At 73.1% G+C, this 57,671-nt stretch carries 57 protein-coding genes and 1 pseudogene; 48 read left to right on the top strand and 10 right to left on the bottom strand.

Translation table 11 applies throughout. The features are described 5' to 3' along the window. Positions 1-37 precede the first annotated feature (37 nt). From HF526_RS12140 to HF526_RS37380, 5 genes and pseudogenes are all read left to right on the top strand, one after another. Positions 38-442: a TOBE domain-containing protein gene (locus HF526_RS12140; protein WP_169381491.1), complete on the top strand. Its 405-nt coding sequence runs from the start codon at positions 38-40 to the stop codon at positions 440-442. Positions 443-444: 2 nt separating this feature from the next. Further along, on the top strand, positions 445-1,215 hold the full coding sequence (gene modA / locus HF526_RS12135) for a molybdate ABC transporter substrate-binding protein (RefSeq protein WP_169381538.1): 771 nt from the start codon (positions 445-447) through the stop codon (positions 1,213-1,215). Positions 1,216-1,324: 109 nt separating this feature from the next. Further along, positions 1,325-2,098, top strand: a complete 774-nt coding sequence (locus HF526_RS12130) for an ABC transporter permease (RefSeq protein WP_169381536.1) — start codon at positions 1,325-1,327, stop codon at positions 2,096-2,098. Between the two features lie 59 nt (positions 2,099-2,157). Beyond that, positions 2,158-2,580, top strand: a pseudogene (locus tag HF526_RS37385) (ATP-binding cassette domain-containing protein); the annotation flags it as partial. 39 nt (positions 2,581-2,619) lie between these two features. Then, a complete protein-coding gene (locus HF526_RS37380; protein ID WP_420821612.1) occupies positions 2,620-3,192 on the top strand; it encodes a TOBE domain-containing protein in 573 nt (190 codons plus the stop codon). A gap of 21 nt (positions 3,193-3,213) precedes the next feature. Here HF526_RS37380 and HF526_RS12120 read toward each other — a convergent pair whose 3' ends face one another. After that, positions 3,214-3,423: a TOBE domain-containing protein gene (locus HF526_RS12120; RefSeq protein ID WP_169381490.1), complete on the bottom strand. Its 210-nt coding sequence runs from the start codon at positions 3,421-3,423 to the stop codon at positions 3,214-3,216. 341 nt (positions 3,424-3,764) lie between these two features. Between HF526_RS12120 and HF526_RS12115 the strand changes: the two genes are divergently transcribed. Beyond that, on the top strand, positions 3,765-4,943 hold the full coding sequence (locus tag HF526_RS12115) for a S8 family peptidase (RefSeq protein WP_338051427.1): 1,179 nt from the start codon (positions 3,765-3,767) through the stop codon (positions 4,941-4,943). 10 nt (positions 4,944-4,953) lie between these two features. Here the strand turns inward: HF526_RS12115 and serS are convergent, their stop codons facing one another. Next, positions 4,954-6,225, bottom strand: coding sequence for a serine--tRNA ligase (gene serS, locus HF526_RS12110; RefSeq protein ID WP_169381488.1), 1,272 nt, complete (start codon positions 6,223-6,225; stop codon positions 4,954-4,956). Positions 6,226-6,402: 177 nt separating this feature from the next. Here serS and HF526_RS12105 point away from each other — a divergent pair, with 177 nt between their 5' ends. Beyond that, positions 6,403-8,079, top strand: coding sequence for an AMP-binding protein (locus HF526_RS12105; protein WP_169381487.1), 1,677 nt, complete (start codon positions 6,403-6,405; stop codon positions 8,077-8,079). Between the two features lie 269 nt (positions 8,080-8,348). After that, entirely contained in the window at positions 8,349-8,735 is a 387-nt protein-coding gene (locus HF526_RS12100; protein WP_338051426.1) for a cold-shock protein, read from the top strand. Between the two features lie 25 nt (positions 8,736-8,760). On the opposite strand, the gene HF526_RS12095 is transcribed toward HF526_RS12100, so the two are convergent. The 3 genes from HF526_RS12095 to HF526_RS12085 form a co-directional block, all read right to left on the bottom strand. Continuing rightward, on the bottom strand, positions 8,761-9,240 hold the full coding sequence (locus HF526_RS12095; RefSeq protein ID WP_169381485.1) for a DUF2771 family protein: 480 nt from the start codon (positions 9,238-9,240) through the stop codon (positions 8,761-8,763). Between the two features lie 46 nt (positions 9,241-9,286). Further along, on the bottom strand, positions 9,287-10,966 hold the full coding sequence (locus HF526_RS12090; RefSeq protein ID WP_338051425.1) for an MFS transporter: 1,680 nt from the start codon (positions 10,964-10,966) through the stop codon (positions 9,287-9,289). Positions 10,967-11,089: 123 nt separating this feature from the next. After that, complete coding sequence (locus HF526_RS12085) at positions 11,090-11,830, bottom strand: glutaminyl-peptide cyclotransferase (protein WP_169381534.1); 741 nt, start codon at positions 11,828-11,830, stop codon at positions 11,090-11,092. 70 nt (positions 11,831-11,900) lie between these two features. On the opposite strand from HF526_RS12085, the gene HF526_RS12080 reads away from it, so the two are divergent. From HF526_RS12080 to HF526_RS12050, 7 genes are all read left to right on the top strand, one after another. Further along, entirely contained in the window at positions 11,901-12,677 is a 777-nt protein-coding gene (locus HF526_RS12080; protein WP_169381484.1) for a DUF3027 domain-containing protein, read from the top strand. Positions 12,678-12,703: 26 nt separating this feature from the next. Continuing rightward, positions 12,704-15,694: a sacsin N-terminal ATP-binding-like domain-containing protein gene (locus HF526_RS12075; RefSeq protein WP_169381483.1), complete on the top strand. Its 2,991-nt coding sequence runs from the start codon at positions 12,704-12,706 to the stop codon at positions 15,692-15,694. A gap of 30 nt (positions 15,695-15,724) precedes the next feature. Beyond that, positions 15,725-17,089, top strand: a complete 1,365-nt coding sequence (gene mshA / locus HF526_RS12070; protein WP_338051424.1) for a D-inositol-3-phosphate glycosyltransferase — start codon at positions 15,725-15,727, stop codon at positions 17,087-17,089. Positions 17,090-17,104: 15 nt separating this feature from the next. Beyond that, positions 17,105-17,590, top strand: a complete 486-nt coding sequence (locus HF526_RS12065; RefSeq protein WP_169381482.1) for a type III secretion system chaperone family protein — start codon at positions 17,105-17,107, stop codon at positions 17,588-17,590. 206 nt (positions 17,591-17,796) lie between these two features. After that, the gene (locus HF526_RS12060) at positions 17,797-19,374 is read left to right on the top strand and encodes a 4-coumarate--CoA ligase family protein (RefSeq protein WP_169381481.1); all 1,578 of its coding nucleotides are present in this window, start codon (positions 17,797-17,799) and stop codon (positions 19,372-19,374) included. A gap of 338 nt (positions 19,375-19,712) precedes the next feature. After that, entirely contained in the window at positions 19,713-20,483 is a 771-nt protein-coding gene (locus HF526_RS12055; RefSeq protein WP_169381480.1) for a GntR family transcriptional regulator, read from the top strand. Positions 20,484-20,494: 11 nt separating this feature from the next. Then, entirely contained in the window at positions 20,495-21,157 is a 663-nt protein-coding gene (locus tag HF526_RS12050; protein WP_169381479.1) for a YdcF family protein, read from the top strand. Here HF526_RS12050 and HF526_RS12045 read toward each other — a convergent pair. Further along, complete coding sequence (locus HF526_RS12045) at positions 21,154-21,348, bottom strand: hypothetical protein (protein ID WP_169381478.1); 195 nt, start codon at positions 21,346-21,348, stop codon at positions 21,154-21,156. The genes HF526_RS12050 and HF526_RS12045 overlap by 4 nt on opposite strands. 363 nt (positions 21,349-21,711) lie before the next feature. On the opposite strand from HF526_RS12045, the gene HF526_RS12040 reads away from it, so the two are divergent. The 4 genes from HF526_RS12040 (at position 21,712) to HF526_RS34585 (ending at position 25,544) form a co-directional block, all read left to right on the top strand. Next, positions 21,712-22,080, top strand: coding sequence for an STAS domain-containing protein (locus HF526_RS12040; RefSeq protein ID WP_169381477.1), 369 nt, complete (start codon positions 21,712-21,714; stop codon positions 22,078-22,080). Between the two features lie 74 nt (positions 22,081-22,154). Continuing rightward, positions 22,155-22,496 carry a helix-turn-helix domain-containing protein gene (locus tag HF526_RS12035; protein WP_169381476.1) on the top strand — a complete coding sequence of 114 codons (342 nt, stop codon included), beginning with the start codon at positions 22,155-22,157 and terminating at the stop codon, positions 22,494-22,496. A 1,054-nt stretch (positions 22,497-23,550) separates the two neighbouring features. Further along, the gene (locus HF526_RS34590) at positions 23,551-24,711 is read left to right on the top strand and encodes a permease (protein WP_239028584.1); all 1,161 of its coding nucleotides are present in this window, start codon (positions 23,551-23,553) and stop codon (positions 24,709-24,711) included. Next, the gene (locus tag HF526_RS34585) at positions 24,708-25,544 is read left to right on the top strand and encodes a methyltransferase domain-containing protein (protein WP_338051423.1); all 837 of its coding nucleotides are present in this window, start codon (positions 24,708-24,710) and stop codon (positions 25,542-25,544) included. The genes HF526_RS34590 and HF526_RS34585 overlap by 4 nt, the downstream gene beginning before the upstream one ends. An 85-nt stretch (positions 25,545-25,629) precedes the next feature. Here the strand turns inward: HF526_RS34585 and HF526_RS12025 are convergent, their stop codons facing one another. Further along, on the bottom strand, positions 25,630-26,139 hold the full coding sequence (locus HF526_RS12025; RefSeq protein WP_169381475.1) for a VOC family protein: 510 nt from the start codon (positions 26,137-26,139) through the stop codon (positions 25,630-25,632). Positions 26,140-26,228: 89 nt separating this feature from the next. Between HF526_RS12025 and HF526_RS12020 the strand changes: the two genes are divergently transcribed. From HF526_RS12020 to HF526_RS11950, 15 genes are all read left to right on the top strand, one after another. Further along, positions 26,229-26,750 (top strand): MarR family winged helix-turn-helix transcriptional regulator, encoded by a 522-nt coding sequence (locus HF526_RS12020; protein ID WP_338051422.1) that lies wholly within the window; start codon positions 26,229-26,231, stop codon positions 26,748-26,750. A 72-nt stretch (positions 26,751-26,822) separates the two neighbouring features. Beyond that, on the top strand, positions 26,823-27,413 hold the full coding sequence (locus HF526_RS12015; RefSeq protein WP_169381473.1) for an LpqN/LpqT family lipoprotein: 591 nt from the start codon (positions 26,823-26,825) through the stop codon (positions 27,411-27,413). A 44-nt stretch (positions 27,414-27,457) separates the two neighbouring features. After that, the gene (locus HF526_RS12010) at positions 27,458-28,207 is read left to right on the top strand and encodes a phosphoglyceromutase (protein WP_169381531.1); all 750 of its coding nucleotides are present in this window, start codon (positions 27,458-27,460) and stop codon (positions 28,205-28,207) included. Between the two features lie 146 nt (positions 28,208-28,353). Next, positions 28,354-29,547 (top strand): ATP-binding protein, encoded by a 1,194-nt coding sequence (locus tag HF526_RS12005; protein ID WP_169381472.1) that lies wholly within the window; start codon positions 28,354-28,356, stop codon positions 29,545-29,547. A gap of 14 nt (positions 29,548-29,561) precedes the next feature. Next, a complete protein-coding gene (locus tag HF526_RS12000; protein WP_169381471.1) occupies positions 29,562-30,251 on the top strand; it encodes a response regulator transcription factor in 690 nt (229 codons plus the stop codon). Between the two features lie 80 nt (positions 30,252-30,331). Then, entirely contained in the window at positions 30,332-31,342 is a 1,011-nt protein-coding gene (locus HF526_RS11995) for a Ppx/GppA phosphatase family protein (RefSeq protein ID WP_169381470.1), read from the top strand. Further along, a complete protein-coding gene (locus tag HF526_RS11990; protein ID WP_169381469.1) occupies positions 31,339-32,613 on the top strand; it encodes a hypothetical protein in 1,275 nt (424 codons plus the stop codon). Before HF526_RS11995 ends, HF526_RS11990 begins: the two co-directional genes overlap by 4 nt. Positions 32,614-32,617: 4 nt before the next feature. Next, complete coding sequence (locus tag HF526_RS11985; protein WP_169381468.1) at positions 32,618-33,508, top strand: TIM barrel protein; 891 nt, start codon at positions 32,618-32,620, stop codon at positions 33,506-33,508. Positions 33,509-33,564: 56 nt separating this feature from the next. Further along, positions 33,565-34,431, top strand: a complete 867-nt coding sequence (locus HF526_RS11980; RefSeq protein WP_169381467.1) for a proline dehydrogenase family protein — start codon at positions 33,565-33,567, stop codon at positions 34,429-34,431. Beyond that, positions 34,428-35,279, top strand: a complete 852-nt coding sequence (locus HF526_RS11975; RefSeq protein WP_169381466.1) for a thioesterase family protein — start codon at positions 34,428-34,430, stop codon at positions 35,277-35,279. Before HF526_RS11980 ends, HF526_RS11975 begins: the two co-directional genes overlap by 4 nt. Positions 35,280-35,332: 53 nt before the next feature. Further along, positions 35,333-36,145 carry a pyrroline-5-carboxylate reductase gene (gene proC, locus HF526_RS11970; RefSeq protein WP_169381465.1) on the top strand — a complete coding sequence of 271 codons (813 nt, stop codon included), beginning with the start codon at positions 35,333-35,335 and terminating at the stop codon, positions 36,143-36,145. Between the two features lie 171 nt (positions 36,146-36,316). Further along, positions 36,317-36,529 (top strand): helix-turn-helix domain-containing protein, encoded by a 213-nt coding sequence (locus HF526_RS11965; RefSeq protein WP_169381464.1) that lies wholly within the window; start codon positions 36,317-36,319, stop codon positions 36,527-36,529. Positions 36,530-36,676: 147 nt separating this feature from the next. Continuing rightward, positions 36,677-36,778: a 30S ribosomal protein bS22 gene (locus tag HF526_RS11960; protein WP_010241351.1), complete on the top strand. Its 102-nt coding sequence runs from the start codon at positions 36,677-36,679 to the stop codon at positions 36,776-36,778. A gap of 140 nt (positions 36,779-36,918) precedes the next feature. Beyond that, positions 36,919-37,956 carry an NAD-dependent epimerase/dehydratase family protein gene (locus HF526_RS11955; RefSeq protein WP_169381463.1) on the top strand — a complete coding sequence of 346 codons (1,038 nt, stop codon included), beginning with the start codon at positions 36,919-36,921 and terminating at the stop codon, positions 37,954-37,956. Positions 37,957-37,996: 40 nt separating this feature from the next. Then, on the top strand, positions 37,997-39,010 hold the full coding sequence (locus tag HF526_RS11950) for a lysophospholipid acyltransferase family protein (RefSeq protein WP_420821609.1): 1,014 nt from the start codon (positions 37,997-37,999) through the stop codon (positions 39,008-39,010). A gap of 24 nt (positions 39,011-39,034) precedes the next feature. Here the strand turns inward: HF526_RS11950 and HF526_RS11945 are convergent, their stop codons facing one another. From HF526_RS11945 to HF526_RS11935, 3 genes are all read right to left on the bottom strand, one after another. After that, positions 39,035-39,895, bottom strand: coding sequence for an HAD family hydrolase (locus tag HF526_RS11945; protein ID WP_420821611.1), 861 nt, complete (start codon positions 39,893-39,895; stop codon positions 39,035-39,037). Between the two features lie 279 nt (positions 39,896-40,174). Next, the gene (locus HF526_RS11940) at positions 40,175-41,605 is read right to left on the bottom strand and encodes a DUF5667 domain-containing protein (RefSeq protein ID WP_169381462.1); all 1,431 of its coding nucleotides are present in this window, start codon (positions 41,603-41,605) and stop codon (positions 40,175-40,177) included. 157 nt (positions 41,606-41,762) lie between these two features. Then, positions 41,763-42,389, bottom strand: a complete 627-nt coding sequence (locus tag HF526_RS11935) for a sigma-70 family RNA polymerase sigma factor (RefSeq protein WP_239028588.1) — start codon at positions 42,387-42,389, stop codon at positions 41,763-41,765. Positions 42,390-43,006: 617 nt separating this feature from the next. Between HF526_RS11935 and HF526_RS11930 the strand changes: the two genes are divergently transcribed. The 14 genes from HF526_RS11930 to HF526_RS11865 form a co-directional block, all read left to right on the top strand. Beyond that, positions 43,007-44,620 carry an AMP-binding protein gene (locus tag HF526_RS11930; protein ID WP_169381461.1) on the top strand — a complete coding sequence of 538 codons (1,614 nt, stop codon included), beginning with the start codon at positions 43,007-43,009 and terminating at the stop codon, positions 44,618-44,620. 40 nt (positions 44,621-44,660) lie between these two features. Continuing rightward, positions 44,661-44,906, top strand: a complete 246-nt coding sequence (locus HF526_RS11925) for a glutaredoxin family protein (RefSeq protein WP_169381460.1) — start codon at positions 44,661-44,663, stop codon at positions 44,904-44,906. A 51-nt stretch (positions 44,907-44,957) separates the two neighbouring features. Further along, positions 44,958-46,553, top strand: a complete 1,596-nt coding sequence (locus HF526_RS11920; protein ID WP_338051421.1) for a molybdopterin-dependent oxidoreductase — start codon at positions 44,958-44,960, stop codon at positions 46,551-46,553. 227 nt (positions 46,554-46,780) lie between these two features. After that, positions 46,781-47,413 carry a fasciclin domain-containing protein gene (locus HF526_RS11915; RefSeq protein ID WP_239028587.1) on the top strand — a complete coding sequence of 211 codons (633 nt, stop codon included), beginning with the start codon at positions 46,781-46,783 and terminating at the stop codon, positions 47,411-47,413. Positions 47,414-47,720: 307 nt separating this feature from the next. After that, positions 47,721-48,473 carry a redox-sensing transcriptional repressor Rex gene (locus HF526_RS11910; protein WP_338051420.1) on the top strand — a complete coding sequence of 251 codons (753 nt, stop codon included), beginning with the start codon at positions 47,721-47,723 and terminating at the stop codon, positions 48,471-48,473. After that, the gene (locus HF526_RS11905) at positions 48,470-49,852 is read left to right on the top strand and encodes a glutamyl-tRNA reductase (protein WP_169381457.1); all 1,383 of its coding nucleotides are present in this window, start codon (positions 48,470-48,472) and stop codon (positions 49,850-49,852) included. The genes HF526_RS11910 and HF526_RS11905 overlap by 4 nt, the downstream gene beginning before the upstream one ends. Beyond that, positions 49,849-50,850 (top strand): hydroxymethylbilane synthase, encoded by a 1,002-nt coding sequence (gene hemC, locus HF526_RS11900; RefSeq protein ID WP_338051419.1) that lies wholly within the window; start codon positions 49,849-49,851, stop codon positions 50,848-50,850. The genes HF526_RS11905 and hemC overlap by 4 nt, the downstream gene beginning before the upstream one ends. Further along, positions 50,847-52,388 carry a bifunctional uroporphyrinogen-III C-methyltransferase/uroporphyrinogen-III synthase gene (locus HF526_RS11895; RefSeq protein ID WP_169381456.1) on the top strand — a complete coding sequence of 514 codons (1,542 nt, stop codon included), beginning with the start codon at positions 50,847-50,849 and terminating at the stop codon, positions 52,386-52,388. The genes hemC and HF526_RS11895 overlap by 4 nt, the downstream gene beginning before the upstream one ends. A gap of 125 nt (positions 52,389-52,513) precedes the next feature. Then, entirely contained in the window at positions 52,514-53,494 is a 981-nt protein-coding gene (gene hemB / locus HF526_RS11890; protein WP_169381455.1) for a porphobilinogen synthase, read from the top strand. 116 nt (positions 53,495-53,610) lie between these two features. Further along, complete coding sequence (locus tag HF526_RS34580; protein ID WP_211177086.1) at positions 53,611-54,357, top strand: hypothetical protein; 747 nt, start codon at positions 53,611-53,613, stop codon at positions 54,355-54,357. Positions 54,358-54,427: 70 nt separating this feature from the next. Further along, positions 54,428-54,943, top strand: coding sequence for a DUF4282 domain-containing protein (locus HF526_RS11880; protein WP_169381454.1), 516 nt, complete (start codon positions 54,428-54,430; stop codon positions 54,941-54,943). Positions 54,944-55,101: 158 nt separating this feature from the next. Continuing rightward, positions 55,102-56,013 carry a hypothetical protein gene (locus HF526_RS11875; protein ID WP_169381453.1) on the top strand — a complete coding sequence of 304 codons (912 nt, stop codon included), beginning with the start codon at positions 55,102-55,104 and terminating at the stop codon, positions 56,011-56,013. Between the two features lie 107 nt (positions 56,014-56,120). Further along, complete coding sequence (gene hemL, locus HF526_RS11870) at positions 56,121-57,422, top strand: glutamate-1-semialdehyde 2,1-aminomutase (protein ID WP_338051434.1); 1,302 nt, start codon at positions 56,121-56,123, stop codon at positions 57,420-57,422. Continuing rightward, positions 57,419-57,671, top strand: a 253-nt coding sequence (locus HF526_RS11865; protein ID WP_169381451.1) for a histidine phosphatase family protein, incomplete at its 3' end; no start/stop codon positions are given. The genes hemL and HF526_RS11865, both read left to right, overlap by 4 nt.

Genomic DNA, 57,671 nt, shown 5'->3' with positions numbered 1-57,671 from the left:
TGGTGGAAGTCGCAGACGCGGACATAGGATCCCGCTCGTGCCGCAGTTCAGGATTGCCGAGGCCGCTCGGTTGCTCGGTGTCAGTGATGACACGGTCCGCCGATGGGTCGAGGCGGGCACGCTGCCGGTGCAGCCGGACGCCTCCAACCGCAAGGTCATCGACGGCGCCGCGCTCGCTGCGTTCGCGCGCGAGCACGCCCACAGCGCGCCCGACCCGTCCGAGGTGGGACGCTCGGCGCGCAACCGGTTCGTCGGGCTGGTCACCGCGGTCGTGGCCGACCGCGTGATGGCTCAGGTGGAGATGCAGTGCGGGCCGCACCGGGTGGTGTCGCTGATGAGCAGCGAGGCCGTCCGCGAGCTGGGTCTGGAACCCGGGGCGCTCGCCGTCGCGGTCATCAAGTCGACGAATGTCGTGATCGAAACCCCCGGAGGTAGCTCGTGAGGATCCGTGTCCTGGCCGGTGTGCTGGCCGCTCTCGCCCTGGCCCTGGCCGGTTGCGGCGGCGCGTCGTCCGGCTCTGCGCAGGCCTCCGCCCCACAGGCGCGCACGCTCACGGTGTTCGCCGCGGCGTCGCTGACCGACACGTTCAACGCGCTGGGCAAGCAGTTCGAGGCGCAGAACCCCGGCGTCACGGTGAAGTTCAACTACGCGGGCTCGTCCGACCTGGCCCAGCAGATCGTCAACGGGGCGCCCGCCGACGTGTTCGCCGCGGCCAGCAACGCCACGATGAAGACGGTGACCGACGCCGGGGACGCTGCCGGCGCGCCGAAGGTCTTCGCGACCAACGTGCTGCAGATCGCGACCCTGCCGGGCAACCCGAAGCACATCACGTCCTTCGCCGACCTCACCAAGCCCGACCTCAAGGTCGTGGTGTGTGCCCCACAGGTGCCGTGCGGGGCGGCCGCCGCACAGGTGGAGAAGGCCACCGGCGTGACGCTGAAGCCGGTCAGCGAGGAGCAGGACGTCAAGTCCACCCTCAACAAGGTGAGCACCGGCAACGCCGACGCGGGCCTGGTCTACGTCACCGACGTCACCGCGGCCAAGGGTGCGGTGCAGGGCGTGAGCTTCCCGCAGGCGCAGCAGGCCGTGACGAGCTACCCGATCGCGGTCGTGAAGAACGCACCGCAGGCCGACCTGGCCCAGAAGTTCGAGGCTCTGGTGACCGGCGAGGCCGGACAGAAGGCGCTGCAGGCCGCCGGGTTCGGCACGAAGTGACGCGCGGCGGCCCGGAAGCAGCGACGGCGTCGTGACGACGGCAGCCGACGAGGTCCGCACCAGCCGTACGCGGCCCTCGAAGGACCAGCGCCACGACACCGGGGTCGGGCTGCCCCGGCTGCTCTGGGTGCCGGCCGCCCTGGCCTTCGCCCTGATCGCGCTGCCCGTGTTCGGGCTGCTGCTCAAGGCGGACTGGTCCCGGATGCCGGAACTGCTGCTCAGCGACGCGGCCCTGGACGCGCTGCGGCTGTCCCTGATCACCGCCGCGATCTCGACGGGGCTGTGCATCCTGCTCGGCGGCCCGCTCGCCGTCGTGCTGGCGCGCAGCCGGCTGCACGGGCTGCGGACGGTGCGTTCGGTGGTGCTGCTGCCGCTGGTGCTGCCGCCGGTGGTCGGCGGGCTCGCGCTGCTGTTCCTCGTCGGCCGGACCGGCCTGGTCGGGCGCGGGCTGGACCTGGCGTTCGGGATCACGGTGCCGTTCACCACCGCGGCCGTGGTGCTGGCGCAGACGTTCGTGGCGATGCCCTTCCTGGTCGTCAGCCTGGAGGGCTCGCTGCGGACCGCGGGCGAACGCTACGAGCAGGTCGCCGCCACGCTGGGCGCGTCACCGATACTGGCGTTCCGGCGGGTCACGGTGCCGCTGGTGCTCCCGGGGCTCGCCTCGGGAGCAGTACTGGCCTTCGCCCGCTGCATGGGGGAGTTCGGCGCGACGATCTCCTTCGCGGGCAGCCTGCAGGGCACCACGCGGACGTTGCCGCTGCTGGTCTATCTGCAGGGGCAGACCGATGTCGACGGGGCGGTCGCGCTGTCACTGCTGATCGTGGTGGTGTCGATCATCGTGATCGTGGTCGGCCGTCCGCGGACCGTCGAGGGGCTGCGGTGACGCCCGGCCTCGACGCGTCCATCACGCTGAGCCGTCCCGGGTTCACCCTCGACGTCGAGCTGGCCGCCGAACCCGGCGAGGTGGTCGCGGTGCTCGGGCCCAACGGCGCGGGTAAGTCCACGCTGCTGGGCGTGCTGTCCGGGTTGCTGCGCCCGGACGCCGGGCACGTCCGGGTCGGGGACACGGTCGTCACCGACGTCGCGGCCGGCGTGCACGTCGCGGCGCACCGGCGCGGCGTCGGGCTGCTGGCCCAGCAGGCTCTGTTGTTCCCGCATCTCACCGCGGTCGGCAACGTCGCGTTCGGCCCCCGGGCGATGGGCGTGCCGCGCCGCGAGGCGGAGCGCGCCGCCCGGGACCTGCTCGCCGACGTCGACGTGGCCGCGCTCGCCGACCGCCGGCCGGCCCAGATGTCGGGCGGGCAGCAGCAGCGGGTCGCGCTGGCCCGGGCGCTGGCCCCCGGGCCGGGGCTGCTGCTGCTCGACGAACCGCTCGCCGCGCTCGACGTCGACGCCACCCCGGCCATGCGTTCGCTGCTGCGCCGGATGATCCGCGACGGGAAACAGACCGCGGTGCTGGTCACCCACTCCGCGCTCGATGCGCTCGTGCTGGCCGACCGGGTGGTGGTGCTGACCGGTGGCCGGGTCGTCGAACGGGGCCTGACCCGCGACGTGCTGACCCGCCCGCGTAGCCCGTTCACCGCCCGGATCGCCGGCCTCGACCTGGTGCCCGGTACGGCGTGCGAGGACGGCCTGCGGACCGCCGACGGGCTGCTGGTGGCCGGCCGCGGCAACGGCGGGGCGGCGCCCGGCGAGCGGGCCGTCGCGGTGTTCCCGCCGTCCGCGGTGGCCGTGTACGCGAAGCCGCCCCAGGGCAGCCCGCGCAACGTCCTGCCGGTCCGGCTGGCGGCCATCGAGCCGCGCGGCGACGTCGTGCGGCTGCGGGCGGGTGCGATGGACGGCGGCCCGGACTGGGTCGACGGGTTGGCCGCCGACGTCACGCCGGCGGCGGTCGCCGATCTGGGAGCGGAACCCGGGGCGGCGCTGTGGTTCGTGGTGAAGGCGACCGAGGTCGGCATTCACGCCGCCGGCGGCTGAGCGGATGTCACCCGCCCGGGTTCACTCCGCGGCCAGGGCGACCTCGGTCGACTTCACCAGGACGGTGACCTTGCTGCCCTGGGTGAGGCCGAGATCGGCCACGGCCTCGTTCGTGATGGACGCGGTGACGTGCTGGCCGCCGTCCAGCGCGACCTTCACCACGCTGAGCGCCCCGCCGGAATCGACCGATTCGACGGTACCGGCGAGCTGGTTGCGGATCGACAGACGCATGTGCGGGCCCCCTGACCGGTCTCGTTCGAAGGCGGACGCTAACCACGCCGGCCCCTCCGCGTCCCCACCCGGCAGGGGTGGGGCGCCGCGGTGGGAACGAGTGCGCGAGGGACGAACGCGGCTCCATCGGGCGGGTCGACCGCACCTGCATGATCATCGGCGGGGGGATCGCCGGCACGTCCGGCCGGCGGATGTCGCGGGCGCCGGTGTCATCCGCCGGGCGGGCGACCCGGACGGCCGTATGTCTCAATACCCTGCGCTGTCACATCCTGCACATCGGCATCACCCGACACGATCGTGTCTCTGTTGCGACTCCTGCCTCATCCGTACCGTCGCTTTCTGTGACACGACTGCTCCTGCGGGTCGTCCCCGTGGTGCTCGTCCTCCAGGTCGCCGCGGCGCTGCTCGGGCCGGCGAGCGGGTTCGCGCAGGGCGCCGTCGCCGGGTCGGCCGCCCCCGCGGACTACGTCGTGCACGCCCGGACGGCCGCCGAGGCGGACGCCGCGGCCCGGGCGGTCGGGGCCCGGCCGTCGGCGACGTTCAACCGGGCGGTCGCCGGGTTCGCCGCCCGGCTCACCAGCGCTCAGGTCGACTCGCTGCGCAAGCGGCCCGGCGTGCTCGGCGTCGAGGAGGACCGGCGGATCAACCCGCTCGAGCCGCGGTCCGTCCGGCTCTCCGGTGCCGAGGCCGTCCAGATCGATCCGCGCAACTGGGGGCTGGACCGGATCGACCAGCGCACGCTGCCGCTGGACGGCCACTACACCGCCGACGCCACCGGCGCCGGCGTCACCGTCTACGTGCTCGACACCGGCGTCGACGTCACCCACCCCGAGTTCGGTGGCCGCGCGCAGTTCGGCACCGACACCATCGACAACATCCCGGGCGACTGCGACGGGCACGGCACCGTCGTCGCCGGCATCGCCGCCTCGAAGGACTACGGCGTCGCGAAGCAGGCCCAGGTGCGGTCGGTGAAGGTGCTGGACTGCAACGGGTCGGGGACGCTGTCGTCCCTGCTCGCCGGGGTCGACTGGGTCGCCAAGAACGCCCAGAGGCCCGCCGTCGCCGTGATGTCCTGGAGCTACGGGCAGTCCGGCGTGCTGACCTCCGCGGTCGAGCAGCTCGTCGCCTCCGGGGTGTTCGTGGCGTCCTCGGCGGGCAACACCGGCGCCGACGACTGCTCGGTCGCCCCACGGGATGCGCGGGGGGTGCTCGTGGTCGCCAACTCCACGATCGACGACCGGCGGGCGTCGAGCTCGAGCACCGGGCCCTGCGTCGGTCTCTACGCGCCGGGCACCGGCATCATCTCCACCACCCCGGGTGGGCAGACCGCTTCCTACACCGGCACCTCGATGGCCGCGCCGTTCGCCGCCGGGGTGGCGGCGCTGTACAAGCAGCGATTCGGCGACGCGCCCAGCGCCACCGTCCGGCAGTGGATCATCGGTCAGGCGACGCCCGGGGTGATCTCCGGCGGCAACGTCGACGGGACGCCGGACCGGCTGCTCTACACCGGCGGGCTGTGACCGGCCGCGGCTACTGCGCGGTGAGGACGTCGAAGCCGGTGTAGGGCACCAGGGCCTCGGGGATGCGCACCGAGCCGTCGGCCTGCTGGCCCTGCTCCAGGATCGCGACCAGCGTCCGGCCGATCGGCAACCCGGAGCCGTTCAGCGTGGCCGCGAAGCCGCGCGTGCCGTCCTTGGCCTTGGTCCGGATTCCGGCCCGGCGGCCCTGGAACGTCCCGAAGTCCGACACCGACGAGATCTCCCGGTACCGGCCCTGGCTGGGCAGCCACACCTCGATGTCGTAGGTGAACTCGGCGGAGAACCCGATGTCCCCGGCGGCCAGCTTGACCACCCGGTAGGCCAGCCCGAGCTCCTGCAGCACGGCCTCGGCGTGCCCGAGCAGGATCTCCAGCTCGTCGCGGGAGCGCTCCGGGTCGACGATGCGCACCAGCTCCACCTTGGAGAACTCGTGCATCCGGATCAGCCCGCGGGTGTCGCGGCCGTAGGAACCCGCTTCGGAGCGGAAACACGGCGTGTGTGCGGTGTAGGCGAGCGGGAGGTCCTCCAGCTGCAGCGTCTCCCGCGCGTGCAGGTTGGTCAGCGGGACCTCGGCGGTCGGGATGAGGAACAGCTCCCGGTCGGCCACCTCGGTGCGGAACAGTTCCTGCTCGAACTTCGGCAGCTGCCCGGTGCCGGTCATCGTCGCGCGGGTGACCAGGGTGGGCACCGAGTACTCGGTGTAGCCGTGCCGGTCGGTGTGCAGGTCGAGGAAGAAGCGGGACAGCGCCCGCTCCAGCGCGGCGCCCTTCCCGCGCAGCACCGCGAACCGGGGACCGGACAGCTTGGTCGCCCGGGGCAGGTCGAGGATGCCCAGCTTCTCGCCGAGGTCGACGTGGTCGAGCGGGGTGAAGTCGAGCTGCACCGGCTCGCCCCAGCTGCGCACCTCCTCGGCGTCCTCGTCGGAGGACCCGTCGGGCAGCTCGTCGGCGGGCAGGTTCGGAATGCCGAGCAGGAACTCCTGCAGCTCCGTCTCGAGGGCCTTGTGCTCCTCCTCGGCGGCGGCGATCGTCGTCTTGAGCTCGCGGGCGCGTTCGACGAGCGCGGGGCGCTGCTCGGGGGAGGCGTTCTTCACCGCGGAGGCGATCCGCTTGGACTCGGCGCGCGCCTCGTCGCCACGCTGGATGGCGGCGTTGCGGCCGCCGAAGAGCTTCTCCAGTTGCGCGAGATCGAGTTGGTAGCCGCGCCGGGCGAGGCGCCGCGCGGCATCGGTGGCCGGGTCGAGCAGGACGCGGGGGTCGTGCATCTTCCGAGGATATCGCCAGGACACGAGCGGGTTTCGGGCCGACTCCCCACATGGAGGTGGCGTCGCAGCGGGCGGCAGCGCAGGATATGGCTCGCATCACAGGATCAAGATCGGCTCTGCGATCGGCTGCGCTCCCTGCCGGTCCGGGCCGCCCGACCGCACGAGGAGTACAACGCCGTGACTTCCGCAGGCAGGGATAGCACCGCACCGGCCGTCCCCTCCTACGCCTCCGGCACCTCCGACGTCCCGCTGCTCGGCGACACCATCGGCGACAACGTCGACCGGACGGCGGCGGCGATGCCCGACGCCGAGGCGCTGGTCGAGGTCGCGACCGGACGCCGCTGGACCTACGCCGAGCTGCGCGAAGAGATCGACACCGTCGCGATGGGCCTGATCGCCGCCGGCCTGACCAAGGGCGACCGGCTCGGCATCTGGGCCCCGAACATGGCCGAGTGGACGCTGACCCAGTACGCCACGGCCAAGATCGGCGTCATCCTGGTCACCATCAACCCGTCCTACCGCACGCACGAGCTGGAGTTCGTGCTCAACCAGGCCGGGATCTCGGTGCTGGTCGCCGCGCAGAGCTTCAAGACCTCGGACTACGCCGGGATGATCGACGAGGTCCGGCCGCGGTGCGAGGCGCTGCGCCAGGTCGTGCTGATCGGCACCAAGGACTGGGACGCGCTCGTGGAGTCCGGTCGCGGCGGCGACCGTGCCGAGCTCGCCCGGCGCCAGTCCGAGCTGAGCCCGGACGACCCGATCAACATCCAGTACACCTCGGGCACCACGGGCTTCCCCAAGGGCGCCACGCTGAGCCACCACAACATCCTGAACAACGGCTACTTCGTCGGGCGGCTCTCCGGCTACACCCCTGAGGACCGGGTCTGCATCCCGGTGCCCTTCTACCACTGCTTCGGCATGGTGATGGGCAACCTGGCGTGCACCAGCAGCGGCGCGACGATGGTGATCCCGGCCCAGGGCTTCGACCCGAAGGCCACCCTCGCCGCCGTCGCCCAGGAGCGCTGCACGTCGCTCTACGGGGTGCCGACGATGTTCATCGCCGAGCTGAACGACCCGGATTTCTCCTCCTACGACCTGAGCTCGCTGCGGACCGGGATCATGGCCGGGTCGCCGTGCCCGGTCGAGGTGATGAAGCAGGTCGTGGACCGGATGGGCATGACCGAGGTGACGATCTGCTACGGGATGACCGAAACCTCACCGGTGTCCACCCAGACCCGCACCGACGACTCGCTGGAGCTGCGGGTCTCCACGGTCGGCCGGGTGCACCCACACCTCGAGGTCAAGATCGTCGACCCGGAGACCGGGCTGACGCTGCCCCGTGGCGAGCCGGGCGAGCTGTGCACCCGCGGCTACTCGGTGATGCTCGGGTACTGGAACCAGCCGGACAAGACCGCCGAGGTGATCGACGCCGCCCGCTGGATGCACACCGGCGACATCGGGATCATGGACTCCGACGGGTACGTCAACATCACCGGCCGGATCAAGGACATGGTCATCCGCGGCGGGGAGAACATCTACCCGCGCGAGATCGAGGAGTTCCTCTACACCCACCCCGACGTGCTGGATGCGCAGGTCGTCGGCGTTCCCGACATCCGCTACGGCGAGGAGCTGTGCGCCTGGGTGACGCTGCGCGAGGGCGCCCCCGAGCTCACCGCGGAGGCCGTCCGCGAGTTCGCCGACGGCAAGCTCGCGCACTACAAGATCCCGCGCCACGTCGTGGTCGTCGACGAATTCCCGATGACCGTCACCGGCAAGGTGCGCAAGGTGGAGATGCGCGAGCGCTCGATCGAGATGCTGGATCTCGCCGAGGCGGCCGCGGTCCGCAACGCCTGAGCCCGCGCCGGTATCGCGGGCTTGTCGTCGCTATCGCAGTGCAACAGCGACGGCAAGCCCGCTGAATGCCGAACATTAGGCGCCGCTCGGCCGCTGCGTGGACGGGGGACACGACGCTAGGCTGAGTCCGCGCGTCCCGGTGTCGCTCGGCGAGCCGATCCAGCAGTGTGCGGCGGACCAGGCATCAGGGGCGCGTTTTGTCGTGCGGATGCCGCGTTTCCGACGCGGGGCGGGCGACAAGAGAATCGATCGAGGAACGGGTGAACAAGGTGCCGACCGGCAGGGTCAAGTGGTTCGACGCCGACAAGGGCTTTGGTTTCCTCGCCCAGGACGGTGGCGAGGACGTCTATGTCCGAAAGGCTGCGCTGCCGCCCGGGGTGCAGACACTCAAGGCCGGCCAGCGGGTGGAGTTCGGCATGGCCGAGGGCCGGCGGGGCCCGCAGGCGTTGTCCGTGCGCCTGGTCGATGCGCCGCCGTCGGTGGTCGAGGCGACCCGGCGTCCGGCCGAGGAGCTGCACGGCCTGATCGAGGACATGATCAAGCTGCTCGAGTCGAAGGTGCAGCCCGACCTGCGGCGGGGGCGCTACCCCGACCGCAAGACCTGCAAGCTGGCCGCCGAGGTGGTCCGCGCGGTCGCGCGCGACCTGGACGGCTGAGCCGGCCGAGCCGGCTGAGCCGGGGTCAGCCCCCGGCGGCGATCAGCACCCAGCTGCCCCGGACCGGGAACTCCACCTCGCCGGTCTCGGGGTCGGTCACCGGGGCCGGGCCGAACTGCTGCACCTGCGCGGTGAGCAACTGGTCGCCCTGGTCGGGCAGTTCGAGGGTGTAGTCCTTCTGAGCCTTCGGGGCGAAGACCGGGCTGCGGCCGTCGACCTGCTTGCCGTCCGGGCCGCGGTAGCTGAACACGACGTGCCAGGGCGTCTCGGAGATGCCGGCGGGCACCGCCACCTGCACGGCGGTGCCGGCCGGCACGGGAAGCCGGACCTCCGCGCCGGAGTCGTCCTTGCAATTGGTGAGCTGCAGATCGCAGTACTGGGTGGGGCCGGTGGTCTTCGCCTGCCCGCCGACGGTGAACGTCACCTCGGGCGGTGCGCTCGACCCGCAGCCGGCCAGCAGCAGGGCGGGCGCGAGCAGCAGCACTCCGAACACGCGGCGGGACACGCCTTCACCATACGGAGCGTGGTGGCGGCCGATGATCCGGAGTGGCTCAGCGCACGGGCTGCGGGCCGGGCCCCGCGCCGCGCACACCCAGCCCCGGCACCAGGCTGCGGCCGCGGCTGATCAGCGCCGTCTGGGTGCCGGCGAGGGCCACCACGGCGGCGACGATCGCGAACCCGATCCAGAACGTGCTGTGCGGGACCAGCACACCGAGCGCACCACCGAACACCCAGGCCAGTTGCAGCACCGTCTCCGAGCGGCCGAACGCGGACGCCCGTGACTCCTCCGGCAGGTCGCGCTGGATCACCGCGTCGAGGCACACCTTGGCCAGCGCGCTCGCGGTCGCGGCGACCAGCCCGACCACGGCCGCGGTCACGATCCCGGGCAGCACCGCCGCGACGACCGCCGACGCCCACGCCGCGGTGATACAGGCCAGCACCAGGGTGTCGGCGTGCCGGAACCGCTGCCGCGAGCCGACCGCGTTGCCGGTGAACGAGCCGATCCCGGCCGCGGTGCCGACGATGCCGATGAGGACCAGCTGCCGGGCCGGGTTCTGCTCGGTCTGGGCCTTCACCACGAATGCGACGAACAGCGTCAGGAAGCCGGTCAGCACCCGGATCGAGCCGTTGCCCCACAGCGTGACCAGCACCGGGCGACCCATCGGCTGCCGCTTGCCGCGCCGGCTGCTGCGCAGCGCGGCAGGCACCTCCCCGGCGGTGACCTCCACCCAGCGTGGGATGCGCAGGCACAGCGCGGTCCCGACCACGCACAGCGCGGCGGTGTAGAACAGCGCGCCGTTCGAGCCGACGAGGGCGGCCACGGCGCCACCGATGCCGCCGAACAGCGCGCCGGACGCGAGCCCGAACGCGGTGAGCCGGGAGTTCGTGGTGACCAGGGTGATCTTCTCGGGCAGCACTCTCGGGGTGACCGCCGCCTTGAGCACGACGAAGGACTTGCTGAGCACCATCGTGCCCAGCGCGGCCGGGTAGAGCAGCCAGTTGTCGTAGTTCAGCGCCATCACCACGGCGAGCAGCGCGCGACCGGCGAAGGAGATCGCCAGCGCCGCCCGGCGGCCCCGCTGCAGCCGGTCCAGCAGGGGCCCGATCACGGGTGCGACCAGCGCGAACGGTGCGACGGTGATCGCCAGGTAGAGCGCGACGTTGGTCTTGCTCTGCGCGCTCGCGGCGGCGAAGAACAGCGTGTTGGCCAGCGCGACGGCGACTGCGGCGTCCACCGCGTAGGTCATCATCGTCGCGTAGGTGAGCGCCTCCAGGCCCGAGCGGTCGGCGCCGTCGGCCGTCGTGGCGCGGCGGAACGCGCGGATCCCGTTCCCGGTGATCTCCCGGCTGCGCATCGCCGCGACGCGGGTGACCGTCAGCTTGCGGGGGCGGCGCGGGCCGGGACGGGCCGGGCGGTTCCCGGTGGGTGCCTCCGGCGCCTCCTCGTCCGACGGGTCGACCGCCGGCCGCGGGTCGGCAGGTGGCAGGTCCTCCGACGGCAGGCCGTGCGGGTCCGGCGGCGGCCGCCAGGCCGGGGCCGGAGGTGGGTTGCGGCGGTACTCGGCGGGGTCGTAGTCGGGGTCGTCGTGCCAGGGGTAGCGGCGGCGGATCAGCGGTTCGTCCGGGACGGGCCGGGGTGCGGCCGGGGGCGTCTCGTGGTCCTCGGCCGGCGGTTGTTCGGAGGCCGCAGCCGGGATGTGGCCGGAGACGGGCCCGCCGTCGACGGTCACCCACGTCCGCCGGCCTGCACGGCGCCCCCGCCGGGGCTGGGAGGAACCGGACCGTGCCACGTCCACATTCTGACCTATCCGGACGCTCGTCGGCCCGGGTCCGAGCGGGACGCGCCGCAGCCGTCAGGACACGAAGCGGACCCGGAACATCGACGGCCACAGCTTCCCGGTGAGCAGGAACTGCCCGTCACCGACCGCGGCGATGCCGTTGAGCACGTCGGTGCCGGCCCGGCTGCGCGCGTCGAGCAGCCCGCCGGCGTCCACCACCGCGGTCACCCGGCCGTCGGCGGGATCGACCCGGACCAGCCGGTCGGTGGGCCACACGTTGGCCCACACCTGCCCGCCGACGCATTCCAGCTCGTTGAGTTCGGGGACCGATCGGCCGTCCAGGGTGACCCGCACCGAGCCCGTCTCGGCGAAGGTCACCGGGTCCTGGAAGCGCAGCCGATCGGTGCCGTCGGTGCGGACCAGCCGGTTGTGTCCCGCGTCGAAACACAGCCCCCAGCCCTCGCCCTGCAACGGGACCCGGCGCAGCAGCTGCAGGGTCTGCCGGTCCCACTCGAGTGCCACCCCGTCGCGCCAGGTGAGCTGCCAGATCCGGTCGCCGACCACGGTGATGCCCTCGCCGAACTCGCCGTCGGGCAGCGGGACGGCGCGGCGCAGCGCCCCGGTGGCCGGATCGAGCTCGCGCAGCTGCGAGTGGCCGGACAGCCCGGTGCCCTCGTAGAGCACCCCGTCGTCGAGCTCGAGCCCCTGGGTGAACGCGCTCGTGTCGTGGCGCAGCACGGCGATGACCTGCGGGTGCAGCAGCGGGACATCCGGACCCGGATCGACCGGCGGCGTCGCCGCGGCACAACCGGCCATCACGAGGGCGAGGGCGCCCAGCAGCGCACGCCGCACAGTCACGGTTTCCGAGAGTGGCACAATTTCTCGGATGAGCGCCGTTCCGACCCTCGACCCGCCCCGCCAGCTCGCGGCCGCGGTTGCGCTGGCCCGGTCCGCCGCGATCGACGAGGCAGCCACCGATGTCGGCGCCGCAGCCGCCGAGGAGTCGGTGGGCGAACACCTCGAGGCGCGACCGGAGAGCGCCAACGCCCTCACCCACTACTTCGCCGCCACGCACGGCGGGTACCGCGGCTGGCGCTGGGCCGTCACGGTCGCCTGCGCGGGCGAGGGCGAGCCCGTGACGGTCAGCGAGGTCGTGCTGCTGCCCGGACCGGACGCGCTGGTGGCGCCGAGCTGGGTGCCGTGGCAGGAGCGGATCCGCCCCGGAGACCTCGGGGTCGGCGACCTGCTGCCGCCCGCGCCCGCCGACGACCGCATCGTCCCGGCCTATCTGCAGTCCGACGACCCCGCCGTCGAGGAGGTCGCCACCGAGATCGGCCTCGGCCGCACCAAGGTGCTCAGCCGCAGTGGCCGCGTGGACGCCGCACAGCGCTGGCAGGACGGCCCGCACGGCCCGGCCGCGGACATGGCCAAGGCCGCCCCCGCCTCGTGCGGGACCTGCGCGTTCTTCCTGCCCCTGGCCGGTTCGCTGCGGGCGGGCTTCGGGGTGTGCGCCAACGAGTACAGCCCCGCCGACGGTGCGGTGGTGTCCGTCGAGTTCGGCTGCGGCGCGCACTCCGACGTCGTGGTCGAGAACGGCTCGCCGGTGCACGTGGCCCCGCTGGTCTACGACGACGGGGTCGACCTGGAGCCGACCGAGTCCTGATCCCGACCGCGTAGGCGTACCGGCCCATGCCCGCCCCCGAGATCGCCGACCCGTACCGCACCGCCGCGCTGCGCGCTGCGGTGCTCGACGCGTGGGCGGGTTCGCCGACCCGGTTCCGGGAGGACGCGAACGCGGAGGAGGACCTGCTGCTCGGCGGTTACGCCGACGCGTGGTTCGTCGAGCTGGCCCAGAACGCGGCCGATGCCGCCCGGGCCGCGTCGGTCCCCGGGCGGCTGCAGGTCACCGTCGTCGACGGCGAGCTGCGGGTGGCCAACACCGGGACGCCGCTGGATGCGGCCGGGGTGGCCGCGCTGGCCTCGCTGCGGGCCTCGGCGAAGCGCGACGAGGACGGCTCGGTCGGGCGGTTCGGGGTCGGGTTCGCCGCGGTACTGGCGGTGTCCGCAGAGCCCCGGGTGGTCAGCGGGGCCGGTTCCGGGGTGCGGTTCTCCGCCGCCGGCACCGCCGCGGAGGCGCGCGCGTTGCCCGGGCCGGCCGAGGAACTGGACCGCCGTGGCGGGCAGCTGCCGGTGCTGCGGCTGGTCTGGCCGGTGGCGCCCGGCGAGGCGCCGCCGCCCACCGGGTTCGACACCGAGGTGCGGCTGCCGCTGCGCGCGGACGCGGACCCGGCCGCTCTGCTGGCCGCGGCCCTGGACGCCGCCCCGGACCTGCTGCTCGCGCTGCCCGGCCTGGTCGAGATCGCGGTCGGTGACACGGTGCTGCGCCGGATCGACGACAGGCCCGGCGCGGCGCGCATCGAGGGTGCCCCCGACGGGCCGCAGCGTTGGCTGCTGGCCCGCCGGACCGGACGGCTGGACGCCGCCGCCGCCGGCGCCCAGGCCACCGAGCTGCGCGGCCGCCTCGACTGGACCGTCTGCTGGGCGGTGCCGGTGGACACCGCCGGACGGCCGCGCCCGCTGCGCGCGGGCGCCGGGGAGGTGCTGCACGCCCCGACCGCGAGCGCCGAGCGGCTCTCGCTGCCGGCCAGGCTGATCGCGACCATCCCGCTGGAGCCCGACCGGCGCCGCACCCGCAGCGGTCCGGTCACCGACCGGGTGCTCGCCGAGGCCGGCCCGGCCTACCTGGACCTGGTCCGCGGGGTGCCGCCCGCAGACCGGATGGGCCTGGTCCCGGAGCCCGGTTTCCCTCGCTCGGAGCTCGACGCCCGGCTGCGCGAGGTGCTGTTCGACGCGCTGCGCGGCGCCGCGTGGCTGCCCGGTGCCGGGGACCCGGCCGGGACCGAGCTCGCGCCCGGCCGCGCCGAGTGGCTGGATCTGCCGGGCGCCGACGGGCTCGCGGAGCTGCTCGCCGGTGGTGACCCGGCGTTCGCCGGGCTGCTCGCCCCGGACACGGTCACCGGCGCGCACACCGGCGTTCTCGCCGAGCTCGGGGTGCACCGGCTGGGCGCCGACGAGCTGGTCGCCCGGCTGCTCGGGGTGCGCCGCCCGGCGCGGTGGTGGCAGGCGGTGTACACCGCGCTGGAGCCGGCCGCGGAATCCGTGCCCGGGCTGGTCGACGAGCTGCGCGGACTTCCGGTGCCGCTGGCCGACGGGCGGACCGTGGCCGGACCGTCATCGGTGCTGCTGCCCGGCGCGGAGGCGGCAGGCCCGGTCGCCCGGCTCGCCGAGCTGGGGCTGCCCGGCCTGCACATCGCCGCCGCCGACGCCGTGCACCCGCTGCTGGCCCGGCTGGGGGCGGCCGCGGCGGATCCCGTGGGGGTGCTCGACCAGCCGGCGCTGCGCGACGCCGTCGAACGTTCGGTGGACGACGCGGAGGCCGGACTCGACACGCGGCCGCTGGCCGAGGCGGTGCTCGACCTCGTCGGCGAGCTCGGTCCGGGGGCCGCCGCCCGGCGTCCGTGGCTGGGCGCGCTCGCGCTGCCCGACACCGACGGCGAGCCGGCCCGCGCCGACGAGCTGATGCTGCCCGACGCCGCGCTGCGCCCGCTGCTCGCCGGCGACGTCCCGGTCGGTGTGCTCGACGCGGCCTGGGCCGACCGGGTCCCGCGGTCGGTACTGACCGCCGCCGGCGTGCTGGACGGGTTCGCGGTCGTCGTCGACGACGAGCCGGCCGGCCCCGACCACGACCTGCACGACGAGGACCTCTGGTGGGACGGGCTCGACGAACCGCCGGCAGGGCTCGTCGCGGTCCGCGACCTCGATCTCGTCGCCGACGACGCCTGGCCGGCCGCGCTGCGGCTGCTGGCCGGTGAGCCGGACACCCGGGCCGCCGTCCTGCACGGCGGGTACACGGCGTGGTGGCTGGCCGCGCACGCCCGGCTCGGCGGGCACCGCCCCGGGCGCTGGCGGCTGCCGTCGGCGTCCGGGCTCGCCGCGCTCTACGACCCGGCCCCGGTCGGCGGCGACGGCGCGGGCGGCCCGGACGAGGCGTTCCTCGCCGCGATCGGGGTGCGGGCCGGGTTCGGGGTGACCGACGACGCCGACGCGGCCGACCTGCTGGACCGGCTGTCCGATCCCGAGCGGCATCCGGATGTCGCGCTGGTCGCCGCCGCACATGCCGAACTGGCCGCGGCCGTCGCCTGCGGGCGTGTCGACCCCGCCGAGCTGGACGCCCCGGAGCAGGTCCGGGCCCTCGACGGCAGCGTGGTCGGCGTCGACGACGCGGTGGTGCTCGACGCCCCGTGGCTCGCCGCCGTGCTGCCCGCCGCCGAACTGGTCGCGGGCGGGGACGCGGGGGACAGCGGCGCGCTGGCCGATCTGCTCGACCTGCCGCTCGCCTCCGACGTCGTGTCCGGCTCGGTGGTCGGCACCGGCCGGACGGTGCGCTGGGCGGATCTGGCAGAGGTCGTGGTGGCATGCCACACACTGGGGCTGCAGGTGCCTTCCGGGGAACTGATCGTGCACGACGAGCTGGTGATCGAGCTGCGCCGCCCGGCAGCGGGCCGCCGACCCGTCCCGGCCTGGCACGATGCTGACGGACGATGGCACGCCTCGGACCCGGTTCGGGCGCTGCTGGCGACAGCGGCACTCGGCCGATCGGACGAACCGGTTGCTGGGTAAACCTTTCTGTCGCGTGCTAGGAAAGGTTTCGTGAGCGGCGACTGTGCCGGCCGCGCCGTGGACGCGGTGCTGCCGAACCGGGTGAGCGTCCTGTCGGTCCACACCTCGCCGTTGGAGCAGCCGGGAACCGGCGACGCGGGCGGCATGAACGTCTACATCGTCCAGACCGCGCTGCGGATGGCGCAGCGTGGCGTCGAGGTGGAGATCTTCACCCGCGCCACGTCGTCCGAACTGCCGCCGGTGGTCGAGATGGTGCCCGGGGTGCTCGTCCGGCACGTCGCCGCCGGGCCGTTCGAGGGCCTGGGCAAGGACGACCTGCCCAGCCAGCTGTGCGCGTTCACCGCGGGTGTGCTGCGCGCCGAGGCCCGCCACGAGCCCGGCTGGTACGACGTCGTGCACTCGCACTACTGGCTCTCCGGGCAGGTCGGCTGGCTGGCCCGGGACCGGTGGGGCGTGCCGCTGGTGCACAGTGCGCACACCCTGGCCCGGGTGAAGAACGCCGCGCTGGCCGAGGGTGACCGGCCGGAACCGAAGGTCCGGGTGATCGGCGAGGACCAGGTCGTCGCCGAGGCCGACCGGCTGATCGGCAACACCGAGATCGAGACCCGCCAGCTCGTCGAGCTCTACGGCGCCGACCCGTGGCGGACCGTGACCATCCCACCCGGGGTCGATCTCGACCGGTTCCGCCCCGGTGACCGGGCCGCCGCGCGGGCCGCGCTCGGCATCGCCCCGGACGCCGTGGTGCTCGCCTTCGTCGGGCGGATCCAGCCGCTCAAGGCCCCGGACGTGCTGCTGCGGGCGGCCGCCGAGCTGCTGCGCCGTGAGCCCCCGCTGCGTTCGCGGCTGGTCGTGCTCGTCGCGGGCGGGCCGTCGGGCAGCGGCCTGGCCGAACCGACGGCGCTGCAGAGCCTCGGTGACTCGCTGGGGCTCGGCGGGGCCGACGGCGTCCTGCGGTTCCTGCCGCCGCAGTCCGGCGACGGGCTGGTCGACGTGTACCGGGCCGCCGACGTCGTCACGGTGCCGAGCCACAACGAGTCGTTCGGATTGGTGGCGCTGGAGGCCCAGGCCTGCGGGACGCCCGTCGTCGCGGCCCGGGTGGGCGGGTTGCCCGTCGCGGTGGCCGACGGGTCCTCCGGACTGCTCGTGCCGGGCCACGGCGCCGGCGAGTGGGCCGACGCCCTCGCCCGGGTCGCGCTCGTCCCGGCCCGGCGCGACGAGCTGGGGGCCGGTGCCGTCGAGCACGCGCGCGGCTTCTCCTGGGACCGCACCACCGACGCGCTGCTGGCCACCTACGCCGATGCGGGCGCAGAGTTTGTCGCCCGGCAGGAGCGGCTAAGCACGGGAGAGGCCCCAGCGCTGCAGGGCGGTGCGCTGGCGGGCATGATCGACCGCTGACGGAAGGGGCCCGGGATGGAGACCGACGAGCTCGACACGCGGGTCGAGGCCGCGCTGCGTGAGCTGGAGGTCGACTACCAGCGCCGCGAGCCGGGCCAGTTCCTGGTCACGCTGCCCGGGACGAACCGGTTGTCGACCCAGTGCTGGCTGCTGCTGCGCGACCACACCCTGTTCGTGCAGGCGTTCGTCTGTCGTCAGCCGGACGAGAACCACGAGGGCGTCTACCGGTTCATGCTGCAGCGCAACGCCCGGCTCTACGGGGTGCACTACGCGCTGGACCGGATCGGCGACATCCATCTGATCGGCCGGATCGGCCTGCACGCCGTCCACGCCGAGGAGCTCGACCGGGTGCTCGGCCAGGTACTCGAGGCCGCCGACGGCGACTTCAACACCCTGCTCGAGCTCGGCTTCGCGACCTCCATCCGCCGCGAGTACGCGTGGCGTTCCGAGCGTGGGGAGTCGCTGGCCAACCTGCGGGCGTTCGAGCACCTGTTCGCCTGATGGGCGTGCCGGGTTCCCCGGGCGGCCACGGGGCCGTCGAACCAAACGCGCAGCCTGATCGTTAGTCCCCTTCGTGCGCGCCTGCCTGGTGCCGTCGGCCTCGTTCGGAAGGCGGTTCTGTCCGATTTAGCATGAGCGCCACACCTACGGTGCCGATCACCACGATCGCGCCATCCCCGGTAGTGACAGTCGCAAGGGAGCGCCCGATGCCCATCCGCAGCCCGTACCCGGATGTCGAGATCCCCGAGGTCTCGCTGTTCGAGTTCCTGTTCACCGCCGGGTTCGGCGACCGGGCCGGAGCCCCGGCCCTGATCGACGGCGGCTCCGGGGCCACGATCAGCTACGGCGAGCTGGAGGCCATGGTCGAGAAGATCGCCGCGGCGCTCGCCGAGCGGGGGATCGGCAAGGGTGAGGTGGTCGGCATCTTCGCGCCGAACACGCCCTACTGGGTCGCCGCGTTCCACGGTGTACTGCGGGCCAACGCCATCGTCACCAGCGCCAACTCGCTGTACACCCCGGGTGAGCTGGCCCACCAGCTGAGCGACTCCGGAGCCAAGCTGCTGATCACGATCTCGCCGTTCCTGGACCGGGCGACGGCGGCCGCGAAGGAGGCCGGGCTGACCGACGACGCCATCGTCGTACTGGACGGCGCGGAGGGCTACACCTCGCTGCGCGACCTGCTCGGCACCACCGCCGAGCCGCCCGCCATCGAGGTCTCCGCCGGCGACACCGCCGTGCTGCCCTACTCCTCGGGCACCACCGGCCGGGCCAAGGGCGTCGTCCTGACCCACCGCAACCTGATCGCGAACCTCGCGCAGATCGAGCCGCTGGGCAACGTCGGCACCGACACCAAGATCCTCGCGGTGCTGCCGTTCTTCCACATCTACGGCATGACCGTGATGATGAACCAGGGCCTGCACAAGCGGGCCACCGTCGTCACGATGCCGAAGTTCGACCTGGTCGAGTTCCTGCGGATCGTCTCCGAGTACGAGGTCCAGCGGGTGTACATCGCGCCGCCGGTCGCGGTCGCGCTGGCCAAGCACCCCGTCGTCGACCAGTACGACCTGTCCTGCATCGACGTGATCTTCTCCGGCGCCGCCCCGCTGGACGCCGAGCTCGGGCATGCGGTGGCGAAGCGGCTGAACTGCACGGTGCTGCAGGGCTACGGGATGACCGAGATGTCCCCGGTGAGCCACTGCATCCCCGACGATCGCCCCGACATCGACCTCAACAGCTGCGGCTTCGCGGTGCCCAACACCGAGTGCAAGCTCGTCGACCCCGACACCGGCGAGGAGGTCGGGCCCGGTGGCCGCGGCGAGCTGTGGGTCAAGGGCCCGAACGTGATGGTCGGCTACCTGAACAACGAGGAGGCCACCGCGGCCACCCTCGATGCCGAGGGCTACCTGCACACCGGTGACGTCGCGACGGTGACCGAGGACGGCGTCTTCACGATCGTCGACCGGGTCAAGGAACTGATCAAGTACAAGGGCTACCAGGTCCCGCCGGCCGAGCTCGAGGCGCTGCTGCTCACCCACGACAAGATCGCCGACGCGGCGGTCATCGGGGTGCGCGACGCCGAGGGCGAGGAGGTGCCGAAGGCCTTCGTGGTGAAGCAGCAGAACGCCGCCGACCTGACCGAGGACGAGGTGATGAGCTTCGTCGCCGAGCGGATCGCCCCGCACAAGAAGATCCGCGTCGTCGAGTTCATCGACGAGGTGCCGAAGTCGGCGGCGGGCAAGATTCTGCGCAAGGACCTGCGCGCCCGGGAGAGCGCCGCGAGCTGATCGGCGCGACCAGCTGGAACGGCGCCGTGACCAGCGCAAATGCTTCCCGGGCCGAGTTCGGGTGTCTGTGAGGGTACGGCCCTTCCCGGGGTGATCTGGGGTCATCCACGGGACCGGTACGGAACGCGAGAGGGCCCCGACCTCCACAGTGGATTGTCCGCTGTGGACGGCCGGGGCCTTCGTCGTCTCGTCCACCTCCGTCGATCGGCGTCCGCCCCGTTGGCGCGACGCCATTAGGGCTACCTCTATTAAGTCAAGCGCCACGGCTCATGTCAATAGAAGTGGTTCTAAGTATCCGAGGCGGGTGCTCATCGCCGGTACCGCTAGCGTTATTCGGCATGGCAGTCACCGGGTATCGCGAGCTGGCCGCGCTGCTGCGCGACGCGATCCAGCAAGGCCGCTATGCGCCGGGCGAGACCTTGCCCAAGCAGGACGAGTTGGCCGCCGAGCACAACGTCAACGTCAAGACCGTCCGCAACGCCGTCGCCGTCCTGGAGGCCGAGGGCCTCGTGACGCCGATCCGTCGCCGGGGCACCGTCGTGCGCCAGCGGCCGCCCATGCGCCGGCTCGGCACGGAGCGCTACGCCAAGCGGAAGTGGAAGTTCGGCGACGTCGTCGCCTTCGCCGCGGACCGCGAGGCGTCCGGACGCGCGTGGGCACCAGCCGACCAGACCCAGACCGTCGCGCTGGTCGAGGCGGACCCTGAGGTTGCGGAGGCCTTCGGCATCGAGCCGGGCGCGCCGGTCTACGAACGGGCCCGCCTGGTGACCGACGACGGGCAGCCGACACACACGCTCACCAGCTACTACCTGCCCCAGCACGTCGAGGGCACGCCGCTGGTCGACCCGACCCCCGGCCCGGCCGGGCGCGGCGGCGGCTTCGCCGTGCTCACGCTGCAAGGCCTCGAACCCGACCACATCACCGAGTCGATCCACGCCCGGATGCCGACGCCGGACGAGGTCGAGCAGCTCAAGCTCCCCGCAGGTGAGCCGGTGATGATCCTGCACCGGCGCACCTACACCGCCGACGGCACGCTCGTCGAGTTCGCCCGCGGTGTCCACGCGGCGTCCCGGTTCTCGTGGTCCTACACCTTCGCGATCCCCGACTGAGGAGCACGCGCATGCCCGCCGTGGCGCTCCCCGAGGAGTATCGGGCCTATGTCGGCACTTTGTGGGACTTCAACCAGATGCACCACGACCCGCGCCCGGTCGACCTGGGAATCGGCCTCGGCAGTCACGACCTCGGCGTCGCCACCTACACCGCCGAGCTGTACCATCGAGGCCTGTTCCCGACCATCGTGTTCTCCGGCGCCAACGCCCCGACCACCGTCGAACGCTTCCCCCGCGGCGAGGCCGTGCACTACCGCGAGCACGCGTTGACCCTCGGTGTCCCCGACAGCGCGATCCTCGTCGAGCCGAAAGCCACCCACACCGGCGAGAACATCGACTTCACCCGCGCCCTCGTCGAGGACCGGGGCCTCACCGTCGGCTCCGTCATGCTGATCTCGCGCCCCTACCAGCAGCGCCGCGCGTACGCGATGTGCCGACTGCGTTGGCCGGACATCGACGTCGTCTGCGCCTCCCAACCACTGCCGCTCGACGACTACATCGAGGGCATCGGCGACGTGGACCGAGTCATCAACATGCTCGTCGGCGACACCCAACGCATCTGGGTGTACGCGGAGAAGGGCTGGGCCGCCCCGCAGGACATCCCCGAGCCGGTCCGCGACGCCTACGACCGGCTCGTGGCCGCCGGGTTCACCCGGCGCGTCATCCCGAGCTAGCCCGACACCTCACGGCCCAGCGCACGCAAGCCGGCCTCCACCACGTCGAGCGGCGCTACCGCGCCGACCCGCTCCCCGTCCCTCGTCAGCCACACGACGTCACCACGGGCCGCACTCTCGACGAACTCCGCCATCGCCAAGTCCAGCACCGACGCGTCGGCGTACGCCCGACGCTCACGAGACTGACCCACAGCGTGAGCGTATCTGCCGAATCCGGCTCTATGGGATCAAGGCGCGCCGCCTCCGGCGGCGCGCAGCGAGCCCGGCTCTGCGGCCCCGCTCGGCTCGCGCCCTCCTGCCTCCGGCCCGGGCGCGGCCGGCGTGACCGCCGGCCGGGCTCGCCTGCACATACGGGAGGCTGCCCGGCCCACTCCCTAGAACCAATCTGGCGGACGGGCATACACCGCTGCTCAACCCGCGTAGCGTGTAGCCCAGCGGTCCGGACACCCGAGGTCAGCCGTCGTCAAGGGCGAGCGCTGTTCGATCCGATCACTGGCCGGTTCTTCCAAGGAACCGCCGGGGAGCCCGAGCGAACAGCCGCGTGGAGGTGTCACGTGACACCGCAGAGGCCCACTGACCGGTTCGCCATCATCCATGACCAGCCCGAGGACGGTGTCCACCGGCTCACCCTGGCCGGCGGACTCGACGACACCGCCGTTACGAGCCTTCATGCCCTGGCCAGCGAACACCTGGCCGCCTTGCCACGACTGCTCGCGTTGGACCTCACCGACCTCGCCGGCCTGCCCCCCTCCGGCGTTCGCATCTTGGACGACATCGCCCGGTCGGCAGGGCGAGCCGACATCGCCCTCTGCCTGATCGCCCCGCCCCACCACCCCGTGCACGACGCTCTGGTCGCCGCCGAGCTGCGGGAGCTGTTCGAACTCCACCCCGACCTGCCCGCGGCGCTCGCCGCCATGCACTGACCAGTCATACCGTCGACCACCTCAGGAGCAGCGATGAGCTCACGAACACCCCCCAAGTCCCGGGAGCGTGGGGCGTGACCGCGCCCCCGTTCGACCTCCTCGACCTGCTTCCGCTCGACCACTGCGACGGCGAGGTCGGCGTCTACATCCACCACTGGCTGGGCCCGATGCTCGATTCCGACAACGAGCACGGGCGCCAGCTGGTCGCCACCTTGCGGGCCTACCTGGAGAACTGGGGTGACTACCGGCTGACTGCTCGCACGCTCGGCATCCACACCAGCACCGTCCGTTACCGGGTCCAGACCATCCGCGAGGCGCTCGTCGTGGACCTAGCCGAGGGTGATGCCCGGTTCAATCTCCAGGCTGCCATCCGCCTCCTCGGCTACATCGACGGCGACCGACACCCCCAGAGGTAACCGACCACCACCCGCGGGCTCCGCCCGCACCCGGCACCGCTTCAGAGATCAGGAAGGGGCGGCGGGGTGCTGATCTCCTCACAGCGCGCCGAGACGGCTACCGGACCGAGGGGCGGGCCACAAGGCGGGAAAGAGTGCCTTGCAGCCCACCCCTCGCCCCGGCAGGGCGGGACCCGCGCCGCGAGGAGATCAGCACCAACGGACACCGTGACGTCGAAGAACGACGTCAGAAGATGATCACCGCGCAGTCTCAGTTCTAGTCTCATTCGCCTGCGTCCAGCCCGGTTCCCAGACATTGATCAGCGCGCGGCGGCCGCAGGTCCAGACGCCCATGACACCCGTCGGACGAGCGGCAGCAGAGTTGTAAAGCGGGTGGGCGGCATGCTCCCTCGGCCGTTGATCGTCCACGCCGCACCGGCCGCGTCAAGGGCGGCTGCGCCGTCGCTGCGCGATGCCCTCCGGGCACCCTTGACCCGACCACCGCGACGAGCAGAGCGGCCAGTACGAGGGAGCGGGTGACGCTGCCTCCATGGCAGGGCTCGTCCGCCGGGCTGGTGGTGAAGTGGATTCTTTCGCTGTCGTACCGGACGCCATTCGGCAGTCGCGGTCGAGCTCGCGGAGTTCTCCCGGCGCCGGTCGCTCGCGTGCGGCCGATCAGCTCGGGCCGTGACGGCCCGATAGTGGGTTTCATGAGCGCACCGTCCAGCGCGTCGCCGACCGTGTGCCTCAACCCCACGATCCCGGCCTCCGCCGGCTGTTCGGCGAAGGCTGACGCCGGTGTGCCGCGAACTGGTGTCGGAATGCTGCATCAGCCCTTGTGCGGCCGCGGGTCGCGAACGCGTGAACCTCGCTGCGGTGACGAGGTCGCTGTTCTTGCTCGTCGAGAGCGTCCGATCCGGAATGTGCTGCGAGTGAATGCCAGGTCTCGCGGGCGATGAGGAGAAGGAGGCGGGCGCTGCCCGAATCCGGCACCACGTCCTGAGATCCGCACGCCGCGGTGGTACACCTGATCGGCATCCAGTCAATGGGGTCCTCGAACCAGGGGCGGCCGGACATGGCGGTGTTGGACGGGATCGGGCACGCGTTGGCGATCGGTGCCTCGATGGGCTGGGAGATCCTGTGGGCGCTGGTCCTGGGGTTCTTCCTGTCCGCCGTGGTGCAGGCGGTGGTCTCCAAGCAGGAGATCAGCCGGCTGTTGCCCGACGACTCCCCGCGCAGCATCGCCGTCGCCACCGGCCTCGGCGCGGCGTCCTCGTCCTGTTCCTACGCGGCGGTCGCCCTGGCACGAGCGCTGTTCCGCAAGGGTGCGCACTTCACCGCGGCGATGGCCTTCGCGATCGCCTCCACCAACCTGGTGGTGGAACTGGGGATCATCCTCGCGCTGCTGATGGGCTGGCAGTTCACCCTGGCCGAGTTCGTCGGCGGCCCGGTGATGATCCTGCTGGTGGCGCTGCTGTTCCGGCTGTTCCTCGACCGGCGGATCGTCGAGGCCGCCAGACGGCAGGCCGACCGGGGTGTGGCCGGGACGATGGAAGGGCACGCCGCGATGGACATGTCCGTCCCGCGGCAGGGTTCGATCTGGAAGCGGCTGGCCAGCCCGGCCGGGTTCACCGCCACCAGCCACCTGTTCGTCATGGACTGGGCCGCCGTGTGGCGCGACATCGTCGGCGGCCTGCTCATCGCCGGGGCCTTCGCCGCCTGGGTGCCCGACTCGCTTCTGAGGGTCTTCTTCCTCGACGCCCACCCGCTGGCCGCGGCGCTGTGGGGTCCGCTGATCGGCCCCCTGGTCGCGGTGATCAGCTTCGTCTGTTCGATCGGGAACGTGCCCCTGGCCGCGGCGCTGTGGAACGGGGGCATCAGCTTCGGCGGGGTGGTCTCCTTCGTCTTCGCCGACCTGATCATCATTCCGATCCTGCTGATCTACCGGAAGTACTACGGCACCGCCATGGCCGTGCGGATCTTCGGGTTCTTCTACCTCGCGATGGCCGGGGCCGGTTACGTGATCGAACTCGTCTTCCGCCCGCTGGGTCTGATCCCGGCCACACGCTCCGCCACGGTCACCGACGGCGGGGTCAGCTGGAACTACACCACCTGGCTCAACATCGCCTTCCTCGTCTTCGCCGCCGTGCTGGTGGTCCGCTTCGTGCGTACCGGGGGTGTTCCGATGCTGCGGATGATGGGCGGCGACCCCGGCCGGACCACGCACGGCCGGTGAGCGCCGACCGGCTGCTGGTCACCACCGACGAGAGGGGCCACGTGAGCTACCTGCTGGACAACCGGGCCCGCGCGGCGGGCAGGCGGTTCGAGGCGATCGCCGAGTTGTTCGACGCCTCGACGTTGCGCCATCTCGACGGCGTCGGCCTCACAGCGGGCTGGCGTTGCTGGGAGGTCGGGGCGGGCGGCCCGTCGGTGGTCCGTGCGCTGGGCGAGCGGGTGGGACCGGGGGGCCGGGTGCTGGCCACCGACATCGACGTCTCCTGGGTCGGCGCGGCGGCCGGGCCGACGGTGGAGGTGCGCCGCCACGACGTGGCCGCCGACGCCCCGCCCGCGGAGGTGTTCGACCTGGTGCACGCCCGGCTCGTGCTGGTGCATGTCGCCGACCGGGATCGGGCGCTGCGTCGCATGGTGGGGGCGCTGCGTCCCGGTGGGTGGCTGGTCGTCGAGGACGCCGACCCGGTGCTGCAGCCGCTGAGCTGCCCGGACGTCCGCGGCCCCGAGGAGGAACTGGCCAACGCGATCCGCACCGGGTTCCGGGCACTGCTGGCCGAACGCGGAGCCGACCTGGCCTACGGACGGAAGCTGCCGCGGCTGTTCCGCGAGGCCGGGCTCGTCGACGTCGGCGCCGACGCGTACTTCCCGCTCGCGCTGCCCGCCTGTGCCACGCTGGAGACCGCGACCATCGAGCACGTCCGCGAGACACTCGTGGCGGCCGGCATCGCGACCGCCGAGCAGATCGACCGGCACCTCGACAACGTGGCCCGGGACCGGCTGGACCTGGCCCAGCCGCCGATGATCTCGGCGTGGGGCCGGCGCCCTTCAGCGGACTGATCGGGCTGCGCTGATGCTGGGCGCGTGCCGCTCATGGCCGGCCGCATCCATCCGGGCTGTTCGTCGGCCCTTCTGCCGGCGCGGGTCAGCGCAGGGCGGGGACGGAGACGCCGACGCCGCCGCGGGTCTGTGCGCCATAGTGGGCGATCTCGGCGTCGAGGTCGAGCGGCCGGGTGGTGACCTCGATGGTGTCGGGCAGCAGGTCGGCCGGCACCAGCCAGCTGACCTCGAACTCGATGCCGTCGGGGTCGTGGGCGTAGAGGGCCTTGGTGCTGCCGTGGTCGGAGGCGCCGACCAGCGAACCGCGTTCGGCCAGTACCCCGGCGATGCGCTTGAGCTCGGCGAGGGTGTCCACCTCCCAGGCCAGGTGGTAGAGCCCGACGGTGGCGTGGCCGGCCTGCGAGGCGCCGGCCTGCGAACCGATCGCGAACAGCCCGAGATCGTGGTCGTTGGTGGAGTCCTCGGCCTGGAGGAAGGCGGCGCGGCCCGGAATGGAGACCTTGGTCCGGAAACCGAGGGCGTCGCGGTAGAAGGCGACGCTGCGGTCGACGTCGCGGACGTAGAGCACGGCGTGGTTGAGGCGCTGGACGGGCATCGGGACCCCCAGGGGATGTTGAAGATTCAACGGGCGACCTTAGCTCCAGACACATGAAAGTTCAAGTTTCTTCCCGTAGTCTCGGTCCCGTGGATGGCGAGACCCGGTGGCTGAACCCTGACGAGCGCGGTGCGTGGATGTCGTTCATCGCGACGGTGTCGCTGCTCGAGGCCGCGCTCGACCGGCAGCTGCAGCGCGACGCGGACATGCCGCACGCCTACTACCAGATCTTGGCCATGCTCTCCGAGGTCCCGGGTCGCGCGCTGCGGATGAGCGATCTCGCTGCCATCACGCAGAGCTCGCAGAGCCGGCTCTCGCACGCCGTCTCCCGGCTCGAGCGCAACGGCTGGGTCCGGCGCCGGCCCTGTCCCGATGATCGCCGCAGCACCTTCGCCGAGCTGACCGAAGCCGGGTTCGCCGCGCTCGCGGCGGCCGCGCCCGGGCACGTCCGCAGCGTCCGGGAGAACCTCTTCGACCAGCTCACCCCCGAACAGGTCGGCCAGCTGCACGACATCTGCCGGGCCGTGCTGTCCCGGCTGGCCGCCGCCCCCGGCGCCGTCCCGCTCCCCGGTGCCTGCGGCACCCCGACCCCGGAGGGCCCCGGCCGCTGAACAGCGGTAGCGGTCCCGGCCCCCGGGCGCGATCATGGCGGACCGGCTGTGGGTCGGGCGGGGGGAACCGACATGCGGAACGCACGGGCCGGCGTCGTGCCGGTCATCGCACTCACCGCGCTGCTCGCGCTGCTCGCCGGGTGCTCGGTCGCCGTCCGGGGGACCGCGACGCCCGCCCGCGGCGGCTCGGTCGCGCTCGCCCCGGCCCGCTATGTCGACGGTCAGCGGCGATTCTCGATCGTGCCCCCGCAGGGCTGGCGGCCCGACACCAGCGGCCGGGAGGGCACCGCCGTCTTCTTCCTCGCCTCCGACCCGGACACCGCCGCCGCCGGGCCCTTCGTCTCCAACATCAACGTCCTGGTGCTGCCCGCCCACGCCGACCTGGACGCGACCGTCGGCGCCGCCCGCGGCGAACTCGCCGGGCTGAACGCCTACCGCCTTCTCGACGACGAGGCGGCGACGCTGGCCGGGGGCCTGCCGGCGCACGTGCTCGGCGGCACCTTCACCCAGTCCGGCTTCGCGCTGCGCAACCTGCAGTTGTTCACCGTCTACCAGGGCTCGACGGTCGTGGTCACCGGCACCGCGCTGGCCGACCGGTGGGCCGGCTACGGCGCCCTCGTCGACGCCTCGCTGCACACGGTGATCGTCCCGGCGCCGGCGTGACCATCGCCGCTCGGCTGCCGGAAGTCCGCGGCCCTGCTGGCAAGCTGTCCGCCATGGGAACCCTGGTGCTGCTGCGACACGGGCAGAGTGTGTGGAACGCCGAGAACCTGTTCACCGGCTGGGTGGACGTACCGCTCTCCGACACCGGAGAGCAGGAGGCCCGCCGCGGCGGCGTGCTGCTGCGTGAGACCGGGTTGCTGCCCGACGTCGTCCACACCTCGCTGCTGCGTCGCGCCATCTCCACCGCGAACATCGCCCTCGACGCCGCCGACCGGCACTGGATCCCCGTCCGCCGTGACTGGCGGCTCAACGAGCGGCACTACGGCGCGCTGCAGGGCAAGGACAAGAAGCAGACCCTCCAGGCCTACGGCGAGGAGCAGTTCATGCTCTGGCGCCGCTCCTACGACGTGCCCCCGCCGCCGATCGAGCTCGGCACCGAGTTCTCCCAGGACGGCGACCCGCGCTACGCCGATCTCGGCGACGCCATCCCGCGCACCGAGTGCCTCGCCGACGTCGTCGCACGGTTCCTGCCGTACTGGGAGGAGGCGGTCGTCCCCGACCTGCGGGCGGGCAAGGTCGTGCTGCTCGCCGCGCACGGCAACTCGTTGCGCGCGCTGGTGAAGCACCTCGACGGCGTCTCCGACACCGACATCGCCGGGCTGAACATCCCCACCGGTATCCCGCTGCGCTACGACCTCGACGCCGATCTGCGCCCCACCAACCCGGGTGGGACCTACCTCGACCCGGACGCCGCCGCCGAGGCGATCACGGCGGTCGCGAACCAGGGGCGCTGAGGCCGCGACGGTCGGCCCGCGCGCCGTCCACCAGGATGAACGCGGCGTGAACGGCGGCGGAAATGTGACGATTCTCCGCGTCAGCAGTGTCACGCTAGGGCCTCTGGGCTGGCCCCCCGCCCTGCCGGGCTGCCTACGATGCGGCCGTGACCGCGCTGGCGTGCTTACTGCTGGCGGCCGGAGCCGGGGTGCTCGGCCTCGTGGTCGGCGTCCTGCTGGGCCGCCGGCGGGCTGGAGGCACCGCCCGACGGGGGGACGGGCGGAATATCCCGACGCTTGCCGAACTGCTGCAACGGGTTTTCCGCTCCTCCGGGGCCGGGCTCGCCGTGCTCACCGAGACCGGCGACGTCGTGCTGCGCAACCCCCGGGCCGCTGATCTGGGGGTGGTCCACGACGGCCGCCCGGACGCGCGGGCCTGGGCTGCCTGCCAGCAGGTGCTGCAGACCGGGTCGCCGCAGGAGGTCGACCTGTCCCCGCTGGAGTACCGCGGCCGCCAGCCCGCTGCGGTGCTCGCCCACGTGCGGCCGCTGGGTGACGGTTTCACCGTCGTCGAGGCGGCCGACACCTCCGACGCGGTGCGCCTCGAGGCCACCCGGCGGGACTTCGTGGCGAACGTCAGCCACGAGCTCAAGACCCCGGTCGGCGCCGTCGGGTTGCTGGCCGAGGCCGTGCTCGACGCCGCCGACGACCCCGCCGAGGTGCACCGGTTCGCCACCAAGATCCTCCAGGAGTCGACCCGGCTGGGCGCCCTGGTCACCGAGCTGATCGCGCTGTCCCGGCTGACCGGGGCCGAGCGGCTGCCCGAGCTCGCCGCCGTCGAGGTCGACGAGGTGGTCAGCGAGGCCCTCGCCCGCTGCCGGATCTCCGCGGAGTCGGCCGGCATAGAGATCACCGTGGACGAGCCGTCCGGGCTCGAGGTCGACGGCGACCGCACGCTGCTGGTCACCGCGCTGTCCAACCTGGTGGAGAACGCGATCGCGTACTCCCCGCGGGAGGCGTCGGTGTCGGTGACCCGCAGGCGCAGCGGGGACATGATCGAGATTGCGGTGACCGACCGGGGCATCGGGATCGCCCCCGAACACCAGAAGCGTGTCTTCGAGCGCTTCTTCCGGGTCGACCCGGCCCGTTCCCGGGCCACAGGTGGCACCGGACTGGGCCTGGCCATCGTCAAGCACGTGCTGGCCAACCACGGCGGCGAGGTGCGGCTGTGGAGCAGTCCGGGTACCGGATCGACCTTCACCATGCGGCTGCCGATGCGCGGCGCCGGGACCGAGACCGACGCACAGAGCGGTTCCGCCGAGCGGGCGCGGCCCGCCGAACTTCCCGACCGTGTCGGGTGAGCTGGGAGGATGAGATGACGAGAGTGCTGATCGTGGAGGACGAGGAGTCCTTCGCCGATCCGCTGGCGTTCCTGCTGCGGAAGGAGGGCTTCACCACCGCGGTGGCCGCAACCGGCCAGGCCGCGCTGGAGGAGTTCGACCGCAACGGCGCCGACATCGTCCTGCTGGACCTGATGCTGCCCGGGATGAGCGGTACCGACGTCTGCAAGGCGCTGCGCACCCGCTCCGCCGTGCCGGTGATCATGGTGACGGCGCGGGACAGCGAGATCGACAAGGTCGTCGGCCTGGAGCTCGGCGCGGACGACTACGTGACGAAGCCCTACTCCGCGCGCGAGCTGATCGCCCGGGTCCGCGCCGTGCTGCGCCGCGGCGGCGACGCCGGACCCGAGCCCGACGGCGCCACCGGTGTGCTCGAGGCGGGCCCGGTGCGGATGGACGTCGAGCGGCACGTGGTGAGCGTGAAGGGTGACGACGTCGCGCTCCCGCTCAAGGAGTTCGACCTGCTCGAGTACCTGTTGCGCAACGTCGGCCGGGTGCTGACCCGCGGGCAGCTGATCGACCGGGTATGGGGCGCGGACTACGTGGGGGACACCAAGACCCTCGACGTGCACGTGAAGCGGCTCCGGTCGAAGATCGAGGCGGACCCGTCGACGCCGAGGCACCTGGTCACGGTGCGGGGCCTGGGGTACAAGTTCGAGGCCTGAAATGCACCCCCAACGTGGCCATGGCCACCTCTGACGATCACATTCGGGACACGATCAGAACTCGGCAGTAGCCTGATCGCGTGCGTCTGGGTGTGCTCGACGTCGGGTCCAACACGGTTCATCTGCTCGTGGTGGACGCCCACCGCGGCGGACACCCCACACCGATGACCTCGGACAAGGACGAGTTACGACTCGCCGAGAACCTCGATTCCGCAGGTCGGCTGACCAAGGCGGGCGCCGACTCGCTGGTCCGGGCGGTGCACCGGGCGAGCGCATCGGCGGCCGAGGCCCGCTGCGACGACCTGCTGGCCTTCGCCACGTCCGCACTGCGCGACGCGACGAACTCGGCGGCCGTGCTGGCCCGGGTGCGCGAGGAGACCGGGGTGGCGCTGCAGGTGCTGCCCGGCGATGACGAGGCGCGATACACGTTCCTCGCGGTGCGCCGCTGGTACGGCTGGTCGGCCGGGCGGTTGCTGGTGCTCGACATCGGCGGTGGCTCGCTGGAGCTCGCCGCGGGCCGCGACGAGCACCCGGCCGCGGCGGCCTCGCTCCCGCTGGGTGCCGGTCGGCTGACCCGTGAGTGGTTCACCGGCGACCCGCCGACGCGCAAGGAGATCGCCGCGCTGCGCGAGAAGCTCGACGCCGACCTGGCCCCGGCGGCCCGCAAGCTGCGTCGCGCCGGCGATCCGGAGTTGGCCGTCGGGACGTCCAAGACGTTCCGCTCGCTGGCCCGGCTCACGGGTGCGGCGCCGTCGAGCGCGGGGCCCCGGGTCCGGCGCGTGCTCACCGACGTGGGTCTGCGTCAGCTCGTGGCGTTCATCAGCCGGATGTCCTCGGCGGACCTCGCCGAGCTCGAGGGGGTCAGCCCCAGCCGGGCCCACCAGCTCGTCGCCGGAGCCCTCGTCGCGGAGGCCGCGATGCGCGCACTGAAGGTCGAGAACCTGGACATCTGTCCGTGGGCGCTGCGGGAGGGAGTCATCCTCCGGCGGCTCGACACGCTCGATGGTTCGGCCCAAAAGGACCGTTCGGCGCAGGACTCGCCCGGATCACTTGGACGCTTGACGCCGTTCGAGGCACGGTGTACAGGATGAGTTCAGACACCGACCAGCCACGTCAGCGCACGGTCGCCGAGCTGCTCGCCGAGAACGGCGGCACCGGTTCGACCGGTCGCCGGCGTCGTCGCCGTGAGGCCGACGGGCCGGACGACGCTGCTCAGTCCGCAGATCGCCCCGCCGGGGCGGCCCCGCCGCGCCCCGACCGCTACCCGCCGACCCCCTCGGGCAGGCGCCGCTCGGCGTCGCCGCCGGACTCCGACCGGGCGCCGGGTCACCGCGGGGCGCAGGGCGCGGCCTCACCGACACGCGGGGGCGACCCGCTGGGCGGCGGCGGTGTGAGCAACAGCGCATTCCGCAACGGCGTCGCTGCCAACGGTGTCGCGGCCAACGGCGCCGCGCCCAATGGGGTAGTCCCGAACGGCGCCGCCCCGAACGGCGCCGCCCCGAACGGCGCCGCCCTGAACGGCTTCGGTCCGGCCGGCAACGGCTACGGGCGGTCGACCACCGTCGGCAGTCCGGACGGGCGACCGGCCTGGGCCCCCGAGCCCGCCCCGCCCTCCGAGCCACGGACCGAGCAGATGCCGCGCGTCCGTGACGGTCGCCGGCCCCCGATCGACGACGCCACCGGCCCGATCGACCGCTACTCCGCCGAGGCCACCACCGCGCTGCCGCAGCGGTCCGCGGAGGCGACCACCGCGCTCCCGCAGCGGTCCGCGTCCGGGCCGGCCCCGGCCGCGCCCCGGGACGCACGCGACCGCGACGACGCCGACGGCGGCCCGCCGACGATCCTCGGCGCGCCGCCACTCGGGGACCCCGACGACGAGGACCGGGCCCCCGAAGGTGCCTCGCCGCGGCGGGCGGCGATCTCGTACGACGGCGGGCCGCCGACGCAGGCCGCGCCGATGGACCTCGACGACTACGACGACGAGGACTGGGACGACCATCCCGCTGGCCTCGCCGACGACGACGCCGAGAAGGCCGATGAGGAGCCCGAGAAGGAGCCGCGGGGCCGGCTGGGCCGGGGCGCGGCCGGGCGCGAGGAGTCGAGCGGGTCGGCCTGGGCCGCGGTGTTCGCCCAGTGGATCGCCGGGGCCATCGCCGGCGCGACGCTCTGGGTCGGCTTCCGCTACCTCTGGTTCAACCTCCCGGTCGTGGCGCTGGCCGCCGCGGTGCTGGTCACCGTCGGTCTGGTGCTCGGCGTCCGCACCCTGCTACGTAACGACGACCTGCGCACCACGATCTTCGCGGTGCTGGTCGGGCTGTTGCTGACGGTGTCCCCGGCCATCCTCGTGCTGCTCGGCCGGTGACCGCGTGTCCTCGTCGTCCGCCGGCTTCTCGCCGGTCCCGCCGGTAGCCCTCTCGACCGCTTCGGTCTACCCCGAGCCGGCCCCGGCGGCGTTCGAGCTGGCCGCCGAGCTGGGCTATGACGGCATCGAGCTGATGGTCTGGTCCGACCCGGTCAGCCAGGACCTCCGGCTGGTGCGCCGGCTGTCCGAGCGCCACGGGGTACCGGTGCTCGCCGTGCACGCCCCCTGCCTGGCCATCACCCAGCGCGTCTGGGGATCCGACCCGATCGGCCGGATCCGCCGCTCCGTGGATGCCGCCGCGCGGCTGGACGCCCGCACCGTCGTGCTGCACCCGCCGTTCCGCTGGCAGCGCCGCTACGCCGCCCGGTTCGCCGACGAGGTGGCCCGCGCCGGCGCGCACACCGGCGTCCGGCTCGCAGTGGAGAACATGTTCCCGGTCACCCGCGCCGGCCTGCGGACCGTCCCGTACAGCCCCGGGTTCGACCCCACCGAGTCCGGCCACCGTCACTACACGCTCGACCTGTCGCACACCGCCGCGGCCCGTTCCGACGCACTCGCGATGCTCGACCGGATGGGCGACGGGCTGGTCCACCTGCACCTCGGCGACGGCACCGGCGCGCCCCGGGATGAGCACCTCGTGCCCGGCCGGGGCGACCAGCCGTGCGCCGAGGTCTGTGAGCGGCTGGCCCGCAGCGGCTTCGGCGCCGCGGGTGGCACGGTCGTGGTCGAGGTGAGCACACGGCGTTGCCGCACCCGGCACGACCGGGCCGCGATGCTGGCGGAGTCGCTGCTGTTCGCCCGGCTGCACCTGCAACCCACCGCCGCCCCCGCCGACCGGCCGGGCCCGCTCCTCGCCGCGGTCGTGCACCCCGCACCGACGGACCTCCGCCCGTGAACCCGCTGCGGTCGGTCATCCTGGCCGCAGCGGGCAGTGACAGGATCCGGCGCGCCATGACGGCCGCGCCCCCGACCCGGGCCGTGGTGAACCGCTTCGTGGCCGGTGAGACGACCGCGGACGCGCTGCGGGTGGCCACCGAGCTGGTCCGGGCCGGCCGGCGGGTGTCCCTGGACCACCTCGGCGAGGACGTCACCGAAGCCGGCGAGGCCGCGCTGACCGTCGAGGCCTACACCGAGGTGCTCGCCGCCCTGGCCGACGCCGGGCTGGCCGGCCGGGTCGAGGTGAGCGTCAAGCTCAGCGCGCTCGGCCAGACCCTGGACGAGGACCTCGCCGCCGAGCACGCCATGACGATCTGCGCCGCCGCCGAGACGGCGGGCACCACGGTCACCCTCGACGCCGAGAACCACACCACGACCGATTCCGCGCTGCGCGTGCTCGCCCGGCTGCGCACCCGCTGGCCGTCCGTCGGCGCGGTGCTGCAGGCCTACCTGCGCCGCACCGAGGACGACTGCCGGGCGCTGGCCGGCCCGGGGTCGCGGGTCCGGCTGTGCAAAGGGGCCTACGCCGAACCGGGGTCGGTGGCCTTCACCGATGCCGCGCAGGTCCGCGCCAGCTTCGCCCGCTGCACCGACGTGCTCCTGGGCGGCGCCGGGTACCCCATGTTCGCGACGCATGATCCGGCCTTGATCGCGCTGGTCACCGACCGGATCCGGGCCACCGGCCGGGGCCGCGACGACGTCGAGTTCCAGATGCTGCACGGGGTCCGCCCCGATGAGCAGCGGCGGCTGGTTGACGCAGGTCACACAGTGCGGATCTACGTGCCGTACGGGACGCAGTGGTACGGCTATCTCATGCGACGTCTCGCCGAGCGACCGGCCAACGCGGCCTTCTTCCTCCGTGCCCTGATCGGTCGCCGATGAGCGCCACACCGGACGTGCTGGCCGGAGCCGCGCCGTTCCGCGACGCCATCGGCCTCACCCCGCTCGGCGACGGCCGCTACGCCGCCGAACTCGGCCTGGTCTGGGCCGTGGGCACGAAGGCCCACGGCGGGGTGCTGCTGGTGCTGCTGGCGAAGGCCGCACTGGCCCGGCTGGACACCGAGACCGGCATCCAGGACCGGACGCCGGGGCTCGAGCCGCTCGCGATCGGCGCGGAGTTCCTGCGCGCCCCCGAGCCGGGGCCGGTGGAGCTGCACACCGAGGTGCTCAAGCTCGGCCGCACCGCGTCGGTGGCCGCCGTGCGGCTGATCCAGGACGGCAGGCTGATGCTCTCGGCCACCGTCACCGCGGGCCGACTGCCCGGGGACGCGCCGCGGTGGGTCGATCTGCCGGAGCTGCCGGCGGAGCCCCCGGCCGACGCGTTCGACCCGGCTGGTGACCGGACCACCCCGGCCACCGGGCTGGCCGCGGCCTGCGAGCTGCGCTTCGACACCGCGACCACGCCGTTCGCGGTGGGGAAGCAGGGCGCGCCGGTGATCCGCGGCTGGACCCGCCCGCTGGGTGAGGACCCCGACGTACTGTTCGCGCTGCTGGCCGGCGACATCCTCCCGCCGACGGTGTTCAACCTCGGCGGCGGCATCGGCTGGGCGCCGACGGTCCAGCTGACGGCGCTGCTGCGCGCCCGCCCGGCGCCCGGATGGCTGCGGCTGGAGTCGAGGTCGAGCACCGTCGCCGGGCCCTGGTTCGACGAGGACCTCACCGTGATCGACTCGGCCGGGCGGCTGATCTGCCAGGCCCGTCAGATCGCGCTGGCGCCGCTGCCCGGCTGATCGCCCGGTAGCGCAGCAGCGGGCGCCCGCGGGCCCGGACTACCGTCATCGGCATGACACGGATCGCGGTGCTCGGGGCGGGGAAGATCGGCGAAGCGTTGCTGGCGGGGTTGCTCGCGGCAGGCCGGTCGGTCGACGACCTCACGTTCACCGAGCGTCACCCCGAGCGCGCTGCCGACCTCACCTCCCGGCTCGGCGTGGCCGCCGCCGACGTGACCACGGCGGCCGCGAAGGCCGAGGCCGTCGTCGTCGCGGTGAAGCCGCAGGACATCGCGCCGGTGCTCGCCGAGCTGAAATCGGCCATCCGCCCGGGCACCCTGGTGGTGTCGCTGTGCGCCGGCCTGCCGACCGCCCTGTTCGAGGGCGGGCTGCCGGAGGGGACGCCGGTCGTGCGGGTCATGCCGAACACGCCGATGCTGGTCGGGGAGGCGATGAGCGCGATCTCCGCCGGCACGCACGCCACCGACGAGCACCTGGCCACGGTGGAGGAGATGCTGGGCGCGGTGGGCCGGGTGGTCCGCGTGCCGGAGTCGCAGCAGGACGCCGTCACCGCGTTGTCGGGCTCCGGGCCGGCGTACTTCTTCTACCTCGTCGAGGCCATGATCGACGCCGGGATACTGCTCGGCCTTCCGCGCGCGGTGGCCGCGGACCTGATCGTCCAGTCGGCGTTCGGGGCGGCCCGGATGTTGCGCGAGTCCGCCGATCACCCGGTGATCCTGCGCGAGGCCGTCACCTCGCCGGCGGGGACCACCATCGCGGCGATCCGCGAACTCGAGCGGCACGGGGTGCGGGCCGCGTTGATCGACGCGATCGAAGCAGCGCGTGACCGATCGGTCGAGCTGGGTCGCGCGGCGGAGTCCCGTTGACCCGATCGTTGTACAAGAAATCACCCTGACGCGCGGCTTGAGTCCTCGGCCGAGTGGAAGGCTTGTCGAAGTCGTCACAGGGGCACCGCTAAACTCAGGAGGAACACTGAGTTCTCGCCTCGGCCGTGGAGCCCGGGGTCGGGCCGGTGAGACAGGGAAGGCGGTGTTCGGATGCCGTCCGAGCAGCCCGAGCAGCTCAATCTCGCCCAGGTGCAGTTCCTCACCGTGGCCGAGGTCGCAGCGATGATGCGGGTGTCGAAGATGACCGTGTACCGGTTGGTGCACGGCGGCGACCTGCCGGCGGCCCGCGTGGGCCGCTCCTTCCGGGTACCGAAGCGTGCTGTCGAGGACTACCTGCGCAACGCCTACTTCGACGCCGGCTGACGCCGCCGCGTCCGTTGTCGGATCTCGCAGGTAGGATGCGAGATCGGTCATCGCCCCGACGTCCGTGTCGCGTGCCCCGTCACGTCGAGCTCGGGTGGGCGTGAGCGCAACACGGTCGGCTCGATACAGATCAGGAAGGACTGACGCATGGGCTCAGTCATCAAGAAGCGCCGCAAGCGGATGTCGAAGAAGAAGCACCGCAAGCTGCTCCGCAAGACCCGCGTGCAGCGTCGCAAGCTCGGCAAGTGATGCAGACCGGCCGCCCAGCGGCCGGTCTGCGGGCGTTCGTCTCCCGGACGCCGTGAATTCCCCCGGGTCGTCCCCTCCGTGCGGCCCGGGGGTCTAGCATCGGGGGCTCGCTCACCAGCACTTCTCGCGAGGTTGGCTCGTTGGCACCTTCCGTCGTTCTGGTCACCGGTGTCAGCCGGTTCCTCGGTGGTCATCTGGCTGCCCGTCTCGCAGCGAACCCGGACATCGACCGGGTGCTCGGGGTGGACACCATCCCGCCGCCACGGGACCTGCTCCGCAGGATGGGGCGTGCCGAGTTCGTGCGTGCCGACATCCGTAACCCGCTCATCTCCAAGGTCATCTCCAGCGCCTCGGTCGACACGGTGGTGCACGCGTCGGTGTCGGCCAACCCCGCCTCGTCGGGTGGCCGCACGGCGATGAAGGAGATGAACGTCATCGGCACCATGCAGCTGCTCGCGGCCTGCCAGAAGGAGCCGTCGGTGCGGCGGGTGGTGCTGAAGTCGACCACGGCGGTCTACGGGGCCAGCTCGCGTGACCCCGCGCTGTTCGACGAGGCGATGACGCCCAAGGAGATGTCCTCGGGCGGCTACGCCAAGGACGCCGCGGAGATCGAGGGCTACGTGCGCGGCTTCGCCCGCCGCCGCCCCGACGTGTCGGTCACCGTGCTGCGGTTCTCCAACTTCATCGGCCCGCGGATCGAGACCGTGCTCACCCGGTACTTCGCGCTGCCGGTGATCCCCACGGTGCTGGGCTACGACGCGCGCGTGCAACTGCTGCACGAGGAGGACGCGCTGGCGGTCCTGGAGCGGGCCGCCAGCGAAGAACTGCCCGGCGTGTTCAACGTCGCCGGCGACGGGGTCCTGCTCCTCTCCCAGGCGATCCGCCGGGCCGGGCGGATCCCGCTGCCGGTGCTGAGCATGGCCGTCGGACCGGTCAGCAAGGTCTTCCGCAGCGCGCGGATCGTCGACTTCTCACCCGAGCAGATGCGCTTTCTGAACTTCGGCCGCGTCGTCGACACCCGGCGGCTGCGCGAGGACTTCGGGTTCACCCCGCGCTGGACGACGATGCAGGCCTTCGACGACTACGTCCGGGGCCGGGCGCTGCGCCCCGTCCTCGGGCCGGAACGGGTCGCGGCGGTGGAGCGCGGCGTCCTCACGGTCGCCCGCGCGCTGTATTGACCAGACATCGATCCCAGACATAGGGATGAAGGGAGCCCCCGTGCCGGAAGCACGCGTCATCCCGCTGCGAGCCGAGGAGGGTGGCGGCGTCGGAGGAGCCCGTCCCCGCTGGCGGCTGGGGGCTGAGGGTCCCGGCCGCCGCCCTGCGGGCGTCGTCCCCGAGCCGCCCGTGCCGGACCTGACGCCGCAGCCGCCCGAGCCCGCCCCGCCGCCGGCCTGGGAGCAGGCGCTGGAGGAGTCGCTGGCGTTCCTGCGCCGCCGGCTGGCCGGCGACTACACCGTCGACGAGTTCGGCTTCGACCAGGATCTGACCGACAGCGTGATGCTGCCCGCGCTGCGCCCGCTGTACCAGAAATGGTTCCGGGTGGAGACGATCGGCATGCACCACGTGCCCGCCGAGGGCGGCGCCCTGGTGGTGGCCAACCACTCCGGGACGCTGCCGCTGGACTCGATGATGACCGCGGTGGCGCTGCACGACGACCACCCGGCCAAGCGGCACCTGCGGATGCTCGGCGCCGACCTGGTGTTCCGGCTGCCGGTGATCGGCCAGCTGGCGCGCAAGCAGGGCGGGACGCTGGCGTGCAACCCCGACGCCGAGCGGCTGATGACCTCCGGTGAGCTCGTCGGGGTGTGGCCGGAAGGCTTCAAGGGCATCGGCAAGCCGTTCCGGGACCGCTACAAGCTGCAGCGTTTCGGCCGCGGCGGGTTCGTCTCGGCCGCTCTGCGCACCGGCGTGCCGATCATCCCGTGCTCCATCGTCGGGGCCGAGGAGATCTACCCGAAGATCGGCGACCTGAAGCCGCTGGCCCGGCTGTTCGGCGCGCCGTACTTCCCGATCACGCCGCTGTTCCCGCTGCTCGGCCCGCTGGGCATGATCCCGCTGCCGTCCAAGTGGTACATCGAGTTCGGCGAACCGATCCGCACCGACGAGTACGAGCCGGCCGACGCGGACGACCCGATGCTGGTGTTCAACCTGACCGACCAGATCCGGGAGACCATCCAGCACACGCTGTACCGGCTGCTGAGCCAGCGGCGCAACGCTTTCCTCGGCTGAGCCGCCGGGCCGCGCCCGCGCCGCTCAGCGCCGCCGGTACGCCATGCCCACGGCGACCGCGCCCGCGAGCGCCCCGGCGCCCAGGACCGACGGGACGCCGATCCGGGCTGCCTTGCGACCGGTCCGGAAGTCGCGGATCTGCCAGTTCCGCTCCTTGGCCACGTCGCGCAGTTCGGAGTCCGGGTTGACGGCCACCGCGGTGCCGACCGCGGACAGCATCGGCACGTCGTTCACCGAGTCCGAGTACGCCGTGCAGCGCCGCAGGTCCAGGCCCTCCGTGGCGGCCAGCGCGCGCACGGCGTGCGCCTTGGCGGGCCCGTGCAGGATCTCGCCGACCAGCCGCCCGGTGTAGTGCCCGTCGACGCTCTCGGCGACGGTGCCCAACGCTCCGGTCAGGCCGAGCCGGCGCGCGATGATGAGGGCGAGCTCCACCGGCGTCGCGGTGACCAGCCAGACCCGTTGCCCGGCGTCGAGGTGCATCTGCGCCAGCGCGCGGGTGCCGGCCCAGATCCGGTCGGCCATCAGCTCGTCGTAGATCTCCTCGCCGAGCGCGATGACCTCGGCCACCGGGCGGCCTGCCACGAAGGACAACGCGGTGTCGCGGTGCCCGGCGATGCCGCCCTTGTTCTCGCCGCCGATCCGGAACTTGAACTGCTGCCAGGCGAACCCGGCCAGGTCCGAGGTGGTGAAGAACTTCCGTGCGGCGAGGCCACGGGCGAAATGGAAGATCGACGCGCCGACCATCATCGTGTTGTCGACGTCGAAGAACGCGGCCGCGGTGAGGTCGGTCGGCGGGGCGTCATCCGGAGCGGAGGTCTCACCGGCGGCGACGGCGGCCGCGGCGGCCGCCTCCCCGGCCCGGCGGGCGGGGTCGAGCGCGGTCACCCGGTCGAGGACCGCCGAGGACTCGGCGATGCCGGCCACTTCGAAGCGCCCGTCGCCCGCTGCGGGGTTCGGGTCATGTTGTCCTACCACCTGCGGGCCTCCGGTAGACCGACTGACGAACACCGCTCAGGGTACTGTCGCCGCCCGCCGGCGATGAGCGGTGAATCACCCTCGGTGGGCGTCGGGCGACCGTGCGGCGGCCGGGCTGCCGGGCGCACCGAGGCCGCCGCGGTGGTGGCCGCGGCGGCCTCGGAACGGATCGGGCCGACCGTTGTGTGATCAGCCGATGGTGATGCCCGGCATGCCGGGCAGCAGCGGCGGCAGCTGGATCGGCGGCAGCAGCGGCAGCGGGGCCGGCACCGAGGCCGGCGCACCCGGCGCCGGGATCGATGCGCTTGTGCTCGGTGCGGCGCCGCCCGGGAGCGCCGGGTTGCCCAGCGGGTTGTTCTCCGGGCCGACGCCGGGCAGCAGGCCGCCCTCGCCGCCGGGGACGCTGGACGCGCTCGGGCTGCCCGGGGCGGACGGCGCCGGCGAGTTGCCGTTGGACTGCGAGGTGGACGAGCCGACCCGCGACGACTGGTTGTTGCCGGCCTCCCGCGCCGGGGTGTTGGGCCCGACCTTCGGCGTGCAGGCTCCCTCGGCCGGGACAGGGCCGAGGTCGTCGACGACGCCGGAGGTGACCTCGTTGCACGACATCCGCATCCGGAGCGCCTCGGCGCGGCCGGCCATCCGCTCGAGCAGCGCCATGGACTGGTCCGCGTCAGGCAGCGCCGGGGTGGGCAGCGCGGAACGCAGGGCGGCGAGGCGGGCGGCCTGCTGGGCGGCCCAGGTGCGCAGATCACCCAGGCCGTCGGCGCCCGGCACCTGCTGGCCGCCGAGCAGCATCCGCGACCCCTCGCTCGCGGCGGAGTCGAATGCGCTGATCGTCGCCTCGAGCAGCTGCGGGTCGGGGGCGGAGGTGCGCTGACGGGACACCAGCTGCTCGACCTCGCTCAGTCGGGTCGAGGCGAGATCGAGTTGCCGGCGGGCCTTGGCCTCGTCGCCGAACGTCATGGCCAGCCCGGCCGACTCGGCGACCCGCTTGACCCCGTACAGCGTGTCACCGGGCAGCGCGTCGCGGCTGAAGAACGTACCGGCCCCGGCGAGCGCGACCATCACGGCCAGCGCGGCCACGCCGATGATGCCGACGCGCCGGCGCGCGCTCGCGGCGCCGGGACGGCGGGAGCCGCGACTGCCACGGGGCCGGTCGACGGCTCGGCTCGGCATCTTGTGCCGGGCCCGGCCACCGTGCGGGACGCCGTGGCCGAGAGCGACGGTGGTCTCCGCCGCGGTCGGCTCGGCGGCCTCGACCACGCTCAGCTCGGCGGTCGGGTCGGAGGCACCGGGGATCTCGGCGGCCGGCCGGGCCGTCGGGTGCGGCGTGGGGACGGCGGCGAGCGGGGCGGTCTGCTCGCCGGCCGACGGAGCCGGAGGTGGCGGTGGGCCGTCCTGCTCGCCGCCACCCTGCTCCTCGGCGAGCGCGGCGAACAGCCGCGCCCGCATCCGAGCCGAGGTCTCCGGGTCCGGTGACAGCGACGCCCGGCTGCGATCCAGCGCGGCCGCCAGTGCCAACTCGTGCGCCAGTTCCTCACGTGCGTCGGCACCAGGGGGTGACCCGAACTCCGTCGCCGCGGCGAACCGCTCTTCGTCCTCGCCCTGTCCCGCGGGCATCTTGGCCGTCCTCACTGCATCTCTGCGCTTTCCCGACGTTCACCTGCACAACGAGGCAGGGTCGCGCCGGTTACGGGGCACAGACCGTTCACCGCATCGAGTTGTTCATTCGCCGCACCCGTAACGCGGGGGTGACCGCAGCCGATATAGCGCTCGTTCATCGCAGCCCGTCGGGGAGCAGTTGGGCGAGCCGTCGGACCGCTCGGTGTTGAAGGGCCTTGACAGCTCCTTCGTTGCGGTCCATGAGCTGCGCGGTCTCCGCCACCGAGAGGCCCTGCAGGAACCGTAGCTGGATGCATTCCTGCTGGTCAGGGTTCAGTTTGGCGATGCAGCGCAGCAACTCGTCGTTGGTCGCGTTGTCGAGCACCTGCTGTTCGGGACCACCGGTGCTCGGGGAGAGCTCGACGATCTCGGCCGTGGTCGACTCCAGCCGGTACCGGCTGGACTTCACGTGGTCGAAGATCAGGTTGCGGGCGATCGTGACGAACCATGCACCGATGTCCCGGCCCTGGTAACTGACCGAGCCGATCCGGCGCAGCGCCCGGACGAACGTCTCCTGGGTGATGTCCTCGGCCAGCGTGCGGTCGCCCATCCGGAACAGCACGTACCGGAACACGACCTCGTGATACCGGTCGAACAGCTCGCTGAAGGCCCGCATGTCGCCGGCCTGGCAGGCCTTGACCAGGGCCCAGGAGCCGCTGGATTCGGCGGCCTCCTCCGCGCCGTCGGGCTCGGCGTCCCCGGCGGCTCCCGGTCCGGCGGCGGCCTGGGGTGTCGACCGCAGCGGCACGGACGGCCGCTGCGGCGCGACGGGGGGAGCGGACGCAGGGGGTGCCGGCGGGACGTCGTCGCCGACGATGCGGGGGCGCTGTCGGGGTAAGGGCATCGCCGAGCCGTGGGCCGGCGGGGTGGCGTCGGGGCGCTGAGCGGGATCGAACTGCTCGGCGCGTCGGGCCGTCGTCGGGGGCATCGGAACCTCTCCCGCCGCGCGGGGGCGGACGGTGTCGGTGCGGAGCAGCCGCTGCGGTCGCATCGGGCGGGTCATGACTCCCGACGGGCCCCGCGTCGAGCACACGGCGGGAAGGCCGGCGGTGCGCAGGCAACAGGCTGCATGCCACTCCCTTGGGTGAGTCTCGCGTCGAACCTCGAGTTCGGGCGTTAGGTCGTTTGTAGCGGCGGAGCATACGACCGGGCGGAGGGCCCCAAACCGCGCACCGCCGCTCGCCGTCAGCCGCTTCCGGTGAGCGGCTGGCTACGCGCGGTCAGCGTCATCGTCTCTCAGTGTGTTCATGCCCACGCATCCGGGGGCCTGCGCCGAATGTCGGGGACCGCCGGCATCCGGCTCGTGCCAGACTCGCCGACGGTCACTGGTCGATCCCTCCGACCCCGAGGAGACACGCCGTGGACAGCGCATCCGACCGGCCCGGCGGCGGCCCGGCGACGCCTCCGCCCGTGCATCTGGCGGACCTGGTGTCCCGCGCGGCGGGCCGGGTCCCGGATCATCAGGCAGTGGTCGACGCCACTCGCGACCTCACGCTGACCTGGGCGGAGCTGGATGCGGCTGTGTCCGGTGAGGCAGCCCGGCTGCGGGCCGCCGGCGTCGGCCCGGGCGACCGGGTCGTCGTGATGCTCGACAACGGCGCGGCGTTCTGCGTCGCGCTGCTCGGTGCGCTGCGGGCCGACGCGACGGTGGTGCCGATCGGGCCCCGGGCGGTCTCGCGGGAGCTCGAGATCGTGTTCGGTGATTGCTCACCCAGTGTGATTGTCGTCGCCCCGGACGTGTCCGCGGTGGCGGGCCCGGCCGCGGCGGTCGGCGCGGCGGTGCTCGCGCCGCCCGATCCGGCGGATGCGCGGGCTGCGGGCAACGGTCCCGATTCGGCGGTGAGCGGCACCACGTTTGAGCGTGTCGTCGACGGAGGTACAGCCGAGTCCGCCCGGGGCGGGGAAGCCGTCGCGCTGCTCGTCTACACCTCCGGCACCACCGGGGTGCCGCGCGGCGTGCAGCTGTCGCATCGCGCGGTGCTGGCCAACCGGGCCCAGGCGGCGGCGCTGCGCCCGGCGCCGGTCACCCCGGTCGACCGGGTCCTGCTGTCGCTGCCGCTGTTCCACATCTTCGGGCTGGCCGCCGGCCTGCTGCAGGTCTGCTGGGTCGGCGCGACGGTGGTGCTGACCGAGCGGTTCGACCCGGAGCAGTCGGTCGACGTCATCGTCAAGCACCGGGTGAGCGGGGTGGCCGGGGTGCCGTCGATGTACCGGCTGCTGCTCGACCTGCCGGCCGAGCGGCTGCGCGAGGCGTTCGCCGGCGTCCGGCTCTGTACCTCCGGTGGCGCCCCGCTGCCGCCGGGCTGGCTGGCCGACTTCCGGGCGGCCACCGGCCTGGACATCCATGAGGGATACGGCCTCACCGAGACCGGCCCGGTGCTGACCAGCACGCTGGTCGGTGGTGTGGCCAAGCCCGGCTCGGTCGGGCGGGCACTGCCCGGGATCGAGGTGCGGCTGGTCGACACGGAGGGCCGGCCGCTGGACGAGCGTGCGGCCGACGAGGAGTCCGACGGCGTCTCCGACCCGGCGCACGACACCGGGCTGGTCGCCGCGCGCGGGCCCAACCTCTTCTCCGGGTACTGGCCGGACGGGACGGGCGGCCCGGACGCCGACGGCTGGTTCCGCACCGCGGACGTCGGGTACCTCGACGCCGACGGCGACCTGCATCTCGTCGACCGGGCCTCCGACCTGATCATCGTGAACGGCTTCAACGTCTACCCGCGCGAGGTCGAGCGGGTGCTCGGCGAGCTGGACGAGATCACCGAGGCGGCGGTCGTCGGGATCCCGGACGACCGGACCGGCGAGGCGGTGAGGGCCGTCGTCGTCCCGGCCGGCGGAGCCGAGCTGAGCGAGGACGACATCCGCCGGCACTGCGCGGCCCGGCTGGCCCGGTTCAAGGTGCCTGCCGTGATCACCTTCGTCGACGCGCTGCCCCGCACCCCGACGGGGAAGGTCGCGCGGCGTCTGCTGTGAGTGGTGCGAGCCGACCGACCGAGAACGAGGAGGACGCCTGATGTCCGGTGAACCGAGGGTGACCGTGCTGACTCGGGTCGGCTGCACGGCGTGCGCCAAGGCCGAGGAGGACGTGGCGCGCATCTGCGCCGATCTCGGTGAGAGCTGGACGGCCGTGGACGTCGACTCCGAGGTGGAGCTGCGCGCGGAGTACGGCGACCGGGTGCCTGTGATCATGGTCGACGGCCGGGAGCACGGGTTCTGGAAGGTGGAGGAGAAGCGGTTGCGGACCGCCCTCGCGGGCTGAGTCGATCCGGTCCGATCGAACCGGCCGCGCCCGCACCGCGAAACTCCCGGTGTGAGCACCACCGCCGCGCCACCGCAGCCCACCCGACCTCCCCGGCCCGTCATCCCGCGGGGGCTCGCCGCCCTGATCGGGGTGCTCGCCGTCGGCGCCGCGCTGGGCGCCGGGCACGTGGTGGCCGGCCTCGTCTCGCCGTCGTCGTCGCCGTACCTGGCGGTGGGGGACACGGTCATCCGGTTCTCCCCGCAATGGCTCACCGAATTCGCCAAGACCACGTTCGGCACGGCCGACAAGCCGGTCCTGCTCGGCGGGATGGCCGTGGTCATCGCCCTGGTGGCGGCGGCGGCCGGAATCGCGTCGCGGCGCAACCCGGGGCCGGGCGTCGCCGTGGTCGTGGTGCTCGGCGTGCTCGGGTTCCTGGCCGTGCTCTTCGTCCCGGTCTTCGCGCCGCTGGACCTGGTCGCGCCGCTGGCGTCGCTGCTCGCCGGGGTGCTGGTGTTCCGGTTCCTGCACGGACTGGCGCTGCGCACGTACGCGGCTGCTGCGGCCGGGCCGTCCGGCGGTCCGGCCGTCTCCCGGCGCGGCGTGCTGATCGGCTCGTCGGCCGCGGTCGGTGTCGGGGCGCTCGCGGCCGGGGCCGGCGGGCTGTTCCTGGGCCGTGGCATCGAGGACTCCCGGGCGCAGGTCACGGCGCGGCTCGCCGCGCTGACCGGGGTGCAGCGGGCCCCGGCGATCCCGGCGGGCGCCGACTACGCCGCCGAGCTCGGCACGACCAGGTTCGTCACCCCGAACCCCGACTTCTACCGGATCGACGTGGCGCTGCGGATCCCCACCCGGTCGGCGGCGGACTGGCGGCTGCGGATCCACGGCATGGTCGACAACGAGATGACGCTCACGTTCGACGACCTCCTGCGCCGACCGCTCGTCGAGAAGACGATCACGATGATGTGCGTGTCGAACGAGGTCGGTGGGCCGCTGATCTCGACGGCGAACTTCATCGGCGTGTCGCTGCGCGACATCCTGCTGGAGGCGGGCGTGCGGCCCGGCGCGCAGCAGGTGTTCACGACGAGCATCGACGGCTGGACCGCCGGCACGCCGACCGACGTGATCATGGAGCCGGGGCGCCACGCGCTGCTCGCGGTCGGGATGAACGGCGAGGCGCTGCCGCCCGAGCACGGGTTCCCGGTGCGCATGGTGGTGCCCGGCCTGTACGGCTTCGTCTCGGCCACCAAGTGGATCGCCGACATGGAACTGACGACGTTCGACGCGCGACAGCCGTACTGGCTGCAGCGTGGCTGGGCGCAGCAGGCCCCGATCAAGACCCAGTCACGGATCGACAGCCCGCGCGGCTTCAGCACCGTCCCCGCCGGGAAGGTCGCCATCGCGGGGATCGCCTGGTCCCAGCCGACCGGAATCTCCAAGGTCGAGGTCCGGATGGACGGGGGCCCGTGGCGGGTCGCAGACCTCGCGACGGAGGTGTCGGGCGACACCTGGCGGATGTGGCGCACGGAGTTCGATCTGGCCCCCGGCAGCCACACCGTCCAGACCCGGGCGACCGACCGCAACGGCCGGACCCAGACCGAGATGCGCGCCGACCCGATCCCGGACGGGGCCACTGGTTGGCCCGCCACCATCTTCAACGTCAGCTGATCTGCTTGCCGCGCACTCGGCGCAGATCGGTGGAGAACCCCATGTCAGCCGGGATATCAGTCCTTTGTAGATGGTCATCACCGGCACCGTGACCTAACTGTTACGTCCACTGGAGAACCAACTTTGGCGCGATGCCGAAGATCCAGGTGACAGGTCCGGACCGACCGGACCGAGCTCGAGGAGGAACCACCGTGCGAAAGATCCAGCGACTGGCGGCAATCGGCGCGATGGCCGCCCTGACCGTCGCACTGGGGGCCTGCAGCAACAGCGAAACCGCCTCCACCGGTACGGCCCCGACCTCGGCCGCCGCTGCCGCCGCTCCCACCTCGCAGGCCATGGCCGGCAACGGTGCGACCACCAACGCCGACGTCTTCGGTTCCGCGTGCTCGCAGCTGCCGACCGGCGACGCCCCGGGCTCGCTGAACAACATGGGCCCGCAGCCGGTGGCGAGCGCCGCGTCCACCAACCCGCTGCTGACCACGCTGGTCGCCGCGGTCGGCAAGGTCCCCGGCCTGGCCGACACCCTGAACGCCGCTCCGGCGCTGACCGTCTACGCCCCGGCGAACTCGGCCTTCGAGAAGATCCCGGCCGCCACGCTGCAGAGCGTGCTCGACAACGAGACGGCGCTGAAGAACCTGCTCTCGTACCACGTCTCCGGCACCCGCTACGACAAGGACGGCCTGCTCGCCGCCGGTACGACCACGCAGCTCGCCGGTGGCACCGTCAAGGTCTCCGGGAGCGGCGACAACATCACGCTGACCGGCGGCAACGGCCAGAGCGCCAACGTCGTGTGCGGCAACATCCCGACCAAGAACGCCACGGTGTTCGTCATCGACTCGGTGCTGATGCCGGCCGGCTGATCGCAGGCATCGCCCCCGCCGGACTCCCGGCGACCGCCCGTCGCGGTCGCCGGGAGTCCGGCTGTTCGGGGCCGGACGTCAGGACGATGAACGGCTGCTTCCGGGCGCCCACCGGTCGCCGTCGAACGCAGTTGTGTGGAGCACGTCGCAGACCAAGATCGCAACTTTGTGCGTGCCTTCACAAGCGGCTACCGTGTATTTCAGTCGCCGCCGAGGCCCCGTCGACCCAGGTCGCGCCTGGCGCGCTGGACGCGGGCCCCTGACCGCGGATCGCATGACGGAAAACGACGCTCGAGGAGACGCCAGCGTGACCTTGCCGCCGCAGGCCGGCCCCTCGGGCGCTGCTGCCGCGAAGCTGGCGCGGTCCATCCCGGAGGCCACGGTCGCCCGGCTGGCCGTCTACCTCCGCATGCTCGGCGAGCTCGCCGAGCAGGGCGCCGAGACGGTGTCCAGCGAGGAGCTCGCCACCGCGACCGGGGTCAACTCGGCCAAGCTCCGCAAGGATCTCTCCTACATCGGCTCCTACGGCATCCGGGGGGTCGGTTACGAGGTGGCGGCGCTGCACCACCAGATCGAGCGCACCCTGGGGCTGGACCACCAGCAGGCCGTCGCACTCGTCGGGGTGGGGAACCTGGGCCACGCGCTCGCCGGCTACAGCGGCTTCGGCGGCCGTGGCTTCCCGGTGGCGGCGTTGTTCGACGTCGATCCCGACCTGGTCGGCATCCACATCAACGGCATCCTCGTCGAGCACGTCCGTGACATCGCGCGGGTCTGCGCCGAGCGCGGCGTGACCATCGGCATGATCGCCACGCCGGGCCCGGCGGCGCAGGCCGTCTGCGACCAGCTGGTGCGGGCCGGCGTGGAGTGCATCCTGAACTTCGCCCCCGTCCTGCTCCAGGTGCCGGAGCAGGTGGAGGTGCGCAAGGTGGATCTCGCGGTGGAGCTGCAGGTCCTGGCGTTCCACGTGGCGCGCCGGCGCGCGGCCGAGGCCGCGCCCGGCGCCAACGGCGCGCACGGTCCCGTGCCCGCCACGAACGGATCGGCGGTGCTGCCCCGGTGAGTGTCCTCGTAGTCGGTATGTCGCACCGCAGCGCCCCGGTCGAGCTGCTGGAGAAGGCCGCGGTCGGGGCCGAGGACGTACCCAAGCTGCTCGACGAGATGCTGCGCGCCCCGCACATCAGCGAGGTCGTGCTGCTGTCGACGTGCAACCGCATCGAGGTGTACGCGGTCGTCGACGCGTTCCACGGCGGTCTCGCCGACATCTCCGCGGTACTGGGCCGGCATGCCGGGCTCGAACTCGGTGAGTTCACCGGGCACCTCTACGTGCACTACGCGGCGTCCGCGGTGCAGCACCTGTTCTCGGTCTCCGCCGGGCTCGACTCCATGGTCGTCGGCGAGTCACAGATCCTCGGCCAGCTGCGCACCGCCTACGCCGCCGCCGACGAGGCCGGCACGGTGGGCCGGGTGCTGCACGAACTCGCCCAGCAGGCGCTGCGCGTCGGCAAGCGGGTGCACGCGAGCACCGGGATCGACGCCGCGGGTGCGTCCGTCGTCTCCGAGGCGCTCGCCGACGCCGCCCGCGGACTCGGTCGTGACCTGACCGGGACTCGCGCCGTCGTGGTCGGCGCCGGGGCGATGGGTGCGCTGGCGGCCGCCCACCTGCGCCGCGCCGGCGCCGCCGAGATCGTGGTGGTGAACCGCTCGCTGGAGCGGGCCGAGCGGCTGGCCGAGAACACCCAGCGGCAGGGCACCCCGGCCCGCGCCGGGCTGCTCTCCCAGCTGACCGACGAGCTGGCCGGCGCCGACCTGATGGTCGCGTGCACCGGCGCCGTCGGCACCGTCGTCGACCGGTCCGCGGTGGCCGCGGCCCAGGACGGCCGTCCCGACCGGCCGCTGGTCGTCTGCGACCTCGGGCTGCCCCGCGACGTCGACCCCGGCGTCGCCACGGTGCCCGGGGTGACCGTCGTCGACCTCATCGCGCTGCAGCGCCGGCTGGTCCGGGGCGCCGGCGCCGGAGGGGCCGACGCCGTCGCCGCCGCCCGGCAGATGGTGGCCGACGAGGCGCAGGCCTACCTGGCCGCGCAGCGCTCCGCCGAGGTCACCCCGACGGTGACGGCGCTGCGTCGCCGCGCATCCGAGGTCGTCGACGCCGAGCTGCTGCGGCTGAGCTCCCGGCTGCCCGGACTCGACGACACCGTCCGCGACGAGTTCACCCGCACCGTCCGGCGCGTCGTCGACAAGCTGCTGCACACCCCGACGGTGCAGGTGAAGAAGCTCGCCGAGGGGCCCGACGGCACCAGCTACGCGCAGGCGCTGCGGCAGCTCTTCGAGCTCGACCCGCAGTCGCCCGCCGCGGTGGCCACCCCGCGCACCGGCCCGGACGTGCTCACCGCGCTCGAGGCCCAGATCCCTCCGGCCGGCGAGGAGGCCGCGACGTGACATCCCCCGCTCCGCTGCGCGTGGGCACTCGGCCCAGCGCGCTGGCGATGGCCCAGGCCGGCACGATCGCCGAGCTGATCCGGGCTGCCGGGCGGCCGGCCGAGCTCGTGCCGGTGAGCACCCCCGGCGACCGCTCGCAGGCGCCCGTCGTCGAACTCGGCGTCGGCGTGTTCGTCTCGGCGCTGCGCGACGCGCTGGCCGCAGGCGAGGTCGACGTGGCGGTGCACTCCTACAAGGACCTGCCCACCGCGCCCGATCCGCGGCTGGTGCTGGCCGCCGTCCCGTCGCGCGAGGACCCGCGCGACGCCCTGGTGGCCCGCGACGGCCGCGTGCTCGGTGAGCTCGCGGCCGGCTCGACGGTGGGAACCGGCTCGCCCCGGCGGGCCGCTCAGCTCGAGGCACTCGGGCTGGGACTGCAGGTCGTGCCGATTCGAGGCAACGTCGACACCCGGATCGGCAAGGTCCGCTCCGGCGAGCTCGACGCGGTCGTCGTGGCCGCGGCCGGGCTGCGCCGGTTGGGCCGGGTCGACGAGGCCGCGGAGCTGCTCGACCCGCTGCAGATGCTTCCTGCGCCCGCGCAGGGTGCACTCGCCATCGAGTCCCGGGCCGGTGCGCCCGGGAGCCCTGAGCACGAGCTCACGATGTTCCTGGCCGCAGCACTCGACGACGCGGCGGCCCGCGCGGCCGTCACCGCGGAGCGCGCGGTGCTCGCGACCCTGGAAGCCGGCTGTAGCGCCCCGATCGGGGCGCTGGCCGATGTGGTGTCCGACCTGGACGACGACGGTCGGGCGGTAGACCGCCTCTCGCTGCGTGCGGTGGTCGGTACGACGGACGGCGGGCTGCTGCGCGCCTCCGTCACTGGAGATATGGACGACGCCGAGAAGCTCGGTGCGGCCCTGGCCGCCGAGCTGCTCGACATGGGCGCCGACACGTTGCCGGCTGCGCCGCCGGTGGCTGCCGGACGCCAAGAGAACCGCTGGATCGGGAGTTCCGAATGAACCGAGCACCTTCCACCCCGGGTCGGGTCGCCTTCGTGGGCAGCGGCCCCGGCGATCCCGGTCTGCTGACCGTGCGCGCCCGGGACGCGCTGGCGGGCGCTCCGCTCGTGGTCACCGACCCTGACGTGCCCGACGGGATCCTCGCCGTGGTCGCCGACGGTGCCGAGGTGCGCCCCGCCGTCGGCCAGCCTGCCGACGTGGCGCGCGACCTGGTCGCCGAGGCGACCGCGGGCCGGGCCGTGGCCCGCCTGATCAGTGGCGACCCGCTGACCGCCGACTCCGTCGTGCAGGAGGCCCTCGCGGTGGCCCGCGCAGGCGTCCCGTTCGACGTGATCCCCGGCGTCCCGGCGGGTACCGCGGTGCCCGCCTACGCGGGTGTGCCGCTGGGCTCCGCGCACATCGAGGCCGACGTCCGCGCGGGCGTCGACTGGGCCAAGCTGGCCGCCGCCCCGGGCACGCTGGTGCTGCACGCCTCCGCGTCGCACCTGTCCGAGGTGGCCGGCTCGCTGACCGAGCACGGGCTGGCCCCGCAGACCCCGGTCGCGGTGACCGCGGGTGGCACCGAGTCCACTCAGAAGACCGTGGAGACGACGCTGGCCACGATGGCCGCCGACGCCGCCGAGCTCGACGGCCCGCTTGTGCTCACCGTGGGCGCCGAGGTGGGGCAGCGTTCCGAGCTGTCCTGGTGGGAGTCGCGCGCGCTGTACGGCTGGCGGGTGCTGGTGCCCCGCACCAAGGACCAGGCCGGTGCGATGAGCGACCGCCTGCAGGTGCACGGGGCGATCCCGGAGGAGGTCCCGACCATCGCGGTCGAGCCGCCCCGCTCGCCCACCCAGATGGAGCGCGCGGTCAAGGGCCTGGTCGACGGCCGTTACCAGTGGGTGGTGTTCACCTCCACCAACGCCGTCCGCGCGGTGTGGGAGAAGTTCGCAGAGTTCGGCCTGGACGCGCGCGCGTTCTCCGGTGTGAAGATCGCCTGCGTCGGCGCCGCGACCGCGGAGAAGGTGCGCAGCTTCGGCATCGTGCCCGAGCTCGTCCCGGACGTGACCGAGTCGCAGGAGTCCTCCTCCGAGGGGCTGCTGCAGATCTTCCCGCCCTACGACGACGTGCTCGACCCGGTCGACCGGGTGCTGCTCCCGCGCGCCGACATCGCGACCGAGACCCTCGCCGCCGGCCTGCGCGAGCGTGGCTGGGAGATCGACGACGTGACCGCGTACCGCACGGTGCGCGCCGCGCCGCCGCCCGCCCCGATCCGGGAGGCGATCAAGACCGGTGGGTTCGACGCGGTGTGCTTCACCTCGTCGTCCACGGTGCGGAACCTGGTCGGCATCGCCGGCAAGCCGCACGCCCGGACGATCGTCGCCTGCATCGGCCCGCAGACCGCCGAGACGGCCCGCGAGTTCGGCCTGCGCGTCGACGTGCAGCCCGAGGAGGCCCGCGTTCCCGCGCTGGTCGACGCGCTCGCTGCGCACGCCGCCCGGCTCCGCGCCGAGGGCGCCCTGCCGCCGCCGAAGAAGGCCAAGGCCCGCAGGCGCTGACGCGCACGACCCCTGGACCCGCCGCCGCTGACCCGCGGACGGCGCTGCTCGTGGGTGGCGGTCGTCATGACCCCGACGGTCGCCGCCCACGGGACCTCTCCTGCCAGGCGTCGTAGGCTGGAATGATGGCATTCCCCACCCAGCGCCCGCGCCGTCTCCGCACCACCCCCGCGATGCGCCGGCTGGTCGCCGAGACCGAGCTCCGCCCGCGCCACCTCGTTCTCCCGATGTTCGTCAAGGAGGGCGCGACCGAGCCGGTGCCCATCGCCTCGATGCCCGGGGTGGTCCAGCACACCCGGGACTCGCTGCGCAAGGCGGCCGCCGAGGCGGTCGCGGCCGGCGTCGGTGGCCTGATGCTCTTCGGCGTCCCGGCCCGCCGTGACGCCACCGGTAGTGCCGGCGTCGACCCCGACGGCGTGCTCAACGTCGCGCTGGCCGACGTGCGCGCCGAGGTCGGCGACGCCACCGTGATCATGTCCGACCTGTGCCTGGACGAGTTCACCGACCACGGGCACTGCGGGCTGCTCGACGCCGACGGTGCCGTCGACAACGACCCCACCCTGGCCGTGTACGCCGAGATGGCCGTGGCCCAGGCCGCCGCCGGAGCGCATCTGGTCGGCCCCAGTGGAATGATGGACGGGCAGGTCGGCGTCATCCGGGCCGCGCTCGACGACGCCGGACACGGTGACGTCGGGATCCTCGCCTACACCGCGAAGTACGCCTCGGCGTTCTACGGCCCGTTCCGCGAGGCCGTCGACTCCCAGCTGCGCGGCGACCGCAAGACCTACCAGCAGGACTCCGCGAACATCCGGGAGTCGCTGCGCGAGCTCGCCCTGGACCTGGACGAGGGCGCCGACATGGTGATGGTCAAGCCGGCCATGTCGTACCTGGACGTGCTCCGTGCCGTCGCCGAGCACTCGGACGTGCCGGTCGCCGCCTACCAGGTGTCGGGGGAGTACTCGATGATCGAGGCGGCCGCCGCGAACGGCTGGCTGGACCGGGACCGGACGATCATGGAGACGCTCACCGCGATTCGCCGCGCCGGCGCCGACATCGTGCTGACCTACTGGGCCACGGAGGTCGCGGAGCGCCTCGGCCGCGGCTGACCGGCGGGGTACGGCTCGGCCACCTGCCATCTGCGCTGGTAACGACGCTGTCACGCCGTTCGCCCGTTCGTTGCCTTGTCTGGACAGGTGTGTTCGCCCGCTTTACGTTGCGCGATATGACGACACCTCCCGACCCGCGGTGGCAGGGTCAGCCGGGCCAGCAGCCCCCGCCGGGTCACGGGCCACCGCCCGGATACGGACCGCCCCCGCAGGGTGGGTATCCGCAGCAGGAGCCCGGGCAGGGGCCCCCGCCCGGATGGGCGCAGCAGCCCGGTTACGGGCCGCAGCCGGGATACGGGCAGCAACCGCCCCGCTACGGCCAGCAGCCGGGATACGGGCCGCAGCCGGGTGGTTACCACGGCCAGCAGCCCGGCTACGGCGGTCCGCCCGGGAAGCCGGGCCCGGCGAGCTTCGGCATCGCCGGGGTCAGAGCCGCCTACGCCGATGCCCGGCCGCCGAAGGAGGTGCACCAGGCGTTCCTCGCCCTCCTGGGGGTGATCGCGCTCGGTGTGCTCTCCTCGATCGTCACCCTGATCTTCACCGCGATCCTGCTCTCCGGGCTGGGTATCGGGGCCGGCATCGTCGGGTCGATCTTCGCCCTGGTCATTGCCGTCGTCATGTACTCGGTTGGTCTCTACATCGCGATCCAGATGCGAGCGGGCCGGAACTGGGCGCGAATCACGATCGCCGTGCTCGGCGGTATCGGATTGCTGTTCGGGATCATCGGCCTGTTCAGCCAGGCGACCGGCTTCGGCAGTGGCTACACGGTCATCTACGTGGTGATCTCGCTCGGCCAGATCATCCTGATTGCCGCCACGCTGTTCCTGATGTTCCGGCCGAACGTCAACGGCTATTTCCGCTGACCGTTCCTCCCGGCCGCGGCAGTCCCGATTCGATCGCCTTCATCCCTCGACCAGGCGGGAGTAGCGCGCGATGACCTACGACCCAGCATCACCCGGAGAACCACGACCTGGCCCGGGCCAGGGCCAGCGCGGTTCCGGTTGGCAAGGCGGCCCGCCGGGCTACGAGGGCGCGCCCCCACCCGGCTACGGCCAGCCCCCGCCGCCCGGTTGGGGTGCCGGTCCCGGTGGCCCTGGTGGACCCGGTGGGCCGCCCGGGCCGGGTGGGCCGCCGGGGTTCGGAGCCGGCCCCGCCGGGGGCCCGCCGAGTACGGCGCGGGGCTTCCTCTCCGCGCTGTTCGACTTCGGCTTCAACCATTTCGCGACGCCTGCCGTGGTCAAGGTGCTCTACATCATCGGCCTGGTGATCCTGGCGCTCGGTTATCTGATCGCCGTGATCGCCGGATTCAGCCAGGGCGTCGGACTGGGCCTCGCCGCGCTGATCGGCGGTGCACTCGTGGGGCTGTTCTACCTGACGCTGTTCCGGGTCACGCTGGAGTTCTACTACGCGGTCGTGCGTATGTCGGAGGACATTCACCACCGCCGCTGACGCCGCTCGTACAGCCCACCGGCGCGGAGACCGCGCATGCGCGGTCTCCGCGTTCGCGTGCAATGCCTTCACGCGGTCGGGTGCGAGATCTGGTCCGGTGAGGCGCATACGCGGCGCGCTCGTGGACACCCCGTCCGGATCGGACCTACGGTTGCGCGGTGACGACACCGCCGGACCCGCAGGGGCAGCCCGACCGGAGCGCGGCGCAGCAGCCGGACGAGGGCCGTGAGCAGCGCGGCTCGGAGCAGCGCGGCGGTGACGAGCAGGCCGGCCAGCAGCCCCAGCAGGGCCGGGCCCAGTACGGCCAGCAGCCGAGCTACGGGCAGCCGCAGTACGGGGAGCAGCCGCCCTACGGGCAGGCGCCGTACGGCCAGCCGAGCTACGGGCAGCCGCAGTACGGGGAGCAGCCGTCCTACGGGCAGGCGCCGTCCTACGGGCAGGCGCCGCCCTACGGGCAGTCGCCCCCGTACGCCCGACAGCCCGGATACGGCCAGGAGTACGGCGAACAGCAGTACGGCCAGTACCCCTACGGCGCCGGATCGCAGTATCCGTACCCCTACGGCGCCGCGGGCCCGGCGGGGGTGGGCGGGGCCGATCTCGGGCCGGTCCAGCGGCCGCAGGCCATGCTCGCGTCACTGGTGTTGCTGGTCATCAGCGCGCTGCCGTTCCTGGCCATCGGGGCGGGCCTGCTGCTCCTGCCGATCAATCTCGCCGGGTTGCCGCCGGAGCTGAACATCGACCAGGCGATGGCCGACGCGGGTGTGACCGCCCCGCAGCTCATCTCGGCGTTCCGGGTCGTCGGTGGGATCGTGTTCGCCCTGGCGGTGCTCTACGTCGCCTTCGCGGTGCTGGCGTTCCTGGGCCGCAACTGGGCCCGCATCGTGGTCACCGTCATGACGGTCGTCTTCGGGCTGTTCCTGCTGTTCATGATGGCCAGCGTCCTGGTCGGCGGCGGCATCGACATCGCCAGCCTGCTGATCTTGCTGGTGATCTTCGTGGCGTCGGTCGCCGGCACGATCCTGATGTTCGTGGCGCCGTCGAGCCAGTTCTTCGCGGCTGCCCGGCGCTGACCCGGCCCGGGGGCCGTCGGCCGGATTCCCCGGGAGCTGGGAGACTGATGGCCGTGAGCTCGCCGTCCGCCTCGTCTGCGTCGTCCCTGCACCCCCCGACGTCCCCGATCTCCCCCGAGACCTCGGCCCGGCTCTTCGAGCGGGCGGCCGCAGTGATCCCGGGCGGGGTGAACTCGCCGGTCCGGGCGTTCAGCTCGGTCGGTGGGACGCCCCGGTTCATGGTCTCGGCGGCCGGCCCGTGGCTGACCGACGCCGACGGGATGCGCTACGTCGACCTGATCTCGTCGTGGGGCCCGATGATTCTCGGGCATGCGCACCCCGCGGTCGTCGAGGCGGTGCGGGAGGCGGCAGGCCAGGGGCTGTCCTTCGGCGCCCCGACCGCGGCGGAGGTCGCGCTCGCCGAGGAGATCATCGCCCGGGTCGCGCCCGTCGAGCAGGTGCGGCTGGTGAACTCCGGCACCGAGGCCACGATGAGCGCGATCCGGCTGGCGCGCGGCGTCACCGGCCGCCGGGCCGTGATCAAGTTCGCCGGCTGCTACCACGGGCACGTCGACGCCCTGCTGGCCCAGGCCGGCTCCGGGGTCGCGACCCTCGGGCTGCCGACCAGCCCCGGAGTCACCGGCGCGCAGGCCGCCGACACCATCGTGCTGCCCTACAACGACCTGGACGCGGTCCGCGACGCGTTCGCCGAGCGGGGCTCCGAGATCGCCTGCGTGATCACGGAGGCGGCTGCCGGGAACATGGGCGCGGTGGCCCCGCTGCCGGGCTTCAACGCCGGGCTGCGCGACATCGCCCACGAGCACGGCGCGCTGCTCGTGATGGACGAGGTCATGACGGGCTTCCGGGTCAGCCCGAGCGGCTGGTACGGCGTCGACGGCGTGGCCGGCGACCTCTACACGTTCGGCAAGGTGATGTCCGGTGGGCTGCCGGCCGCGGCCTTCGGCGGACCGGCCGAGTACATGCGCTACCTGGCCCCGGCCGGGCCGGTCTACCAGGCCGGCACGCTGTCCGGGAACCCGGTCGCGGTCGCGGCGGGCCTGGCCACCCTGCGGCACGCCGACGAGTCGGTCTACGCCGCGCTGGACGCGAACGCGACCCGGCTCGGCGGGCTGATCGACGATGCGCTCACCGCGGAGGGTGTCCCGCACCGGGTGCAGTACGCGGGCAACCTGGTCTCGGTGTTCTTCTCCGACGACGAGGTGCACGACTACGCGGGCGCACAGGCCGCCCAGACCTGGCGGTTCCCGGCGTTCTTCCACGCGCTGCTCGAGCGCGGGGTGTATCCGCCGCCGAGCCCGTTCGAGGCGTGGTTCGTCTCCGCGGCGCTCGACGACGAGGCGTTCGCCGTGATCGAGGCGGCGCTGCCCGACGCCGCCCGGGCGGCCGCGGCCGTGCAGGCCCCGGCATGAGCCCCCGGACGCTGGTGCACTTCCTCCGCCACGGCGAGGTGCACAACCCTGCCGGCGTGCTCTACGGCCGGCTCCCCGGCTTCCGGCTCTCGGAGAACGGCCGCGGGCAGGCCGAGAAGGTCGCGAAGGTGCTGGCCGAAGCGGACCTGGCCGCCGTCGTTGCCTCGCCGCTGCAGCGCGCCCAGGAGACCGCCGCCCCGATCGCCGACACGCACGGCCTGCGGATCGTCACCGAGGACGGGCTCATCG

The organism is Pseudonocardia acidicola, assembly GCF_012911935.1.
GTDB classification, from domain to species: domain Bacteria; phylum Actinomycetota; class Actinomycetes; order Mycobacteriales; family Pseudonocardiaceae; genus Pseudonocardia; species Pseudonocardia acidicola.
Note: the sequence above shows the minus strand (reverse complement) of the source record. Positions and strands in the feature narration are given on the sequence as shown.

Bases quoted from the DNA above. Each gene is read 5' to 3' on its own strand.
- HF526_RS37380 (WP_420821612.1), top strand. From the start codon at position 2,620: ATGCGTTCGCTGCTGCGCCGGATGATCCGCGACGGGAAACAGACCGCG.
- HF526_RS12120 (WP_169381490.1), bottom strand. From the start codon at position 3,423: ATGCGTCTGTCGATCCGCAACCAGCTCGCCGGTACCGTCGAATCGGTC.
- serS (WP_169381488.1), bottom strand. From the start codon at position 6,225: ATGCACGACCCCCGCGTCCTGCTCGACCCGGCCACCGATGCCGCGCGG.
- HF526_RS12085 (WP_169381534.1), bottom strand. From the start codon at position 11,830: ATGGCCGGTTGTGCCGCGGCGACGCCGCCGGTCGATCCGGGTCCGGAT.
- HF526_RS12080 (WP_169381484.1), top strand. From the start codon at position 11,901: ATGAGCGCCGTTCCGACCCTCGACCCGCCCCGCCAGCTCGCGGCCGCG.
- HF526_RS12075 (WP_169381483.1), top strand. From the start codon at position 12,704: ATGCCCGCCCCCGAGATCGCCGACCCGTACCGCACCGCCGCGCTGCGC.
- HF526_RS12065 (WP_169381482.1), top strand. From the start codon at position 17,105: ATGGAGACCGACGAGCTCGACACGCGGGTCGAGGCCGCGCTGCGTGAG.
- HF526_RS12060 (WP_169381481.1), top strand. From the start codon at position 17,797: ATGCCCATCCGCAGCCCGTACCCGGATGTCGAGATCCCCGAGGTCTCG.
- HF526_RS12055 (WP_169381480.1), top strand. From the start codon at position 19,713: ATGGCAGTCACCGGGTATCGCGAGCTGGCCGCGCTGCTGCGCGACGCG.
- HF526_RS12050 (WP_169381479.1), top strand. From the start codon at position 20,495: ATGCCCGCCGTGGCGCTCCCCGAGGAGTATCGGGCCTATGTCGGCACT.
- HF526_RS34590 (WP_239028584.1), top strand. From the start codon at position 23,551: ATGGCGGTGTTGGACGGGATCGGGCACGCGTTGGCGATCGGTGCCTCG.
- HF526_RS12025 (WP_169381475.1), bottom strand. From the start codon at position 26,139: ATGCCCGTCCAGCGCCTCAACCACGCCGTGCTCTACGTCCGCGACGTC.
- HF526_RS12015 (WP_169381473.1), top strand. From the start codon at position 26,823: ATGCGGAACGCACGGGCCGGCGTCGTGCCGGTCATCGCACTCACCGCG.
- HF526_RS12000 (WP_169381471.1), top strand. From the start codon at position 29,562: ATGACGAGAGTGCTGATCGTGGAGGACGAGGAGTCCTTCGCCGATCCG.
- HF526_RS11990 (WP_169381469.1), top strand. From the start codon at position 31,339: ATGAGTTCAGACACCGACCAGCCACGTCAGCGCACGGTCGCCGAGCTG.
- HF526_RS11980 (WP_169381467.1), top strand. From the start codon at position 33,565: ATGACGGCCGCGCCCCCGACCCGGGCCGTGGTGAACCGCTTCGTGGCC.
- HF526_RS11975 (WP_169381466.1), top strand. From the start codon at position 34,428: ATGAGCGCCACACCGGACGTGCTGGCCGGAGCCGCGCCGTTCCGCGAC.
- proC (WP_169381465.1), top strand. From the start codon at position 35,333: ATGACACGGATCGCGGTGCTCGGGGCGGGGAAGATCGGCGAAGCGTTG.
- HF526_RS11965 (WP_169381464.1), top strand. From the start codon at position 36,317: ATGCCGTCCGAGCAGCCCGAGCAGCTCAATCTCGCCCAGGTGCAGTTC.
- HF526_RS11960 (WP_010241351.1), top strand. From the start codon at position 36,677: ATGGGCTCAGTCATCAAGAAGCGCCGCAAGCGGATGTCGAAGAAGAAG.
- HF526_RS11940 (WP_169381462.1), bottom strand. From the start codon at position 41,605: ATGCCCGCGGGACAGGGCGAGGACGAAGAGCGGTTCGCCGCGGCGACG.
- HF526_RS11925 (WP_169381460.1), top strand. From the start codon at position 44,661: ATGTCCGGTGAACCGAGGGTGACCGTGCTGACTCGGGTCGGCTGCACG.
- HF526_RS11915 (WP_239028587.1), top strand. From the start codon at position 46,781: ATGGCCGCCCTGACCGTCGCACTGGGGGCCTGCAGCAACAGCGAAACC.
- HF526_RS11895 (WP_169381456.1), top strand. From the start codon at position 50,847: ATGAACCGAGCACCTTCCACCCCGGGTCGGGTCGCCTTCGTGGGCAGC.
- hemB (WP_169381455.1), top strand. From the start codon at position 52,514: ATGGCATTCCCCACCCAGCGCCCGCGCCGTCTCCGCACCACCCCCGCG.
- HF526_RS34580 (WP_211177086.1), top strand. From the start codon at position 53,611: ATGACGACACCTCCCGACCCGCGGTGGCAGGGTCAGCCGGGCCAGCAG.
- HF526_RS11880 (WP_169381454.1), top strand. From the start codon at position 54,428: ATGACCTACGACCCAGCATCACCCGGAGAACCACGACCTGGCCCGGGC.